The organism is Streptomyces xingningensis (assembly GCF_054957865.1).
On the sequence record NZ_JBDJPF010000026.1, the window covers coordinates 1 to 53,855 of the forward strand.

Annotated in this window: 61 protein-coding genes, 1 other RNA gene and 1 pseudogene (1 of these 63 running past the window's edge); 29 read left to right on the forward strand and 34 right to left on the reverse strand. The window is 70.0% G+C overall.

All coding sequences use genetic code 11. The features are described from left to right. Window positions 1-40: 40 nt before the first annotated feature. From ABCR83_RS15550 to ABCR83_RS15560, 3 genes are all read right to left on the reverse strand, one after another. Window positions 41-862, reverse strand: coding sequence for a methyltransferase domain-containing protein (locus tag ABCR83_RS15550; protein WP_462695680.1), 822 nt, complete (start codon window positions 860-862; stop codon window positions 41-43). A 5-nt stretch (window positions 863-867) separates the two neighbouring features. Further along, on the reverse strand, window positions 868-1,050 hold the full coding sequence (locus tag ABCR83_RS15555; protein ID WP_462695592.1) for a hypothetical protein: 183 nt from the start codon (window positions 1,048-1,050) through the stop codon (window positions 868-870). A gap of 205 nt (window positions 1,051-1,255) precedes the next feature. Next, on the reverse strand, window positions 1,256-1,693 hold the full coding sequence (locus ABCR83_RS15560) for a DUF6415 family natural product biosynthesis protein (protein WP_462695593.1): 438 nt from the start codon (window positions 1,691-1,693) through the stop codon (window positions 1,256-1,258). Window positions 1,694-2,166: 473 nt separating this feature from the next. On the opposite strand from ABCR83_RS15560, the gene ABCR83_RS15565 reads away from it, so the two are divergent. The 4 genes from ABCR83_RS15565 to ABCR83_RS15580 all read left to right on the forward strand — a co-directional run bounded on the left by ABCR83_RS15565 (window position 2,167) and on the right by ABCR83_RS15580 (window position 6,981). Continuing rightward, window positions 2,167-3,345 (forward strand): hypothetical protein, encoded by a 1,179-nt coding sequence (locus ABCR83_RS15565; protein ID WP_462695594.1) that lies wholly within the window; start codon window positions 2,167-2,169, stop codon window positions 3,343-3,345. Next, window positions 3,338-3,892 carry a GNAT family N-acetyltransferase gene (locus ABCR83_RS15570; RefSeq protein WP_462695595.1) on the forward strand — a complete coding sequence of 185 codons (555 nt, stop codon included), beginning with the start codon at window positions 3,338-3,340 and terminating at the stop codon, window positions 3,890-3,892. Before ABCR83_RS15565 ends, ABCR83_RS15570 begins: the two co-directional genes overlap by 8 nt. Before the next feature lie 249 nt (window positions 3,893-4,141). Continuing rightward, a complete protein-coding gene (gene lanKC / locus ABCR83_RS15575; RefSeq protein ID WP_462695596.1) occupies window positions 4,142-6,811 on the forward strand; it encodes a class III lanthionine synthetase LanKC in 2,670 nt (889 codons plus the stop codon). Window positions 6,812-6,864: 53 nt separating this feature from the next. After that, a complete protein-coding gene (locus ABCR83_RS15580) occupies window positions 6,865-6,981 on the forward strand; it encodes a SapB/AmfS family lanthipeptide (RefSeq protein WP_462695597.1) in 117 nt (38 codons plus the stop codon). Window positions 6,982-7,051: 70 nt separating this feature from the next. Here ABCR83_RS15580 and ABCR83_RS15585 read toward each other — a convergent pair whose 3' ends face one another. Next, entirely contained in the window at window positions 7,052-7,663 is a 612-nt protein-coding gene (locus tag ABCR83_RS15585; protein ID WP_462695598.1) for a LuxR C-terminal-related transcriptional regulator, read from the reverse strand. A 138-nt stretch (window positions 7,664-7,801) separates the two neighbouring features. Continuing rightward, complete coding sequence (locus ABCR83_RS15590; protein WP_462695599.1) at window positions 7,802-8,392, reverse strand: TetR family transcriptional regulator; 591 nt, start codon at window positions 8,390-8,392, stop codon at window positions 7,802-7,804. A 240-nt stretch (window positions 8,393-8,632) separates the two neighbouring features. On the opposite strand from ABCR83_RS15590, the gene ABCR83_RS15595 reads away from it, so the two are divergent. The 5 genes from ABCR83_RS15595 (at window position 8,633) to ABCR83_RS15615 (ending at window position 14,046) form a co-directional block, all read left to right on the forward strand. Then, window positions 8,633-9,946, forward strand: a complete 1,314-nt coding sequence (locus ABCR83_RS15595; RefSeq protein ID WP_462695600.1) for a glycosyltransferase family 4 protein — start codon at window positions 8,633-8,635, stop codon at window positions 9,944-9,946. 60 nt (window positions 9,947-10,006) lie between these two features. Further along, window positions 10,007-10,792 (forward strand): class I SAM-dependent methyltransferase, encoded by a 786-nt coding sequence (locus ABCR83_RS15600; protein ID WP_462695601.1) that lies wholly within the window; start codon window positions 10,007-10,009, stop codon window positions 10,790-10,792. Then, the gene (locus ABCR83_RS15605; protein WP_462695603.1) at window positions 10,789-11,898 is read left to right on the forward strand and encodes a prenyltransferase/squalene oxidase repeat-containing protein; all 1,110 of its coding nucleotides are present in this window, start codon (window positions 10,789-10,791) and stop codon (window positions 11,896-11,898) included. The genes ABCR83_RS15600 and ABCR83_RS15605 overlap by 4 nt, the downstream gene beginning before the upstream one ends. Window positions 11,899-11,975: 77 nt before the next feature. Beyond that, window positions 11,976-12,554, forward strand: coding sequence for a hypothetical protein (locus tag ABCR83_RS15610; RefSeq protein ID WP_462695604.1), 579 nt, complete (start codon window positions 11,976-11,978; stop codon window positions 12,552-12,554). 49 nt (window positions 12,555-12,603) lie between these two features. Further along, window positions 12,604-14,046: a M1 family metallopeptidase gene (locus tag ABCR83_RS15615; RefSeq protein WP_462695605.1), complete on the forward strand. Its 1,443-nt coding sequence runs from the start codon at window positions 12,604-12,606 to the stop codon at window positions 14,044-14,046. A 15-nt stretch (window positions 14,047-14,061) separates the two neighbouring features. Here the strand turns inward: ABCR83_RS15615 and ABCR83_RS15620 are convergent, their stop codons facing one another. From ABCR83_RS15620 to ABCR83_RS15670, 11 genes are all read right to left on the reverse strand, one after another. Then, a complete protein-coding gene (locus ABCR83_RS15620; protein WP_462695606.1) occupies window positions 14,062-15,072 on the reverse strand; it encodes an LLM class F420-dependent oxidoreductase in 1,011 nt (336 codons plus the stop codon). Window positions 15,073-15,211: 139 nt separating this feature from the next. Beyond that, window positions 15,212-16,147, reverse strand: coding sequence for a hypothetical protein (locus tag ABCR83_RS15625; RefSeq protein WP_462695607.1), 936 nt, complete (start codon window positions 16,145-16,147; stop codon window positions 15,212-15,214). Between the two features lie 184 nt (window positions 16,148-16,331). After that, a complete protein-coding gene (locus tag ABCR83_RS15630; protein WP_462695608.1) occupies window positions 16,332-17,297 on the reverse strand; it encodes an N-acetylmuramoyl-L-alanine amidase in 966 nt (321 codons plus the stop codon). A gap of 23 nt (window positions 17,298-17,320) precedes the next feature. Then, the gene (locus tag ABCR83_RS15635; RefSeq protein WP_462695609.1) at window positions 17,321-17,959 is read right to left on the reverse strand and encodes a class I SAM-dependent methyltransferase; all 639 of its coding nucleotides are present in this window, start codon (window positions 17,957-17,959) and stop codon (window positions 17,321-17,323) included. 45 nt (window positions 17,960-18,004) lie between these two features. Next, the gene (locus tag ABCR83_RS15640) at window positions 18,005-18,643 is read right to left on the reverse strand and encodes a response regulator (RefSeq protein WP_462695610.1); all 639 of its coding nucleotides are present in this window, start codon (window positions 18,641-18,643) and stop codon (window positions 18,005-18,007) included. 66 nt (window positions 18,644-18,709) lie between these two features. Further along, entirely contained in the window at window positions 18,710-19,885 is a 1,176-nt protein-coding gene (locus tag ABCR83_RS15645) for a methyltransferase domain-containing protein (RefSeq protein ID WP_462695611.1), read from the reverse strand. Further along, window positions 19,882-20,013: a hypothetical protein gene (locus tag ABCR83_RS15650; RefSeq protein WP_462695613.1), complete on the reverse strand. Its 132-nt coding sequence runs from the start codon at window positions 20,011-20,013 to the stop codon at window positions 19,882-19,884. Before ABCR83_RS15650 ends, ABCR83_RS15645 begins: the two co-directional genes overlap by 4 nt. A 120-nt stretch (window positions 20,014-20,133) precedes the next feature. After that, window positions 20,134-20,433 (reverse strand): DUF7848 domain-containing protein, encoded by a 300-nt coding sequence (locus ABCR83_RS15655; RefSeq protein WP_462695614.1) that lies wholly within the window; start codon window positions 20,431-20,433, stop codon window positions 20,134-20,136. Window positions 20,434-20,698: 265 nt separating this feature from the next. Then, window positions 20,699-20,917: a hypothetical protein gene (locus ABCR83_RS15660; RefSeq protein ID WP_462695615.1), complete on the reverse strand. Its 219-nt coding sequence runs from the start codon at window positions 20,915-20,917 to the stop codon at window positions 20,699-20,701. 92 nt (window positions 20,918-21,009) lie between these two features. Beyond that, window positions 21,010-22,242, reverse strand: a complete 1,233-nt coding sequence (locus ABCR83_RS15665) for a helix-turn-helix domain-containing protein (protein ID WP_462695616.1) — start codon at window positions 22,240-22,242, stop codon at window positions 21,010-21,012. Window positions 22,243-22,439: 197 nt separating this feature from the next. After that, window positions 22,440-23,612, reverse strand: a complete 1,173-nt coding sequence (locus ABCR83_RS15670; protein ID WP_462695617.1) for a sensor histidine kinase — start codon at window positions 23,610-23,612, stop codon at window positions 22,440-22,442. 203 nt (window positions 23,613-23,815) lie between these two features. On the opposite strand from ABCR83_RS15670, the pseudogene ABCR83_RS15675 reads away from it, so the two are divergent. The 3 genes and pseudogenes from ABCR83_RS15675 to ABCR83_RS15685 all read left to right on the forward strand — a co-directional run. Then, a pseudogene (locus tag ABCR83_RS15675) lies at window positions 23,816-24,673 on the forward strand (MaoC/PaaZ C-terminal domain-containing protein); the annotation flags it as partial. A gap of 48 nt (window positions 24,674-24,721) precedes the next feature. Further along, complete coding sequence (locus ABCR83_RS15680; RefSeq protein ID WP_462695681.1) at window positions 24,722-25,798, forward strand: Zn-dependent alcohol dehydrogenase; 1,077 nt, start codon at window positions 24,722-24,724, stop codon at window positions 25,796-25,798. A gap of 114 nt (window positions 25,799-25,912) precedes the next feature. Continuing rightward, window positions 25,913-26,818: a 3-oxoacyl-ACP reductase gene (locus tag ABCR83_RS15685; protein WP_462695682.1), complete on the forward strand. Its 906-nt coding sequence runs from the start codon at window positions 25,913-25,915 to the stop codon at window positions 26,816-26,818. Here ABCR83_RS15685 and ABCR83_RS15690 read toward each other — a convergent pair. After that, the gene (locus ABCR83_RS15690) at window positions 26,815-26,973 is read right to left on the reverse strand and encodes a hypothetical protein (protein ID WP_462695618.1); all 159 of its coding nucleotides are present in this window, start codon (window positions 26,971-26,973) and stop codon (window positions 26,815-26,817) included. The two genes, ABCR83_RS15685 and ABCR83_RS15690, sit on opposite strands and share 4 nt — an antisense overlap. A gap of 170 nt (window positions 26,974-27,143) precedes the next feature. Then, window positions 27,144-28,247, reverse strand: a complete 1,104-nt coding sequence (locus ABCR83_RS15695; protein ID WP_462695619.1) for a hypothetical protein — start codon at window positions 28,245-28,247, stop codon at window positions 27,144-27,146. Between the two features lie 239 nt (window positions 28,248-28,486). On the opposite strand from ABCR83_RS15695, the gene ABCR83_RS15700 reads away from it, so the two are divergent. The 3 genes from ABCR83_RS15700 to ABCR83_RS15710 are packed head-to-tail and all read left to right on the forward strand — an operon-like array spanning window position 28,487 to window position 31,246. Then, on the forward strand, window positions 28,487-29,326 hold the full coding sequence (locus ABCR83_RS15700) for a Nif3-like dinuclear metal center hexameric protein (protein ID WP_462695620.1): 840 nt from the start codon (window positions 28,487-28,489) through the stop codon (window positions 29,324-29,326). A 22-nt stretch (window positions 29,327-29,348) separates the two neighbouring features. Further along, the gene (locus ABCR83_RS15705; protein WP_462695683.1) at window positions 29,349-30,092 is read left to right on the forward strand and encodes a zinc ribbon domain-containing protein; all 744 of its coding nucleotides are present in this window, start codon (window positions 29,349-29,351) and stop codon (window positions 30,090-30,092) included. A 5-nt stretch (window positions 30,093-30,097) separates the two neighbouring features. After that, window positions 30,098-31,246 (forward strand): bifunctional RNase H/acid phosphatase, encoded by a 1,149-nt coding sequence (locus ABCR83_RS15710; RefSeq protein WP_462695621.1) that lies wholly within the window; start codon window positions 30,098-30,100, stop codon window positions 31,244-31,246. A gap of 77 nt (window positions 31,247-31,323) precedes the next feature. Here ABCR83_RS15710 and ABCR83_RS15715 read toward each other — a convergent pair whose 3' ends face one another. The 4 genes from ABCR83_RS15715 to ABCR83_RS15730 form a co-directional block, all read right to left on the reverse strand. Next, window positions 31,324-31,767, reverse strand: coding sequence for a hypothetical protein (locus ABCR83_RS15715; RefSeq protein WP_462695622.1), 444 nt, complete (start codon window positions 31,765-31,767; stop codon window positions 31,324-31,326). 122 nt (window positions 31,768-31,889) lie between these two features. Beyond that, window positions 31,890-32,501 (reverse strand): bifunctional 4-hydroxy-2-oxoglutarate aldolase/2-dehydro-3-deoxy-phosphogluconate aldolase, encoded by a 612-nt coding sequence (eda, locus tag ABCR83_RS15720; RefSeq protein WP_462695623.1) that lies wholly within the window; start codon window positions 32,499-32,501, stop codon window positions 31,890-31,892. A 147-nt stretch (window positions 32,502-32,648) separates the two neighbouring features. Beyond that, window positions 32,649-33,242, reverse strand: coding sequence for a DJ-1/PfpI family protein (locus ABCR83_RS15725; RefSeq protein WP_462695624.1), 594 nt, complete (start codon window positions 33,240-33,242; stop codon window positions 32,649-32,651). A 115-nt stretch (window positions 33,243-33,357) separates the two neighbouring features. Beyond that, window positions 33,358-34,329, reverse strand: coding sequence for a GlxA family transcriptional regulator (locus tag ABCR83_RS15730; RefSeq protein WP_462695625.1), 972 nt, complete (start codon window positions 34,327-34,329; stop codon window positions 33,358-33,360). 349 nt (window positions 34,330-34,678) lie between these two features. Between ABCR83_RS15730 and ABCR83_RS15735 the strand changes: the two genes are divergently transcribed. Beyond that, entirely contained in the window at window positions 34,679-35,533 is an 855-nt protein-coding gene (locus tag ABCR83_RS15735; RefSeq protein WP_462695684.1) for a DUF3987 domain-containing protein, read from the forward strand. A gap of 92 nt (window positions 35,534-35,625) precedes the next feature. Here the strand turns inward: ABCR83_RS15735 and hemC are convergent, their stop codons facing one another. The 3 genes from hemC to ABCR83_RS15750 all read right to left on the reverse strand — a co-directional run bounded on the left by hemC (window position 35,626) and on the right by ABCR83_RS15750 (window position 37,619). Next, window positions 35,626-36,591: a hydroxymethylbilane synthase gene (gene hemC, locus ABCR83_RS15740; RefSeq protein ID WP_462695626.1), complete on the reverse strand. Its 966-nt coding sequence runs from the start codon at window positions 36,589-36,591 to the stop codon at window positions 35,626-35,628. Next, window positions 36,588-37,061 carry an NUDIX domain-containing protein gene (locus tag ABCR83_RS15745; RefSeq protein ID WP_462695627.1) on the reverse strand — a complete coding sequence of 158 codons (474 nt, stop codon included), beginning with the start codon at window positions 37,059-37,061 and terminating at the stop codon, window positions 36,588-36,590. Before ABCR83_RS15745 ends, hemC begins: the two co-directional genes overlap by 4 nt. 318 nt (window positions 37,062-37,379) lie before the next feature. Continuing rightward, window positions 37,380-37,619 (reverse strand): DUF7848 domain-containing protein, encoded by a 240-nt coding sequence (locus ABCR83_RS15750; RefSeq protein WP_462695628.1) that lies wholly within the window; start codon window positions 37,617-37,619, stop codon window positions 37,380-37,382. Between the two features lie 198 nt (window positions 37,620-37,817). Between ABCR83_RS15750 and ABCR83_RS15755 the strand changes: the two genes are divergently transcribed. Continuing rightward, complete coding sequence (locus ABCR83_RS15755) at window positions 37,818-38,549, forward strand: XRE family transcriptional regulator (RefSeq protein ID WP_462695685.1); 732 nt, start codon at window positions 37,818-37,820, stop codon at window positions 38,547-38,549. 167 nt (window positions 38,550-38,716) lie between these two features. On the opposite strand, the gene rnpB is transcribed toward ABCR83_RS15755, so the two are convergent. Continuing rightward, window positions 38,717-39,111, reverse strand: an RNA gene (gene rnpB / locus ABCR83_RS15760) — RNase P RNA component class A. A gap of 172 nt (window positions 39,112-39,283) precedes the next feature. Between rnpB and yaaA the strand changes: the two genes are divergently transcribed. Further along, a complete protein-coding gene (yaaA, locus tag ABCR83_RS15765) occupies window positions 39,284-40,081 on the forward strand; it encodes a peroxide stress protein YaaA (protein WP_462695629.1) in 798 nt (265 codons plus the stop codon). Here yaaA and ABCR83_RS15770 read toward each other — a convergent pair. After that, the gene (locus tag ABCR83_RS15770) at window positions 40,006-41,043 is read right to left on the reverse strand and encodes a helix-turn-helix transcriptional regulator (protein WP_462695630.1); all 1,038 of its coding nucleotides are present in this window, start codon (window positions 41,041-41,043) and stop codon (window positions 40,006-40,008) included. The genes yaaA and ABCR83_RS15770 overlap by 76 nt on opposite strands. Before the next feature lie 62 nt (window positions 41,044-41,105). On the opposite strand from ABCR83_RS15770, the gene ABCR83_RS15775 reads away from it, so the two are divergent. After that, on the forward strand, window positions 41,106-42,353 hold the full coding sequence (locus ABCR83_RS15775) for an MFS transporter (RefSeq protein WP_462695631.1): 1,248 nt from the start codon (window positions 41,106-41,108) through the stop codon (window positions 42,351-42,353). A 17-nt stretch (window positions 42,354-42,370) separates the two neighbouring features. Next, window positions 42,371-42,784, forward strand: coding sequence for a hypothetical protein (locus ABCR83_RS15780; protein WP_462695632.1), 414 nt, complete (start codon window positions 42,371-42,373; stop codon window positions 42,782-42,784). 76 nt (window positions 42,785-42,860) lie between these two features. Here ABCR83_RS15780 and ABCR83_RS15785 read toward each other — a convergent pair whose 3' ends face one another. Next, entirely contained in the window at window positions 42,861-43,058 is a 198-nt protein-coding gene (locus ABCR83_RS15785; protein WP_462695633.1) for a hypothetical protein, read from the reverse strand. Between the two features lie 721 nt (window positions 43,059-43,779). On the opposite strand from ABCR83_RS15785, the gene ABCR83_RS15790 reads away from it, so the two are divergent. Beyond that, window positions 43,780-44,388 carry a TetR family transcriptional regulator gene (locus ABCR83_RS15790; protein WP_462695634.1) on the forward strand — a complete coding sequence of 203 codons (609 nt, stop codon included), beginning with the start codon at window positions 43,780-43,782 and terminating at the stop codon, window positions 44,386-44,388. A 1-nt stretch (window position 44,389) separates the two neighbouring features. Then, complete coding sequence (locus ABCR83_RS15795) at window positions 44,390-45,331, forward strand: hypothetical protein (protein WP_462695635.1); 942 nt, start codon at window positions 44,390-44,392, stop codon at window positions 45,329-45,331. Window positions 45,332-45,431: 100 nt separating this feature from the next. On the opposite strand, the gene ABCR83_RS15800 is transcribed toward ABCR83_RS15795, so the two are convergent. Beyond that, entirely contained in the window at window positions 45,432-46,067 is a 636-nt protein-coding gene (locus ABCR83_RS15800; RefSeq protein WP_462695636.1) for an NAD(P)-dependent oxidoreductase, read from the reverse strand. 101 nt (window positions 46,068-46,168) lie between these two features. Between ABCR83_RS15800 and ABCR83_RS15805 the strand changes: the two genes are divergently transcribed. Next, complete coding sequence (locus ABCR83_RS15805; RefSeq protein WP_462695637.1) at window positions 46,169-46,555, forward strand: winged helix-turn-helix transcriptional regulator; 387 nt, start codon at window positions 46,169-46,171, stop codon at window positions 46,553-46,555. A 3-nt stretch (window positions 46,556-46,558) separates the two neighbouring features. On the opposite strand, the gene ABCR83_RS15810 is transcribed toward ABCR83_RS15805, so the two are convergent. Further along, the gene (locus ABCR83_RS15810; RefSeq protein WP_462695638.1) at window positions 46,559-47,140 is read right to left on the reverse strand and encodes an aldo/keto reductase; all 582 of its coding nucleotides are present in this window, start codon (window positions 47,138-47,140) and stop codon (window positions 46,559-46,561) included. Between ABCR83_RS15810 and ABCR83_RS15815 the strand changes: the two genes are divergently transcribed. Beyond that, window positions 47,139-47,300: a hypothetical protein gene (locus tag ABCR83_RS15815; protein ID WP_462695639.1), complete on the forward strand. Its 162-nt coding sequence runs from the start codon at window positions 47,139-47,141 to the stop codon at window positions 47,298-47,300. The two genes, ABCR83_RS15810 and ABCR83_RS15815, sit on opposite strands and share 2 nt — an antisense overlap. Before the next feature lie 6 nt (window positions 47,301-47,306). Here ABCR83_RS15815 and ABCR83_RS15820 read toward each other — a convergent pair whose 3' ends face one another. After that, window positions 47,307-47,693, reverse strand: a complete 387-nt coding sequence (locus tag ABCR83_RS15820; RefSeq protein WP_462695640.1) for a DUF6415 family natural product biosynthesis protein — start codon at window positions 47,691-47,693, stop codon at window positions 47,307-47,309. A 201-nt stretch (window positions 47,694-47,894) separates the two neighbouring features. On the opposite strand from ABCR83_RS15820, the gene ABCR83_RS15825 reads away from it, so the two are divergent. The 3 genes from ABCR83_RS15825 (at window position 47,895) to ABCR83_RS15835 (ending at window position 50,361) form a co-directional block, all read left to right on the forward strand. After that, window positions 47,895-49,073 (forward strand): helix-turn-helix transcriptional regulator, encoded by a 1,179-nt coding sequence (locus ABCR83_RS15825; RefSeq protein ID WP_462695641.1) that lies wholly within the window; start codon window positions 47,895-47,897, stop codon window positions 49,071-49,073. 1 nt (window position 49,074) lies between these two features. After that, entirely contained in the window at window positions 49,075-49,521 is a 447-nt protein-coding gene (locus ABCR83_RS15830) for an N-acetyltransferase family protein (RefSeq protein ID WP_462695642.1), read from the forward strand. 63 nt (window positions 49,522-49,584) lie between these two features. After that, the gene (locus ABCR83_RS15835; RefSeq protein ID WP_462695643.1) at window positions 49,585-50,361 is read left to right on the forward strand and encodes an aminotransferase class IV family protein; all 777 of its coding nucleotides are present in this window, start codon (window positions 49,585-49,587) and stop codon (window positions 50,359-50,361) included. On the opposite strand, the gene ABCR83_RS15840 is transcribed toward ABCR83_RS15835, so the two are convergent. Then, on the reverse strand, window positions 50,353-50,799 hold the full coding sequence (locus ABCR83_RS15840; RefSeq protein ID WP_462695644.1) for an alpha/beta hydrolase family protein: 447 nt from the start codon (window positions 50,797-50,799) through the stop codon (window positions 50,353-50,355). The two genes, ABCR83_RS15835 and ABCR83_RS15840, sit on opposite strands and share 9 nt — an antisense overlap. Before the next feature lie 111 nt (window positions 50,800-50,910). Then, window positions 50,911-51,198, reverse strand: a complete 288-nt coding sequence (locus tag ABCR83_RS15845; RefSeq protein ID WP_462695645.1) for an alpha/beta hydrolase — start codon at window positions 51,196-51,198, stop codon at window positions 50,911-50,913. A 160-nt stretch (window positions 51,199-51,358) separates the two neighbouring features. Between ABCR83_RS15845 and ABCR83_RS15850 the strand changes: the two genes are divergently transcribed. Continuing rightward, a complete protein-coding gene (locus ABCR83_RS15850; protein WP_462695646.1) occupies window positions 51,359-51,730 on the forward strand; it encodes an OsmC family protein in 372 nt (123 codons plus the stop codon). An 81-nt stretch (window positions 51,731-51,811) separates the two neighbouring features. On the opposite strand, the gene ABCR83_RS15855 is transcribed toward ABCR83_RS15850, so the two are convergent. Continuing rightward, window positions 51,812-52,696 (reverse strand): SDR family oxidoreductase, encoded by an 885-nt coding sequence (locus tag ABCR83_RS15855; RefSeq protein ID WP_462695647.1) that lies wholly within the window; start codon window positions 52,694-52,696, stop codon window positions 51,812-51,814. A 232-nt stretch (window positions 52,697-52,928) separates the two neighbouring features. Here ABCR83_RS15855 and ABCR83_RS15860 point away from each other — a divergent pair, with 232 nt between their 5' ends. Further along, window positions 52,929-53,855, forward strand: the 5' portion of a protein-coding gene (locus ABCR83_RS15860; protein WP_462695648.1) for an MFS transporter. It continues 156 nt past the right edge of the window; the window shows 927 of its 1,083 coding nt (coding positions 1-927); its start codon is at window positions 52,929-52,931; the stop codon falls past the right edge of the window.

The following is a 53,855-nucleotide window of genomic DNA, read 5'->3' on the forward strand; positions in this document are numbered from 1 at the left end:
GCCAAAAGGTCCTGGCTGCATAACCAAGGACTCTACGTTTTCAGGGGATTGACACGAGTCTCGTCGGCGAGGTCGTGCCCGAGTCGAGATCGGGCAGCAATCCGAACGAGGGTGGCAACTGCGGGCGGGCGAGCATGAACGACACTTGCCCGCCGAGAACCGGCCCGCTTGCCGTGCCGTCTTTGGCGACTGTCAGCCGTACCAGCTCGGACGCGTTCATCCACCCACCGACAGTCACCAGGACTTCCCCGCCGGGCCGAGTCTGTGCGATCCATTCGGCCGGGATGGTCTGGACGCCACAGGTGGCAATCACCCGGTCGTACGGGCTGCTGTGCGGGTAGCCCGCGAGGCCGTCCCCGACCACGCGATCGGGCCGGTATCCGGCGTGGGCAAGGGCCATACTGGCACGGTCGGACAGCTCCCGGTCCACTTCGACTGTGGTCACGTTGTCTTCACCGGCGACGTGGGACAGGAGCGCAGTGGAGTAGCCCGTGCCCGTCCCGATCTCCAGGACCTTTGCGCCCTCGGACACGTGTAGCTCTTCCAGCATGCGGACCACAAGCCCGGGAAGAGTGGAGGACGACGATGGAGCGCCGGAGATGCGCCCCTCTACCTGCTCGGGGAAAACCGAGCCGGCCACCTGCGTCACAAGGGTGTCGTCCTCGTACACCCGCGCCAGGGCTGTAGGGGAGTTGGGCCGGACGGGGCGGTACCAGCCGCCCCCGTCGTGCTCGAACCACCCTCGCGACAGGAACGCTTCACGCGGTACCGCCAGCACGGCCGCTTCCCACTCGGGGCTGCGGAGCGCTCCCGATTCCCTGAGCTGAGCGGCGAGGACCGCCCGAAGTCCCTCCGATTCCATGCCGGTCACAGGGCTTCTCCGTTCTCCAGAAGATCAGCGATTGCGGACGTGATCGGCAGATCCGCCGCATGTTCGAGCCACGCCCATTGGCCATTCGGATTGCACTCCAGGAACCACCATGCGCCCTCGGCCGTCACGGCGAAGTCGAACGCCCCGAAGTTCAGGCCGTAGTGGGCGAGGAACGCCACCAGATCAGCTTGTACCGGCCGCCGACCATCACGGCGCGCACGTCCCCAGGCCACCGTTCAGCACGATGGCCCGTGACTTTACCTTGTCCATGTCTCCTCCCCCTGGGCGCTGTTGTGTAGGGATTGCTGCCCTCCGCGGTCGTGGCAGGATCGTGGAGTCACTGCTGCGGGAAGCCCTCGATGATGAGTGCGCTCCCGTAACCGCTCACCGTCTCGTCACGCCCGCATGCTGCTGTTCCGTAGCCTTCTCGGCGAGGACCAGCGCCAGCATCTGCCGCGCGTAGCGTGCAGATTCCTGAGCCCAGGCAAGAGCCGAGAACGGCTCGGTGTGAGCATTGGGGGCCTCGTTGGTGAGACGACGCTGGAGGTAGCCGATCCCGTGGCCCAGAACGGGATCACGGTCGCGAGCCGGTGCGGCACGGTACACAGCACTCGCGAGGGGCAAGAGCAGGGCCAAATGGCCCGTGAGGTCTTGCACCAGTGCGGCAAGGTTGTCGCTGTTGAGGTCGGCCCCGACAGCGGGCTCTGCGAGAGCTGCGTCGATGCTGGCATTGATGGTGTCTGCGTCCAGCGGGACATTGTGGTCAGGCCCGTCTGCGGGTGTCGGCTCGTACCGGTCCCCGGCGGTCTTCGTAGCGGTCACTTGTCGTTGCCTCCCATGGCATGGGCGAGGTCGAGATAGGCGCCTAAGTCCTCAGCCGACCAGCGGGCAGGATCGCCATGGCTCACCCGGAACCTCGCTCCGACCAGCGACTCAGGATGGGAACGGGCGTGCTCGCCGGACGCAGGGTGATCAAGTGGAGGCAACGAGACCACAGCAGTGCGGGAGAACAGAGGCATAGGTCGGCTCCAGAGGGAACGGGTGGGGTAACGGCGGATCGTTGGTGCAGCGCCGGGCAGAAGGCCCGCCGCGTATGTAGGAGTCAACTGCCGAATGTCTCGGCACGGTCAGGAAGAAGAGGGCGTCTCTTCCTCGTAGCGATCAGGAAGTTTTGACCTTCTCGTGACATCGACGCCACCGGCCTTCCTCGCTACGTTCGACTTGTGGGAGAGAACGCGATCCTCCGGAAACGCATGCATCAACTTGGCCTGACCAGGCCGGAGTTAGCGCGCGAAATGAACCTCGCGCTCGGGCGGCTCACCGGCAAGCACGGCACCTACTCCGAGCGCACTGTCCACGACCTGCTCACCCGCACGCGGATGCCACGGTCGAGGACCACGCTCGCGCTGGAGACCGTATTCGACTGTCCCATCACGGACCTCGGCTTTGCGCCCACCGTCCGGCACCACCAGCACGCCGTGGAGGACGCCGTGAAGCGCCGCACCTTCCTCGCCACCGTCCCCATAGCCGCAGCAGGTATCGCCGCTCCGCGCCCCAAGGCTGCCCCGTACCGGATCGGCGCCGCTGACGTCGAGCGTCTGGAGCGGCTGCACGACCAGACCATCGACGATGACGACCAGGTCGGCGGGACGGAAGCCATCGAACGCCGTTCTGCCGCCCTCGCCAAGGAAGCCCTGGCGACGCAGCAGCAAGGCAGCGCCAGCAGCCGGGTTCGCTCCCGTCTCTACGCGTTGGCCGCGTCCCTGACCGACAGCGCGATGTGGGCCGCCGTCGATGGCCAGCGCCCCGACGCCGCCCAGGCGCACCTCCACCACGCCGTCACCCTCGCCTCGCTCTCCGGCGACCAGGTGGTGCAGATCCGCGTCTGGGGACACGCCGCCGCCTTGTACCGGCAGATGGGTCGCTACACCGACTCCACCGCCGCGGCCGAGGCCGCTCGCGCCATCCCTCTTTGCCGTACCGATCCGTTCTACGCCTCAATGACCCGGGCCCGCCTGTCCGTCCACCAGGCCCACACCACCGGCCGCACCGATGTCCAGCGCAGCCTCGACCAAGCTCACAAAGACCTCTCCCGAGCCGACTCAGGCGAACACCGGCCCCGCTGGACGCAGTTCTACGACGGCGCCGAGATCGAACTGCTCGCCCTCCAATCGCACGCAGAGCTGGGCCGCTGGCAGGAGGCCGAGGCCCATGCCCATCGCGCGCTCTCGCTCCTGCGCCCCCATATGGTCCGCAACAAGGCACTGACCATCGCCTACCTGGCGGGCGCCCAGCTCCAGCAGGGTGAGGCCGAACTCGCGGTCACCACGGCGAAGTCGGTGCCGGGCGCCAGCGTGCACGGGAGGGTCGCGCATCTGCTGGGCACCTTCACCACCCGTCTCATCGCCACCGATCCGTCCAGCTCCCACACCCGGGAATGGATCACCTACCGGAAGGACGTCCTCTGTGCATGACATCGAGTTCCGCCGCAGCCGCGACGTGGACGAGGTCCGTCAGACGATCCTGGATCTCCATGTTGAGGTCCGGGGCGACTTCGGTCTCCTCGACCGCCCGTTCAATACGGTGGAGCGGTTCGACGAACGTCTGCTTGCCTACGCCAAGCGCCCCGGCTGGGAGAACGTCGTCGCAAGCTTGCCCAGTGGGGAACCGGTGGGGTTCTGCTTCGGCACCCCACTCGGTCCTGACACCCGGTGGTGGGCCTCGATGATCACCCCGCTACCGGACGGATACACAACCGAGACCGGCGCCAGAACCCTTGCCTTCCAGGAAATCTGTGTCCGCAAAGCCTGGCGCGGCCGTGGTGTCGCTCAACGTATCCACGACGAATTGCTCGCAGGGCACGCTGAGGAACGCGTGACGCTGCTGGTGGATCCGGCTGCCGGCGGTGGCAGGGTGAAGGCCGTCTATGAGAGCTGGGGGTACGAAGAGGTCGGCAAGCAGCAGCCTTTCGAGGACTCGCCGGTCTTCGCCGTGATGATGCGGTCCCTCCGTCAGCTCTGAGTCCGGGCGCTCAAGGGCGGCCCAAAACCGGGCGGAGTCCGGTCGACCGAGGCCGGTCGGGCTCCAAGCACCACGTGAGCGTGTCGGCGAGTTCGGTGGACTGAACCAGGTGGGCGCAACCCCAGCCCCCCAACCGCATGTTACTCATGCGTTCCGCACGGTCACCCGGTGACATCTGTGACTGTTCCCGCCTCCCCCGTGCATGGAAATCTCGTGGCGTCGTAACCGAGGCCGCGCATTGGGGAGAAGATGGACAAGAGGTACGAGGTCTACTGCCTGGCCGACAGGCACTTCTACGAGACCCCGGACCGGCTGTCCGAAGCCTCCGAGAGCGCGCTGTTCGACACCGCACGCCGCCCCGTGCCCGAGGGCTGGCGGACCGCCCGTACCGGGGACTGGCTGCACCTCTTCCCCGCGGACGGGGCCGGGCAGCCCGCCCAGGGCTGGAAGATCCATGTGACGGCCACCGCCGACAGCGCGGACAAGACGGCCGCCGCGGTGTGGGACCACTGCGTGCCCAGGGGCGTCCCGTTTAAGTTCGTCCCGGGGCCACACCTGCTGCACCTGCGCAACAGCAAGTACGCGGGCCGGGACATGAGCGGGAAGTTCATCACCGTCTATCCGGCGGACGAGGAGCAACTCCGGGCGCTGCTCACCGGGTTGCACGAGATCGTCGGCGGTTCCCCGGGGCCGTACATCCTCACCGACCTGCGCTGGCACGACGGCCCGCTCTATGTCCGGTACGGCGGGTTCGCCCGCCGGTTCTGTGTCGATGAGCGCGGCACGCTGGTTCCCGCGATCGAGGATGCCGCCGGGCGGCTGGTCCCGGACGGGCGGGAACCGGCGTTCCGGGTTCCGCCGTGGGTGACCCTGCCGCCCTTCCTGGAACCGCACCTCGCCGCGCGCAACGCGACCACGGTCGGCGAACTGCCGTACCGGATCGACAAGGCGCTGCACTTCTCCAACGGCGGCGGGGTCTATGTCGGCACCGACAAGCGCGACGGCCGCAAGGTCGTCCTCAAGGAAGGCCGCCCGCACGCCGGGCTGGCCTCGGACGGCGCGGACGCGGTGACCAGGCTGGAGCGGGAGAAGGCGGCGCTGGAGAAGCTCTCCGGGCTCGGGGTCGCGCCCGAGGTACGGGACTGGTTCACCCTGGGCGAGCACCGCTTCCTGGTGATGGACTTCATCGAGGGCCGCACCCTCAACTCCTTCTTCGGCGAACGCCATCCACTGCTGGCGGCCGACCCCGATCCGGCCGCGGTCGCCGACTACACGGCCTGGGCGCTGCGCATCCACCGGGCCGTGGCGGAGGCCGTCGCGGCCGTGCACGCCAGGGGAGTGGTCTTCAACGACCTGCATATGTTCAACATCATGGTCGCGCCGGACGAGCGGTCGGTCGCGCTGATCGACTTCGAGGCGGCGGCCGGTACCTCCGAGCGGGGCCGCCAAGTCGTCGCCCACCCCGGCTTCTTTGCGCCCCCGGACCGCCGGGGAGCCGAGGTGGACCACTATGCCCTGGCCTGTCTGCGGCTCGCGCTCTTCCTCCCGGTGACCACCCTGCTGGTGATCGACCGGGCGAAGGCCGCGCACCTGGCCGAGGTGATCGCGGGCGAATTCCCGGTGCCGCGCGCCTTCCTGGACGAGGCGGTGGCGGAGATCATCGGTGCTTCGCCGGCGACGCCGGGCCGGGAAGCCCCGGAGGAGCCCGGTTCCGGCCGGGGCGTCCGCCGGCCCGGTGCGCCGGTGTCCGCGCTGCCCGGCACTGAGGACTGGCCGCGCGCCCGCGACTCCATGGTGCGCGCCATCCTCGCCTCGGCCACCCCGGACCGCGAGGACCGGCTCTTCCCCGGGGACGTCGAGCAGTTCTCCGACGGCGGCGGCCTGGGACTGGCGCATGGCGCGGCAGGGGTGCTGCACGCATTTGCCGAGGTGGGCGCCGAGCGGTATGAGGCGGGGGAGGAGTGGCTGTTGAAGCACACCGACCCGGTGCCGCCCGGCACTCCGCTCGGCCTCTACGACGGCCTCGCCGGGATCGCCCTCGTCCTCGACCGGCTCGGGCACACCCCGCGGGCACTGGAGCTCACCGAGATCGTGCTGGGCGAGAAGTGGCAGCGGCTCGCCTCCGGGCTGCGCGGCGGGTTGGCCGGGGTGGGCCTGGTACTCGATCACCTGGCCAGGACCACCGGCGAGGCCGGGCTGGCCGAACGGGCTCTGGAGGCCGGTCAGTTGCTCGCCGACCGGCTCGCCGCCGAACAGGCGGACCCGGAGGCCGGCCGGCGCCGCCGCGCCGGACTGCTGCGCGGCGCGAGCGGACCGGCGCTGCTCTTCCTGCGGCTGTATGACCGCACCGGCGCACCCGAGCTGCTCGAAATGGCCAAAAACGCCCTGCGGTTGGACCTCGCGCACACCGTGCGGGCGCCCAGCGGCAGCCTCCAGGTGGACGAGGGCTGGCGCACCATGCCCTATCTCGGTGACGGCAGCGTCGGCATCGGCATGGTCCTGGACGACTATCTCGGCTACCCCGACCGCGCCGCGCCCGACCCGGACGGCGCGTTCACCGAGGCCCGCGACGGCATCCTGGCCGCGGCCCGCTCCCGCTTCTACGCCCAGCCCGGCCTGTTCCAGGGCCGCGCCGGGATGGTCCTCCACCTGGCCCGCACCACCGCCCCGGCCGACCGGCAGGCCGACCCGGCACTGGCCGCACAGATCCGGGCGCTGGGCTGGTACGGCATGCCCTACCAGGGCGAACTCGCCTTCCCCGGCCACCAGATGATGCGGCTGTCGATGGACCTCGGCACCGGAACGGCGGGCTGCCTGCTGGCGCTCGGCGCCGCGCTCGGCGACCACCCGGCGCAACTGCCCTTCCTCGCGCCCCTCGGGGTGCCCCAGACCCGGTTCCGCGTTTCCGTGGAGTCGTGATCGCACCACCGTCCCCAGTAGTTCCCGGCATTTCCCAGTGAAAGGATCACACCATGGCACTTCTCGACCTGCAGAGCCTGGAGTCCGAGGAGCAGGGCACGACCGGCAATGAGAGCACGGTGAGCCTGCTCTCCTGTGTCAGCAACGCCAGCATCATCATCTGCCTCTGAGGCGTGTGGTGCCCGCTTGACCGGGCCCTCCCCGGTATCGGGGAGGGCCCTTCGGGGCGGTACGAGCCGGTCACAGCCAGCCCGCCCGCCGGGATATCCGTATCGCGTCGACGCGGTTGCGGGCGCCCGTCTTGCGGGTGACCGCGGCCAGGTAGTTGCGCACGGTGCCGCTCGACAGATGCAGGCCACCGGCGATCTCCTGGATGGAGGCCCCCTCGGCGGCCAGCGTCAGGACGTTCAACTCCCGCTGGGTGAACGGCATCTCCGCCGCCTCGAGAAAACCGAAGCCCAGCGACTCATCGATATAGCGCTCGCCCTTCGCCACATGCCTTATGCCCTCGAGCAGCCGGTCGGGAGAAGCGTTCATGCTCAAGTACCCCAAGGCCCGCGCCTCATACGCCCGGCGCAGCGGACCCGGCCGTCCCCGGCTCACCAGCGCGAGCAGGGCGCCGCCCTCCGTCGTGGTACGACATCGCTGCGCCAGCACCCGGACACCGTGCGGCCCGGCCGCCCCGGGACTGTCCATGTCGACGACCCAGACCTCCGGCCGCCGCTCCCGGGACGCCGCCTGGGCGTCCTGCCAGGAGGCGGCGCAGACGCCGAGATCCGGCTCTCTGCCCAGCAACTCCGCCAGCGCGGTGCGCAGCAGACAGGTGTCGTGTATCAGCAGAACCTGGATCACGGTGCGGTTCCTCCCGCTATGCCACAGCCGACGCGGCCCGGTGGGCCGGTAACTTCATACCGGCGCACGACGGTGGCCGGGGGAGGTAGGCGAGAGCCACGGAAAGCGCAAGGGCGAAAAGGACTCAACCAGGCACACTCAGGCGATCAGCCGGCACACCGTCTCGATGTCGACCCGCACCTGGGCGATGGAGGCGCGCCCGGACAGCCAGGTGATCAGCGCCGAGTGCCAGGTGTGCTCGATGACGCGCACGGCCGAGAGCTGCTCCGGGGTGGGCGGGCCGGTGAGCCCCATCGCGTCCAGGATGATGGCGGTGGTCAGCCGGGAGACGGCATCGACCTCCTCGGTCACCGAGTGGTCGGCGAAGATCAGGGCGCGCACCATGGCATCGGCCAGTTGCGGCTCGCGCTGCATGGCACGAAAGGCCCGCATCAGGGTCTCGGCGACGCGCGCGGCCGGGTCCGCACCGGTGGGCGGCCGCTTGCGCAGCGTCTCCTGCAGCCGCTCCAGCTGGTCCCGCATGGTGGCGACCAGCAGATGGACCTTGGAGGGGAAGTAGCGGTAGAGCGTGCCGAGGGCGACGCCCGAGGACTCGGCGACCTCCCGCATCTGCACCGTGTCAAAGCCGCCGCGTCCGGCCAGTTGGGCACTGGTGTGCAGGATGCGGCGGCGACGGGCCTCCTGGCGCTCGGTGAGCGGCGGTGCGGCCGGCTTGGGGTCTGCGGTCATCTGTTCCGGCATGTTCCATTTCGGTGCGTTCCATCTGCGGTGAACAGGACGCATCATGGCAGGGCTTGGAGGCGTGACGCGAGTCACTGGAACACGTTTCAGATCAAGAGGCGGTCGGACGGGGTGGTGATTCGCGTCACTGCTTGTCCGGTACTGGCCGGACGCCGTGGGGTGGAACTTGTTCTAGATATTCACCAGCGGTTACGCTCCCGCTGAACTGCAGGAAGAAGGGGGCCGCGAGTGACCGCTGAGACCGACCGGGCAGCCGGGTCGGGTCCGCTGCGCATCGCGCTGCTGTCGTACAAGGGCAATCCGTACTGCGGCGGTCAGGGGGTCTATGTACGTCACCTCTCCCGCGAACTGGCCCGCCTCGGGCACACCGTGGAAGTGATCGGCGCCCAGCCGTACCCGGTGCTGGACGACGGCGTCACCCTCACCGAACTGCCCAGCCTCGACCTCTACCGGCAGCCCGACCCCTTCCGCACCCCGGGGCGCGACGAATACCGCGACTGGGTCGACGCCCTCGAGGTCGCCACCATGTGGACCGGCGGCTTCCCCGAACCACTGACCTTCTCGCTGCGCGCCCGCCGCCGGCTGGCCGCGCGCAGCGGCGACTTCGACGTCGTCCACGACAACCAGACGCTCGGCTACGGCCTCCTGGCCGACCTCGGCGCACCGCTGGTCACCACCATCCACCACCCGGTCACCGTGGACCGCCGGCTGGAGCTGGACGCCGCCCAGGACTGGAAGCGCCGCCTCTCCGTCCGCCGCTGGTACGGCTTCACCCGGATGCAGGAACGCGTCGCCCGCTGCCTGCCCTCGATCCTCACCGTCTCCGGCTCCTCCCGGCAGGAGATCACCAAGCACCTCAAGGTGCGCCCCGACCGCGTCCATGTGGTGCCCATCGGCGCCGACACCGACCTCTTCTCACCCGACCCGTCGGTCGCGGAGATCCCCGGCCGGATCGTCACCACCTCCAGCGCCGATGTGCCGCTCAAGGGCCTTGTGCACCTGATCGAGGCGCTCGCCAAGGTCCGTACCGAACGGCCCGACGCCCACCTGGTGGTGGTCGGCAGGCGCGCCGACGACGGGCCGGTGGCCCGGGCCATCGAACGCCACGGGCTCTTCGGCGCCGTCGAGTTCGTCAAGGGCATCAGCGACGCCGAGCTCGTGGACCTCATACGCGGCGCCCAGGTCGCCTGTGTCCCCTCCCTCTACGAGGGCTTCTCGCTGCCCGCCGCCGAGGCCATGGCGACCGGCACCCCGCTGCTGGCCACCACCGGCGGCGCCATCCCCGAGGTGGCCGGCCCCGACGGCGAGACCTCGCTGGCCGTACCGCCCGGCGACGCGGACGCCCTGGCCACCGGCCTCAACCGGCTGCTGGGCGACCCGGAGCTGCGCCGCCGCCTCGGCGCGGCGGGCCGCGAACGCGTCCTCGCCCGCTTCACCTGGCACGCGGCGGCCATCGGCACGGTCGAGCGGTACCGCGCCTCCATCGCGCGCCACACCGCGGCGCGGCAGGCGAGAACCGGCCCGGTCGGCAGACCCGCCTGACCCCACCGGACACCGGCCCGACCACCACCGACCCGCCCCGCCGAGCGAAAGCAGACCCGCGTGCTGACCGTCGACTTCTCCCGCTTCCCGCTCGCCGCCGGCGACCGGGTCCTCGACCTGGGCTGTGGCGCGGGCCGGCACGCCTTCGAGTGCTACCGGCGCGGCGCCCGGGTGGTGGCCCTGGACCGCAACGCCGAGGAGATCCGCGAGGTCACCAAGTGGTTCGCCGCCATGAAGGAGGCCGGGGAGGCCCCCGCGGGCGCCACCGCCACCGCCATGGAGGGCGACGCCCTCGCCCTGCCCTTCCCCGACGACAGCTTCGACGTCGTCATCATCTCCGAGGTCATGGAGCACATCCCCGACGACAAGGGAGTGCTCGCCGAGATGGTCCGGGTCCTCAAACCCGGCGGCCGGATAGCCGTCACCGTGCCGCGCTACGGACCGGAGAAGATCTGCTGGGCGCTCAGCGACGCCTACCACGAGGTCGAGGGCGGCCACATCCGCATCTACAAGGCGGACGAACTGCTCGCGAAGATGGCGGAGGCCGGACTCAAGCCCTACGGCACCCACCACGCCCACGGCCTGCACAGCCCCTACTGGTGGCTCAAGTGCGCCTTCGGCGTGGACAACGAGCAGGCCCTGCCCGTGCGCGCCTACCACAAGCTGCTGGTCTGGGACATCATGAAGAAACCCTGGGCGACCCGGGCCGCCGAACGGGCCCTCAACCCCGTCCTCGGCAAGAGCTTCGTGGCCTACGCGACCAAGCCGCACTCCCCCTCGCTTCGCCGGGGGGACCCCCACCCCGTCGGCGCGCTGGTCGGCGACTCCCGCGAGGGGCGCGCGTGACCACCTCCAGCCGCCGCCCCGGGCGCACCGAGCGCCTCACCCTGCCCGGAGTGCTCACCGCGGAGCAGGCGGCCGGGACCGTCGCCGGGATCGCCGCCATCCAGCGCGCCGACGGCGCCATACCCTGGTTCCGCGGCCACCACCTCGACCCCTGGGACCACATCGAAGCCGCCATGGCGCTGGACGCCGCCGGCGAGCACGAGCGGGCCGAGGCCGCCTACCGCTGGCTCGCCGACCACCAGAACCCCGACGGCTCCTGGTACGCCGCCTACGCCGACGGCGACGCCACCGAGCCCACCGACCGCGGCCGCGAGACCAACTTCGTCGCCTACGCCGCCGTCGGCGTCTGGCACCACTACCTCTCCACCGGCGACGACGCCTTCCTCGACCGGATGTGGCCCACCGTCTACGCCGCCGTCGAGTTCGTCCTCGGGCTCCAGCAGCCGGGCGGACAGATCGGCTGGAAGCGGGAGGAGGACGGCCGCGACCTCACCGATGCGCTGCTCACCGGCTCGTCCTCCGTCCACCAGGCCCTGCGCTGCGCCCTGGCCATCGCGGAACACCGCGAGGAGCCGCAGCCCGACTGGGAACTCGCCGTCGGCCTGCTCGCGCATGCGATACGGCACCACCCGGAGCGGTTCCTGGACAAGAGCCGCTATTCGATGGACTGGTACTACCCCGTGCTGGGCGGGGCGCTCACCGGGGCGGCGGCCAGGGAGCGCATCGAGGAGGGGTGGGACCGCTTTGTGGTGCCCGGCCTCGGCGTCCGCTGTGTGCTGCCCAACCCCTGGGTGACCGGCGGCGAGAGCTGTGAACTGGCGCTTGCGCTCTGGGTGATGGGCGAATCCGACCGGGCGGTGGAGATCCTCCGCGCCATCCGTCACCTGCGGGCCGAGGACGGCATGTACTGGACGGGCTATGTCTTCGAGGACGAGGCCGTCTGGCCCGAGGAGCGCACCGCCTGGACGGCGGGCTCGCTGCTGCTCGCGGTGGCCGCGCTGGGCGGGGACGAGGCGACGACGGCCGTCTTCGGGGGCGAGCGGCTGCCCCGCGGGCTGGAGCCGGACGGCTGCCCGGGTGCGGCCCCCGGCCCGTCCGGCGCCTGAGAATCGGGACGAATCTCACCCGAACGGGCCGATCCGGGTGCGGAACGGGGGCATCTCGGCCACCCTGGCCCGAGGGAATGTCCCATTCGGCCCTCGAAGGAGAAACCGTGTCCCACCGCGCTCGCCTCCGCCGTTCTGTCGTCGCACTGCCTCTTGTGTGCAGCCTGCTCCTCGTCGGCACGGCCTGTGGCGGTGAGAAGAAGCAGAAGGCCAAGGAGGAGACCACCGCGACCAGTTCCGCGGAGAAGCAGAAGTTCGCCAAGACCCGCTTTGTCACCAATGCCGGGCTCGCGGCGGGCGCCACCTACCAGTGGATCGTCAAGCCGTTCCGCAACGGCTCGTTCAAGAAGGGCGAGAAGGGCAGGGTCTCCTCCCTCGTCAAGGCAGCCCTGGCCGGGACGTTCGCCTACAACCGGCTCAAGGCCGCCAAGAGGAACGCCGAGGGCGATCCGACCCTCTCCAAGGCGCTCGCCCCGCTCGGCGCGGGCATCGACTCGCTCAAGAACCTGCCGGGCAAGTTCCGCAAGGGCGATGTCTCCGACGGCGATGTCAACACCTTCGACAGCGTCATCGGTAAGGTGAAGGACGCGGGCAAGAGCGCGGGGGCACCGGTCACGGACAAGACGCCCTCCTTCAGCGACGTCCAAAAGGGCTGAACAGGACCGCCCGGCCGACGGTGTTGCGCGGGATGAGACCATTGCCCTCATGGCCGACACTCCCCTCAGACCCGGACACATCACGCTCCGCCGACGGTTGCTGCGCTGTTCGCTCCCCGTGGCGCTGGTGCTCGTCACGGCCTGCGGGGGCGGCGCCGATGGCACGGAGCAGGCCGGCGCGCGGGGCGTGGGCGATCCGGTCTTTCCCCAACTGGGCAACGGGGGATACCGGGTCGAGCACTACGGCCTCACCCTCGACTACCGGCCCGAGGGCAATCACCTCGACGGCAAGGCCGTCATCACCTCCCGCGCCACCCAGGACCTGGACGCCTTCAGCCTGGACTTCAAGGGCCTGCATGTGCGGAGCGCCACGGTCGGCGGCAAGGCCGCCAAGACCTCCCGCAAGGGGGACAAGCTCACGGTCACCCCGGACAAGTCGCTCACCAAGGGCGGTGAGTTCACCACCGAGATCTCCTACATCGGCAAGCCCAAGCAGTTCCTGGACCCCGACGGCGCCACCGAGGGCTGGGTGGAGACCGACCATGGCGCGGTCGGGCTGGGCGAGCCCGAAGGGTCCAAGGCATGGTTCCCCGGCAACCACCACCCCTCGGACAAGGCGGCCTATGACATCACGGTGACCGTGCCCAAGGGCTTCACGGCCGTGGCCAACGGCGAGTTGAAGCGCGAGGAGACCAAGGGGGAGCGGACCACCTTCGCCTGGCACAGCGCCGAGCCGATGGCCAGCCATGCGGCGAGCGTGGCCGTCGGCGAGTTCCATGTCACCACCACACGGGCCGGCCGGCTGCCGGTCTACATAGCCTCGCACCCCAAGGAGGACGCCGCCGCCGAGAAGATGAAGCAGCTGGTGCCCCGGGTGCTCGACTGGGAGACGGGCCTCTTCGGCCCGTACCCCTTCTCCTCCGCCGGCGCGGTCATCGACCGCAATCCCTATGTCCATTACGCGCTGGAGACCCAGACCAAGCCGTACTACCACGAGGCCCCCAGCGACAAGATCGTGGTACATGAGCTGGCCCACCAGTGGTTCGGCGACTCCGTCACCCCGCGCACCTGGCGTGACATGTGGCTCAATGAGAGCTTTGCGCAGTATGCCGAGTGGATGTGGGAGGAGAAGCAGGGCGGCCGCACCACCCGGCAGACCTTCGACGACTACTACGACGGCAAGGACCCGGAGAGCAAGGCGGAGACGGGCGAGGACATCTGGGCCTTCCCGCCCGCCTATCCCGACGCCGAGGGGATATCCGGCCGGCCCGTCTACGGGCGTGGTGCGATGGTGCTGCAGAAGCTCCGTGAGGCGGTCGGGGACCGGACGTTCTTCGACATCGTGCGGTCCTGGACGAACGATCACCGGCATGGCAACGCGGACACCGCGGAGTTCATCAAGCTGTGCGAGCGGAAGGCCGGAAAGGACCTGGGCAAGCTCTTCGACACCTGGCTGTTCAAGGAGGGCAAGCCGGCCCGTAACGCTCCTTAGGGGGTGCCCGATAGGTCAGCCGACGAGTTCGGCCAGGGTGCGCAGCGTCAGCGGGTCCGGCGCCATGGCCAGCAGATCGGTGACCGGCCCCGCGCGCCACAACTCCAGCCGCTCGGCGATGCGTTCACGCGGGCCGGTGAGGGAGATCTCATCGGCCAGGCCGTCCGGCACCGCATCGACCGCCTCGGCCCGGCGCCCGGCCGCGAACAGCCGCCGCACCCTGGCCACCGCCTCCCCGAAGCCCAGGCGGGTGAGCAGGTCCGCATGGAAGTTGCGGGTGGCATGACCCATGCCGCCGAGGTAGAAGGCGAGCATCGCCTTCACCGGACGCAGCCCCGCCGTGACATCGGCGCAGACCCGGACCTGGGCCATGGGGGCGACCATAAAGCCGTCGGGCGTTGTGGCCAGCGCGTCGGCATGGGGCTCGGTGCGCAGCGGGGACCAGTACAGCGGCAGCCAGCCGTCGGCGATGCGGGCGGTCTGTGCCACATTCCCGGGGCCCTCGGCGCCCAGCAGGATCGGCAGGCCCGGCCGCAGCGGGTGGGTGATGGACTTCAGCGGCCGGCCCAGCCCGGTGGCGTCGGGGCCGGTGTAGGGGTGGGAGTGGTAGCGGCCGTCCAGGGTGACCGGGGCCTCGCGGCGCAGGACCTGGCGGACGATGGCCACATACTCGCGGGTCGCGGCGAGCGGGGCGGCGGGGAACGGGCGCCCGTACCAGCCCTCCACCACCTGGGGCCCGGACAGGCCCAGGCCGAGCAGCAGCCGGCCGCCGGAGAGGTGGTCGAGGGTGAGCGCCTGCATGGCGGTGGCGGTGGGGGTGCGGGCGGCCATCTGCGCCACGGCGGTGCCCAGCCGGATGCGCCGGGTGTGGGCGGCGATCCAGGTCAGCGGGGTGAATGCGTCGGAACCCCAGGACTCCGCGGTCCACACCGAGTGATAGCCCAGGGACTCGGCCTGCCGGGCCAGTTGGAGATGGCGCGGGTCGGGGCCGCGGCCCCAGTAGCCGAGCGCAAGGCCGAGTCGCATGGCGGGACCCCCATGGCGATTACTGACTGAGCGTCAGATTGTGCCGACTGTACGGCCGCCACCTCCCGCCGGGCAAGGCGAAGGCTCGCCAGGACCTAAGACCTAAGATGCCCGGCGGGCCTTCGTACGGGTGGCGCGGTCAGCCGCGCTGGATGCCCGAGGTGTCCTGCAGCACACCGCGGCGGCCGTCCTGCGTCTGCGCGACGAGCGCCGGGCCGCGCTGGTCGACGGCCAGGTACCAGGTGCCGGGCGTGAGCTCGGCGATCGGGACCGGGGAGCCGTCCTCCGGGAACAGCGGCCGGTTCACCGGCACCGCGAACCAGAACGGCGTGAAACCGGCGGCCGGAGCGGCCGGGGCCGCCGGGCCGCCGCTCGGCTGGCCTCCGGACGGCTGGCCGCCGCCGGGCTGCGCGGCGGACGCGCCGCCGTCCGGCTGGGAGGCGGCGGGCTGGACGGTCGTCTGGTCGACGGGGGGCTGGGCGCCGAAGGGCTGCTGGGGCGCACCGTACGGGCTGCCGGGCTGGCCGCCGAACGAGGCGCCGGGCTGACCCGCGGCGGGGTTGGGGTAGCCATAGCCCGGGGTCGGGCCGGCGCCGTAGGGAGCCGGTGCGGCGGCCGGGCGCGGGGCGCCCATCAGCGGGGCCTTGAGCGCGGGCACCAGCGGAGTGGCCACCGCGGCCGCGGCGAGCACCAGGTTGGCGATCAGAGCCAGGATCTGGCCGGTGCCCGCCGAGACGCGCTCACCGCCGCCGCCCAGCGCCCACAGCGAGGACCAGGCGGCGAACACGGCGAGCGCGGTGCCCCACTGGTCGAAGGCGAGGCCCACGACCTTGCGGCCCTCCGGCTGGAAGCGGGCGATGAGGATCAGCACCGCGGCGATGATGCCGCTGAGGAAGATCGACGGGAGCACGGGGAAGATGTCGGACTTCCAGCCGGTCGGCTCCTTGGGGCAGTACTGGGCGCCCAGCCCGCCGCCGCAGTCGTAGGAGTGGAAGCTGAGGAACGAGGCGATGAACAGCAACACCGCTGCTCCGATCACCACGCCGTCGCCTCGAGTGAGGGAGCGGATGTTCACCTGAAGTCCTTTGTCCGTGCTGGTGGAAATTGGTCGGTCGGCGGCGGCCCGCCGGTTCGCGAGGTGCGAGGGCGCGGGGGATTGCGGCCCCCCATCGTACGGGGGAACCTATCGCCCCCACGGTCGGGGCGTCTCTTCGTTTCGCCCTCGTGACAAGCCTGTGGCCTGCCATTGCTTTCCCCCGTTACCCGCCGATGAAGTCGCTGATGCCATTCGCGATCCCCTGCGCCGCCTTTTCGCGCCATGCCTCGTCGGTCAGCAGCGCGGCGTCCTGCGGGTCACGCATATTGCCGCACTCGATGAACACCTTGGGGACGGTGGAGAGATTGAGGCCGCCCAGATCGGAGCGCACATCCAGCCCGGTGCCCTGGCCGATGTAATTGGACGGGCCGGTTCCGGTCGATCGGACGAAGTTTCCGGCGACCCGCGCGCCCAGTTCCTTGGACGGTCCGACGATGGCGGAGGTGTCCGCGTGTCCGCTCTTCACCTTGGCGGGAAGAATCACATGGAAACCGCGGTCGCCGACGGACGCCCCGTCCGCGTGGATCGAAATGGCGGCGTCCGCGTGCGCCTTGTTGCCGATCTCGGCCCGCTCGTCCACGCAGGGCCCGAACGGCCGGTCCCCGTCGTGGGTCAGGGCGACGGTGGCGCCCCGGTCCCGCAGGATCTTGCGGAGGCGGTGGGCGACGTCCAGGCTGAACGTGGCTTCGGCGTAACCGGAGTTGGTGGACGTGCCGGTGGTGTCGCACTCCTTGCGGCCATTGCCGATATCGACGGAGCGATTGATTTCGGTGGGGTGGTCCTGGTTGTGGATGTTATGTCCGGGATCGATGACCACCACCTTGCCCCTGAGCGGGCCATCGGCGGCGGGGCCGTCGTTCGGGGAACCCGAGGAATCCGAGGAGAGGGACGGCGGCGGGGTCGGTGTGCCGGGGGCGGGTGATGCGCCGGCCGGGGGCTTGGCCGGGGGCTTGGCGGAGGGCGCCCCGGCCGGAGTCGCCTTGGTGCTGGGCGCGCCGGCCGAAGGACGCTTCGCATCGGCCGACTTGACATCGTCGTCGGTACACCCCGCGAGAGGAACCAGGAGCAGCGCGGTCAGCACCAGCGCCTGCCGATGGCGGGGTATGCGGGGAAAGCTGCCGTTGGACACCCAGGCGACTCTAGCGTCGTCGCTCAGCAGCCGGAGCCCGTCCGGCGCAGAACGCGAAGCGAGTGCGTCACAGAGATCTCGGTGAACGCGCCGGATTCCAGTGCCCTGCGGTACACCCGGTACGGCGCCTGGCCGCCGTCCGCCGGGTCCGGGAAGACATCGTGGATGACCAGCAGCCCGCCGGGCGCCACCCGCGGGGCCCAGCCCTCGTAGTCGGCGGTGGCATGGGCATCGGTGTGGCCGCCGTCGATGAACACCAGGCCCACCGGGGTGCGCCAGAGAGCGGCGACCTGGGGGGAGCGGCCCACGATCGCCACCACATGGTCCTCCAGGCCCGCGGAGTACAGGGTGCGGCGGAAGGTGGGCAGGGTGTCCATCCGGCCCACGGCGGTGTCGACCAGGGTGGGGTCGTGGTACTCCCAGCCGGGCTGCTGCTCCTCGCTGCCGCGGTGGTGGTCGACGGTCACGGCCGTGCCGCCCGCCTCGCGGGCGGCGGCGGCCAGCAGGATGGTGGACCGGCCGCAGTAGCTGCCGACTTCGAGGAGCGGCAGGCCGAGGGCGGCGGCCTCCTCGGCCGCGGCGTACAGGGCCAGGCCCTCGGTGGTGGGCATAAAGCCCTTCGCCGCCTCGAAGGCGGCGAGTATTTCCGGTTTGGGGGGCATGAGTTGGTTCTCTCCTTGTACTTGTTGTACTTGGCGCCGGTGTGCTCAGAGCCAGCCGTTCCGGCGGGCCGTGCGGACCGCTTCCATGCGGTTACGGGTCTGGGTCTTGCCGATCGCCGCGGAGAGGTAATTGCGGACCGTCGCGGGCGACAGATGCACCTTGGCCGCAATGTCGGCGACGGTCGCCCCGTCCACGGCCGCGCTCAGCACCTCCCGTTCGCGCTGGGTGAGCGGGTTGGGGCCGGCGCTGAGCGCGGCCGCCGCGAGCGCCGGGTCGATGACCTGCTTGCCCGCCAGTACCTGCCGTATCACGGCGGCGAGTTCCTCGACCGGCCCGTCCTTGACCAGGAACCCGGATGCGCCCGCCTCCATGGCCCGGCGCAGATAGCCGGGGCGGCCGAAGGTGGTGAGGATCAGCACCTTGCAGCCGGGCAGCCGGTCCCGCAGGTCGGCGGCGGCGTCCAGGCCGCTGCGGCCGGGCAGTTCGATGTCCAGCAGGGCGATGTCGGGCCGGATCTCCAGGGCCTTGGGCAGGATCTCGTCGCCCTTGCTCACCTGGGCGACGATCTCGATGTCGTCCTCCAGCCCGAGCAGCAGCGCAAGGGCACCCCGCATCATCCCCTGGTCCTCGGCGAGGAGGGTTCTTATACACCGTGGCGGCTGCTCGGTCCCAGGCTCGGTCATGAGCTCAGCGTAGACAGCGCAGAGCCCCGTCCACGCACCCACGGAGCTGCGAGGACGGGACGTTGATCACACGGGCCAGGATTCGGCCGGCTCGTCCAGCCATGCGCGGTGGCCTTCGGCGGTCACGGTGAGACCGAACCGGGAGTGATCCGGTTCGCCGTGGCCCAGCCACCAGCGATGGGCGCTCTCCGCCTCGTCCCATAGCCGGCGGGGGCCGGACTGCCAGACACGAGCCTTGTCGCCGTCCCGGAACTGGACGCACGCCCATGAGCGGTCCGTCAGCTCGTAGAACCAGACGGGCCGCGCGCCGTCGCGCTTGTCGGCAACGACGTGCACGCAGTCCCGCATACGGAGCCCCAGAGCGAACCGTTGGGGGGCGAACTGTTCGCCGACGAATTCCGTTTCCGTGACGGTGGTGGACGACTCGTCGCCATCGGCGACGCTGCCGGGGACGTAGTCGCGGTGGACCACGGGCGAAAGGCGCTGTGCCCGAAGCTTCATAAACTCCACGGGCCCCGTGAACGTGCCTGACACGCTCTCTCCGTCGTCGGCGACGACCAGACGGGCCACGGCGTCACCGTTGCTGTAGTGCGTCCCCCACGGGGCCACGATCACCCCGCCGGGATAGCATTGCCGCACCCATGCGAACGGAATGGACCGAAGCCCACAGGTGGCAATGATCCGGTCGTACGGCGCCCCCTCGGGGTAGCCCTGGAACCCGTCGCCGTGGACGACCCGGGCGGGAAGCCCGAACCGTTCGAGTACCGCCCGCGCCAACTCCACTACGGCTTCGTCCACTTCCACCGTGACGACGTTCTGAGCGCCGAGACGGTGAGCCAGGAGCGCAGCGTTCCACCCGGTGCCGGTGCCCACTTCCAACACCCGTTGTCCGGGTCGTACGTCCAGGTCCCGGAGCATGCGGAACACCACGCTCGGCATTGACGCGGACGAGGTGGACACGTGCCCCGGCTCGGTGCCGGTGTGCTGGCCGTCGTCCCACTGCGTGACGATGGGTACGTCGGATTCCGCGTACCGCTGCCAGGCTTCCGGATCGCCTGTCCTGCTGACGGCGACGCTCTTGGCGCTGCTCATGTCGAATGGCCACATGAGTTCCGGCAGGAACGCGGAGCGGGGCACGGCGGCGAACGCGGGTGCCCAGTCGGGCGTCAGAGTGCCATCGGACATGAGGAGGCGCCCCAGCTCTGTACGGCTGGGGCGCTCCTGGTGTGCGTTGGCGGTCACTGGCGGATGGCCTTCTTGGGCGGGTTGGGAACGCCGGGGCCTCCGTCAGGGGTGGGCGGCTGGTGCGGGCCCGGGTAGGGCTCGCCCGGCAGTTTGTCCTTACCACCATCGTTGTTCCGCAGGATCACGGTCGTCGTGCCTCCTTCGCTGTGTCGGCACAGAGTCCGCCTCCGCGCCGTCGTGCGGTGGTGCACCCGGTCAGCCGACTCCCCTCCACGGGAATTGTGGCGTACAACCGGGCGGGTGTCTCAGTGGGCCGCGCGGTCGTGCTGCGGCTCCTCGGACGGAAGTGGCGGGGTGTCCCGCTTCCCCTCGTTCAGTTCCAGGCGGCGCACGAGGGCCATGTCCTCGAACATCCGGCCGAACAGCGGGTGACCCGTACGGCCCGTGTGCGACATCATCGCCACGTCGGCCGTCTCCAGATCTGCCGTCGGGGCGAGCGCCCACCCGCACCCGCCGCTCATGCAGTGCGCCGTAACGGTGATCTCGCTGCGCGGGTGGGTGCTGATCGAGTGCTTCACGGCGGGGCGGATGACGCTTCGTTTCATGACGCCACCACCGGAGGTTTGACCGGAAGCGTCATCTTGCGCGGCTCGTGCGGGTGGTTGCGGATCTCCACGTTGCAGTCAGACGCCGCTGACTGGTTCGCGTAGCCGTCCGGGGTGCCTCTGCCCGTGCGGTAGGCGTGGCGCCACGCTACGGCGTGCGTGCACACCTTGCAGCCCTCCACGGGGGTGGGCTCCAGGGCCAGGCGAAGGGGGAGATCCGCCGGGGGTTCCGGGTATGCGTGAGGCGGAGCGGAGCGGGCCCGGCTCATGAGCGCTGCCCAACCGGCAGGGACCACGTCAGCGCCCGCGACAGCTCCGTGTCGGTCGGCCTGCGCAACCCGCCGGGCGGCGCGGCCCATTCGCGATCACCATCCGGCGGTACGAGGTACGCGGCCCGTTCGAAGAGTCTGCGTACCTCGCCGATCCTGCCGTTCGTTGTGTCCACCGCGTGTTTGCCCGTGGTGGGGGTCCAGTCGTCGTCCATGGTTCTTCGCCGTCCTCTCGCATAGGTCGCGAAGAACGGTATGGCGATGGGAATTTGGCGATGGACCCAAACCGTCCCCCTACTCGAACGGGTCAGGCAGCAGCCACCCCCACAGCCTCAACAAGCGCGACTGCATCAGCCTTCAGGGGGCCGGACGCAGCCTTGGCCAGGTCCCGAGCCAGGCCCCGCGCAAATGGGACGTACCGCACCGCTTCCGGACTGACCTTGTGGGCCGTTGACAGGTAGTGCACCCCTGCTGCCGTCTCGTGCTTCTGGTGATGTCCGGCCGCAATGTCGAGCAGTAGGCGGGAGCGCCGTTCCAGGGAGCCGACGGCCTCCGGCGTGATGGCCTCGGCCCGCCTCAGGGCCTCACCCGGCGTCAGCAGCCCGACGCCGACGCTCACGCTGTGAATCGCGACGTTGGCCGCGTCGAACGCTGACGGGGTGTGCGTGTAACCAGCGGGAAGACGGGACGCCGTACGGTCGGCCTCCGTCAGATACCATTCAGCGTCGCCGGAACGACCGTCGAGCCCACACGAAATAGCGGCTTGAAGGTTCAACGCCCCATAGACGCCCAGGACTTCAGGATCTCCATCCTCCAGCAGATCGCGCAGGAGGCCCATACCTGCTTCGTCGGTCTGTACAGCCTCTTCCCCGAAACCTGCCGCGCGCTGCCCGATCGCCGTGGACCATGCTGCTAGGGCGAGAGAGACGGGGTTGTCGGACTCCTCGCTGTGTGCCCGTCCACGGTCCAGCGCGAGCCAGTAGAGCTCTGGCTCGCAGATGTGGGCAAGTAGCCGTTGAACGAGGCGGTACAGGTCTGCTGTGGCAGCGTGAGCGGCCCGCCGGTCGTCCCCCTGGTGAGCCTTCACGCAGGCGTGTGCGTCTCGGATCAGGTCAGGCAGCAGCGCCCCGACCTCCGTCCGCTGGTGCCTGCTGCGATGCCAGAGCCGCCACGCGCCCTCTACGCGGCCTTTCAGTGCTTCAGGGGAGCAAGGGCCCACGGTCGGCATGCCGACGAACGAGACGCCATGCATAGCCGCCCTGATCGGCGTAACAGAAGCGTGAGACAGCTTGCCGACGGCATCCGCCGGAATAGCCAGCTCATCCCCGGTCAGTACGGCTACGTCGGAGACGTGCAGGGCACGAGCCAGTCGCACAAGGTGGGTGATCGACCTCAGTTCCCGCTCACCGTTCTCGATCTTTTTCAACCAATCGGACGACCTACCGACCAGACCGGCGAGCACGGCCCGCGTCATCCCTCGGCGTTCCCGAAGGATGCGGACACGCTCACCAGTCGTCAGCTCTACGGGCAAATCAGCCATGGTGCACGCTCCCTTGACAAGTAGGGCTAGTACCCGCAGCGTACGCCTGGCCAGAGGCGCCGGACACGCGAAAGGCCCCGCTCCCGCCCAGCAAGGGACGGGCACGGGGTCATGGAACCGAGGGGGTGCAATTATCCGGAAAACAGGGAGAGTTGAGAGTGGAGTCCGCGCCCGAGTACCCGGGGTCGCGGGGGATCTCACGCGACCGCCTTCTCCTCGTCGTCCACCGGAAGTTCCGCCACCAGCCGGAAGCCGCGCCGCCCGGCGGGCCCGGAGGTCAGCGAGCCGCTCGCGGCCGCCAGTCGCTCGGTGAGCCCCTTGAGGCCGTTGCCGCCCCTACCCGGTTCCGTCCCCGGCTTCGCCGAGCCCACGCCGCAGCCATCGTCGGTGATCTCCAGGTGGACGCGGTCGGGTTCGCCGCGTACCTCTATCGCACAGCGGGACGCGCCGCTGTGTCGTACCACATTGGTGACGCCCTCGCGCACCACCCAGCCCAGCAGGGCGCCGGTCTGCGGCGGCAGCGGCGGTCCCGACTGACGGATCTCGGGGGTGATGCCGGAGGCATCCAGGAGGGAACGGGCGTTGTCGAGTTCGGTGCTGAGGCTGCCCTCGCGGTAGCCGGTGACGGCCTCCCGGATCTCGGTCAGCGCCTGGCGGCCCACCGCCTCGATGTCGGCGGCGTGGCCCAGCGCGGCCTCCAGGTTGCGCGGCCCCAGCCGGCGTACCGCCTCGGCCTTGACCACGATCACCGACATGGTGTGGCCGAGCAGGTCGTGCAGATCGCGGGAGAAGCGCAGGCGCTCGCGCTCCACGGCGGCGTGGGCGAGCTCCTCGCGGGTGCGGCGCAGGGTGTCCACGGCCTCGAAGAGGTTGAGCAGGGCGGCGGCGACCAGGCCCGCGGCGCCGGTGCCCCAGCCGATGACGAGAACGCCCGCCGTGCCCTGGTCGCCGGTGCGCAGACCCGCGATGGCCCCGGCCGAGGTGCCGATCAGGCCCATCACGGCCGCCAGCCGCCGGCCGTTGCCGCGCAGCGCGATCCCGGCGGCGAAGGAGAGCAGGGGGAAACACATCTCCCAGTGGTTCGGGTAACCGATGGTGAGCGCATAGGTGACGGCGGCCAGCCCGGCCAGCGCGAACACGGGGGTGCGCGTCGAGCGGCGGCGCTTGTCGAGGGCGCTGAAGATCGTGGTGGCGTAGAGCGCGGTGAAGACGAGGAGGCCCGCGCCGCCGAGCCAGGGCAGGGGCAGCCGGCCGGTGAGGACCTGGATGATGTCCCGGGTGTTGGCGAACATCCACGGCAGGACGGCCCACCTGCTGGGCACCTTCACCCGCTGGATGTCCTTCGCCAGGTCCCCCGATATGCGCTGCATACCGCGCACTCTATGAAATGCCGCCCTGACCTGGGCAGACACAAAAGTCCCCGGCGACCTGTGACTTTTGTCCCCCCGATGTCTTCCCCCGTCATCCGGAACCGGCTATACAGGGATCCGCTCCGCATAGAACGTGTTCCACTATGGAACGTGTTCCAGTCAGCCGGATCGTCGGTCGGAACCCGTGAAGGAGCTGGACCTCCATGCCCATCGACGCCGCCAAGGCCATCGCCGCCGAGCCACGGGTGACCCCGCTCTCCTGGGGCCACAAGGACGTCCAGCTCTACCACCTGGGCATCGGCGCGGGCTGCCCGGCCACCGATCCCGCCGAGCTCCGCTACACCCTGGAGAGCAGGCTCCAGGTGCTGCCCTCCTTCGCTACCGTCGCCGGGGGAGGCATGGCCCTGGCCGGGGGGCTCTCGGCGCCCGGCATCGAGGTCGACCTCGCCGCCGTGCTGCACGGCGGGCACCGCATCGCCCTGCACCGGCCCATCCCGGCCGGCGCCGACGGCGCCACCCAGACATCCCGCATCGCCGCCGTGTACGACAAGGGCAAGGCGGCCGTCCTGGTGCTGCACACCGAGGTCGCCGACGCCGACGGGCCACTGTGGAGCAGCGAGGCCGAGATCTACATCCGGGGCGAGGGCGGCTTCGGCGGAGAGCGCGGCGCCTCCAGCCGTCTCGAACTGCCCCGGCGTGCGCCCGATATGACCGTGGAGCGGGCGATCCGCGAGGACCAGGCCCTGCTCTACCGGCTCTCCGGCGACTGGAACCCCCTGCATGCCGACCCCGAATTCGCCGCGCGGGCCGGCTTCGACCGGCCGATCCTGCATGGTTTGTGCTCCTATGGCATGGTCCTCAAGGCCGTGGTGGACACCGCGCTCGGCGGCGAGGCCGCCCGGGTCCGCTCGTACACCACCCGCTTCGCGGGCGTGGTCTTCCCCGGCGAGACCCTGCGGGTGCGGATGTGGCGCCTGGGCGGCGACCGGGTCCAGGTGTCCGCGACGGTCGTGGAGCGCGAGGACGCGCCCGTGCTCGCGGACACGGTCGTCGAGCCGGCCAGTAACGCCCTGACGCTCAACCGACAGCCGTACGAAGGGAGTCGCGCCATGCGTGCCGCCGTACAGCACGAGAAGGGCCAGGAGACGCTCGAAGTCCTCGACGACATCGAGCCGGTGGGCTTCGGCCCCGGCAAGGTCAGGGTGCGGATGAGGGCCGCCGGGCTGTGCCACTCCGATCTGTCCGCGATGTCCGGTGTGCTGCCGCAGCCCGCGCCCTTCATCCCCGGGCACGAGGGGGCGGGCGAGGTGCTGGAGGTCGGCGACGGGGTCGACGGGCTCAGGGCGGGGGACCGGGTGCTGGTCTGCTGGCTGCCCGCCTGCGGCAGCTGCCCGTCGTGCAGACGCGGGGAGACCCAGCTGTGCCTGTCCGGCTTCCTGAGCGTGTCCACCCCCAACTTCAAACGACCCGGCGGCGATGTCTTCAGCTTCGCGGGCACCGGCACCTTCACCGAGCAGACCGTGGTCGGGGCGGGCTGCGCGGTGCCCATCCCGGACGATGTGCCGTTCGAGGTCGCCGCGCTGATCGGCTGCGGGGTGACCACCGGGCTCGGTGCCGCGCTCAACACCGCCCGGGTGACGGCCGGTTCCTCGGTGGCCGTCATCGGCTGCGGCGGGGTCGGCATCGCCACCGTCCAGGGCGCCCGGGTGGCGGGCGCGGCACAGATCGTCGCCGTCGACCCGGTCGCCTCCCGCCGCGAGGCGGCGCTGCGGTTCGGCGCCACCGAGGCGGTGCACCCCGGCGCCCTGAACGACGCCAGGACCCGGGTCACCGGCGGCGAGGGCTTCGACTATGTCTTCGAGGTCGTCGGCACCTCCGCCACCGCGCGCACCGCCTATGACATGACCCGGCGCGGCGGCACCCTGTGTGTGGTCGGGGCGGGCGCCATGGACGATTCCCTCCAGCTCAATATGTTCGAGCTGTTCTTCAACGAGAAGAAGATCCTGCCCTCGCTCTACGGCGGCGGCGATGTGCTGCGTTCCTATGAACGGGCCATCGCCCTGTGGCGGGCGGGCCGCGTCGACCTCGAGGGCATGATCACCCACCGGGTCCCGCTCGCCGGGATCAACGACGCCATCGACCAGATGCGTTCGGGCCAGGCGCTGCGCACCTGCATAGAGATCTGACGGGGGCGGGCAGTGACTTCACAACCGACTTCACAACCGACTCCACAGCAGACTTCACGGCCGACTTCACAACCGGTCCCGCAACCGGTCCCGCAACCGGTCCCGCAGCCGGCCCTGCACGGCAGAACGGCGATCGTCACCGGCGCCGGGCGCGGCCTCGGCCGGGCCGAGGCCCTCGAGCTGGCCCGGCTGGGCGCCTTTGTGGTGGTCAACGACCACGGCCGGCCCGGCCGGGACGGCTCCGGCGAGGCATCCGCGGGGCCCGCCGAGGCGGTGGCCGCCGAGATCCGGGCGGCGGGCGGCCGGGCCACCGCCCACGGCGGTGATGTGGCCGACTTCGAGCAGGCCCGGGAGCTGGTGCGGCTGGCCCTGGACACCTATGGCTCGCTGGACATCCTGGTCAACAACGCGGGCATCCTGCGCGACCGGATGGTCTTCGCCATGACCGAGGACGAATGGGACTCGGTGATCCGCGTCCATCTGAAGGGCCACTTCAACACGATCCGCTTCGCCTCCGCCCACTGGCGGGAACGGGCCAAGGCGACGGGCGAGCCGGTGTACGGGCGGATCGTCAACACCTCCTCCGAGGCGTTCCTCGCCGGGTCGGCCGGGCAGCCCAACTACGCGGCGGCGAAGGGCGGGATCGTCGGGCTGACCACCTCCACGGCGGAGGCGCTGCGCAAGTACGGCGTCACGGTGAACGCCATCTGCCCCCGCGCCCGAACCCGGATGACCTCGGACGTCTTCACCGACACACCTCCGCCGGGGCAGCCCGACCCGCTGGCGCCGGAGCATGTCTCGCCGCTGGTCGCCCATCTTGCGTCACCGGCCGCCGCCGGGGTGAGCGGACAGGTCTTCGTGGTGCACGGAGGGATGGTGGCGGTGATGGCCCGGCCCCGGGTGGCGGCCGAGTTCACGGTCGGCGAACTCGACTCGCTCACACGGTATTTCGCGGGGCGGCCGCCGTATGAGACGTTCGCGGCGGCCGAACTCCTGGGGCTTCGCCCCGAGACCGCTTAGCTCGCCTCGCCCGCGCGACGGTGCTTGCCGTGCGACGAGGTGTGGTCGTTCTCCTGGGACTCCGGGCCGCGGTGCTTGCCGGAGCCGGCGGCTGCGGCCTGGGCGGATGCCTCGATGGGGCTCGCCTCGGTCGTGTCGATTCGGGCTTCGGACATGAGGAAGGTCACTCCGTGGGTATGGATCCGTGCTGTACGCGAGGGCGCACACCGTGCGATGCAAGTCAACACGCTTTCCGCGCACGACCGTTCCGGTACCGCTGCGCAACCCCCGGACCAATCCTAACGGGACCTTGATCGGCCCAGCCACCCCGGACCGGCACGATGTGTCACATACCTCTGCCTCCGCCCGGCCCGGTCCGGGCGTGCGGTGCCTGCTGCAGCGGTACGGGCCGGGGCGCGGCCGGCTCGTCCGTGTCGTCGGGGTCCCGCGGCTGCTCGTCCTCCTCCGGCAGCCGCAGCCGGGCCAGCCCGCACCGCACCTGCGGGGTCACATACGGCAGCCGCAGCTCTCCGCCGGCCGTCCACAGCCCGGCGCCCGCCACCCACCCGGCCGGGCCCGGGAACTGCCGCAACCGCCGTGCGGCGGGCCGCCACACGCCCACCCAGCTGCCGGTGTCCCGATCGATCCGGAAGGCCACCGAGCAGGCCTCGGGCGTCAGCGGCTGCCCCGGCTGGGTGGCGAACGGCGTCACCGCCGCCCCGGCCGACCGCAGGCACTCGGGAAAGCGCACCGGGCGCGCGGAGCCCAGCACCCCCCACCCCAGCCGGTCGTGGCCGGGGGCGTCGGACCGCACCAGCAGCAGACCGCTGTCCGGATCGGCCAGCACCAGCCGGTCGTTGCTCCGCTCGGTGATCTGCAGCAACGGGCTGGTCTCCCCGCCGCGCCCCAGGTCGATGACGACGGCCTTGGTGAGCCCCTCCAGCTCACGGTCCAGGGCGAGCAGCCGGCCCGAACGGTCCAGCCAGGCGCCGCCCGCGCAACGGCCCTCCACCTTCGCCAGCAGCTCCGGCCCCGAGGAGCCGCCGTGCACCAGCCATAGGGTGGTCGACCGGTCGCCGTGCACCAGGGCGTACGCGGACGAGCCGTTGGGCGCGGGCGGCAGCAGCGACAGCCGGGGGCACTCGATCGCCCCCAACGGCAGCTCGCCGGTGCCGGGTCCGGTCGGATACAGCAGCGACAGCGCATACCGCTCGGCGACCCGGCGCCGGATCAGCACCCTGCCGTCCGCCAGCGGCAGCACCTCGCTGTCCGGCTCCTCGGGCTGGACGCCGGGCAGCGGCACCGCATAGGGCTCGGGGCCGTCGAGCGTCCACCGCTCCGGGAACCAGCCGCCGGTCGCCCGGCTGAGGGCCAGCCACGCGGCGTACGAACCGTCCACGGTGACCGTGAACGCCGGGCGTCTCATGTCCATCGGTGCGCTGCTTTTCATAGGGGCACTCTGGGGAGTGCTCTCGGGGGTGCTCTGGGGGGCACAGACCGTCATGAGAAACGTCACCTCCGGCACTGAACGTAGTTTTCGCCCTCCGCGCTTAACCCTCCGAGGGAAGGCGCTTCATGCGTAAGGGTGGGAATTATCCGATTCGCCTGAGAAATAGAGGCAAGTCTGCTCCTGGCTGGAGGTGACTGATCCATGGCCCTGCGGACGCGGGTGGAAGGTAGCCTTTCCCCGTGCCCGTACTGTCTGAAGTCATCGCCGCGCTCGACGCCCTGTGGCCCCCGGAGCGGGCCGAACAGTGGGACGCCGTCGGCACCGTCTGCGGCGAACCCGACAGCCCTGTCGGCCGGGTCCTGTTCGCCGTGGACCCCGTCCAGGAGGTCGTCGACGAGGCCGTACGGCTCGGCGCCGACCTGCTGGTCACCCACCACCCGCTCTATCTGCGCGGCACCACCACGGTCTCGGCCGCCACCTTCAAGGGCCGTGCCGTGCACACCCTGATCAAGAACGACATCGCCCTGCATGTCGCGCACACCAACGCCGACCGCGCCGACCCCGGTGTCTCCGACGCCCTGGCCGGCGCCCTCGACCTGCGCGTCACCGGCCCGCTGGTGCCCGACGCCACCGACCCGGCGGGCCGCCGCGGGCTCGGCCGGATCTGCGAGCTCGATCCGCCGCTGACGCTCGCCGAGTTCGCCGAGCGCGCCGCCAAGCGGCTGCCCGCCACCGCCCAGGGCATCCGGGCCGCGGGCGACCCCCAGCACACCCTGCGCACCATCGCGGTCTGCGGCGGCTCCGGCGACTCCCTCTTCGACGAGGTACGGGCGGCGGGCGTGGACGCCTACCTCACCGCCGACCTGCGCCACCACCCCGCCTCCGAGGCCCAGCAGCACAGCCCGCTCGCCCTGGTCGACGCCGCGCACTGGGCCACCGAGTGGCCCTGGACCGAGCAGGCCGCCGCCCAGCTCGACGAGATCTCCGACCGGCACGGCTGGGATCTGCGCACCCATGTCTCCCGTATCGTGACCGACCCTTGGACCGCCCACGCGGCGTCGTCCTCCCATCACCGCTGAACAGCCACATAGGAGCCCCCAACTGAACGCCGCGCCCGCCGACCAGATCCGCCTCCTCGACCTCCAGGCGCTCGACACCCGCCTCGGCCAGCTCGCCCACAGACGCAAGAACCTGCCCGAGCACGCCGAGCTCACCTCCCTCGAGGGCGACCTCACCCAGCACCGCGACCTGCTGGTCGCCGCGCAGACCGAGGAGAGCGACACCGCCCGCGAGCAGACCAAGGCCGAGCAGGACGTCGACCAGGTACGCCAGCGCGCCGCCCGCGACCAGCAGCGCCTCGACTCCGGCGCCGGAATGTCGCCCAAGGACCTGGAGAACCTCCAGCACGAGGTGGCCTCCCTCGCCAAGCGCCAGGGCGACCTCGAGGACGTCGTCCTGGAGATCATGGAGCGCCGGGAGGCCGCCCAGGAGCGGGTCGTCGAGCTGACCGAGCGGGTCGGGGCCGTCCAGGCCAAGGTCGACGCCGTCACCGCCCGCCGCGACGAGGCGGTCGCGGAGATCGACGCCGACATCGCCGGCGTCGCCAAGGAGCGCGAGATCGTCGCCGGTTCCCTCCCCGCCGACCTGCTGGCGCTCTACGACAAGCTGCGCGTCAAGGAGGGCGGCGTCGGCGCGGCCCGCCTCTACCAGCGCCGCTGCGAGGGCTGCCGCCTGGAGCTGAACATCACCGAGGTCAACGAGGTCCGCGCGGCCGCCGCCGACCAGGTCGTACGGTGCGAGAACTGCCGCCGCATCCTGGTCCGTACGCCCGAGTCGGGCCTGTAAGCCCCATGGCCAACCGCTTTGTCGTCGAGGCCGACGGCGGCTCCCGGGGCAACCCGGGCCCCGCCGGCTATGGCGCGGTCGTCCTGGACGCCGTGACCGGCGAGGCCCTCGCCGAGGCCGCCGAATACATCGGCACCGCCACCAACAACGTCGCCGAGTACAAGGGCCTCATCGCCGGACTCGAGGCCGCCAAGGCCATCGACCCGGACGCCGTCATCCAGGTCCGGATGGACTCCAAGCTCGTCGTGGAGCAGATGTCCGGCCGCTGGAAGATCAAGCACCCGGACATGAAGCCGCTGGCCGCCCGCGCCCAGGCGGTCTTCCCGGCGAACCAGGTCAGCTACCAGTGGATCCCGCGAGAGAAGAACAAGCACGCGGACCGGCTCGCCAACGAGGCCATGGACGCGGGCAAAAAGGGCAAGCAGTGGGAGCCGACACGCTCCGCCGTGCCCCAGCCCAGGGCGGAGACGCCGGAAGAAGCCGCAGTCGGGCGGAACACTCCCATCGGCTGGGCCGCCCCCGCCGACCTCGGCACCCCCACCACCTTCGTCCTGCTGCGCCACGGCGAGACCGCGCTCACCCCGGAGAAGCGATTCTCCGGCAGCGGCGGCGACGACCATGAACTCTCGCCCGCCGGCCGCCGGCAGGCGGAGGCGGTCGCCACCGCGCTCGCCGCACGCGGCACCATCCAGGCCGTCGTCAGCTCACCGCTGCGGCGCTGCCGGGAGACGGCCGAGACGGTCGCCGCGCGGCTCGGGCTCGAGGTCCGGGTCGAAGAGGGCCTGCGCGAGACCGACTTCGGCGCCTGGGAGGGGCTGACCTTCGCCGAGGTCCGCGAGCGCCACCCCGAGGACCTCGACGCCTGGCTGGGCTCCACCAAGGCCGCCCCCACCGGCGGCGGCGAGAGCTTCGCGGCGGTCGCCCGCCGGGTGGCCCTCTCGCGGGACAAGCTCCTCGCCCGCCATGTGGGGCGCACGGTGTTGCTGGTGAGCCATGTGACCCCGATCAAGACCCTGGTCCGGCTGGCCCTGGGCGCGCCCCCCGAGGCGCTGTTCCGGATGGAACTGGCGGCGGCCTCGGTGTCGGCGGTGGCGTATTACGGGGACGGCAATGCCTCGCTGCGGCTGCTGAACGACACCTCGCACCTGCGGTAGCGCTCCACTGGAAGCGTGGTCATGCGGCTGCGGGCCGTCCGTGGCCGGTCGCGCCCACGCGACCGCTCGGGCCCGGCTCACTCGGTGGCCCGGCGGGCCGCCATCGCCTTGCCCAGCAGGGCGACGGCCCGCAGCCGCCGCTGCTCCCGGTTCTCGATGTCCTGCGGACTCTCACCGGTCGCCGCGACCCGGGGGCAACTGGGACACTGCCACCGGTCGGGAGCCCCCGGCGCCGGCGGCTCCATCGCGGTCTCGCAGCGGGGGCACTCCACCGTCACCCCTTCCACATGCCCGCACGAAGCACAGACCCACACCGGGCCCTCGGTGTCCTCCTGCCGCCAGGCGGTTCTGCGGCACCGCGGGCAACCCGTGGTGACGATCCCGGCCCGGTCCATGATCGGCGGCTCCGGGGTGGTGTCCGCGTACTCGATGAGCCGGGCTCTCACCTGATCGTCCGTGGTGTTGGCCATCCTGAGCAGGTGTGCGACTCGTGAGCGGGCTTCGTCGGCGAATTCGTTCATGACGGGAGCAGGCTATCGCCGACCGCGCCTGTGATCGGGTCCGTCCGTCATCCGGGCGCCCGCGCGTTCACCGGAAGGAGTCGCTCACCGGGCCCGGAACGTCCCCGCCGCCTGCCCGCCGCCTACAACTCGGCGGCCTCGCGGGCCAGTTCCGCCACCCGCCCCCAGTCCCGGCACCGCACCGCATCCGGTGGCAGCATCCATGTGCCGCCGACACAGCCGACGTTCGGCAGCGCCAGATAGGCCTGCGCGGAGTCCACCCCGATCCCACCCGTGGGACAGAAACGGGCCGTCGGCAGCGGCGCGGCAAGGGACCTGAGATAGGGCGCCCCCCCGGCCGCCTCCGCCGGGAAGAACTTCATCTCCCGCACCCCGCGCTCCATCAGCGCCAGCACCTCGGACGCCGTCGAGACCCCCGGCAGATACGGCACTCCCGCCCCCCGCATCGCATCCAGCAGCCGCTCCGTCCACCCCGGGCTGACCAGGAACCGCGCCCCGGCCTCCACCGCCGCCTCCGCCTGCGCGGGCCGCAACACCGTACCCGCCCCGACGACGGCCTCCGGAACCTCCGCCGCGATGGCCGCAATTGCCTCCAGCGCGCCCTGTGTCCGCAGGGTGATCTCGATGGCGGGCAGCCCGCCCTCGACCAGCGCCCGGGCAAGCGGCACCGCGTCGGCGGCGTCGTGCAGGACCACGACGGGGATGACGGGGGCCAGGTCGAGGAGGTCGGTCACGGTGGCATCCTGCCGCTGCGCCGGACGCCTCGCAACGGACGTTGCGCTCTGCGCAACGAGACCGTTTCGAAGGAGGCGAGAGCCGCGCTCATCGCCGAGCCCGCGGTGCCGCGACGACGGCGGGCGCGGCCGGCGTGCACGGCACGCTCAGGCGGCCCGCCAGACCGTGCCCCGGCGCTCGAACTCCAGCACCTCCTCGACGAACAGGGCGGCCTCGGGCCCATACAGACGTTCCGCGAGCCAGATCGCAAGGTCGACACCGGAGGTGACCCCTCCGGAGGTGACCAGGTCACCGTCGTCGACGACTCTGCCGCCCACCACCTTCCCGCCCTGTTTCGCCAGATCCTCCTTGGCGATGTGGTGGGTTGTGCAGGGCCGGCCCTTGGTGATCCCCGCGGCGGAGAGCAGCATCGTCCCGGTGCAGACTGCCGCCACGATCAACCCGGGGCGTCTCGCCTCGGCCAGCTTCCGGGGCAGGACACCGCGGTGGATCTCCCTCAGCACGCCTGAGCCCTCGCCGTAGCCGCCACCGGGCACCACGAGCACATCGGCCGACTGTGGCGACCATGGCTCCTCCACCAGGATCTTCATTCCGGCAGCTGTGGTCACCGTGCGGGGGCCGTCCGCGGTGACAAAACTCCGTTTGACCTCGGGCGGGCCCACGATGGCGCCGAACGCCTCGACGGGCCCGGCGAAGTCCTGTTCCTCCACGCCGTCGTAGAGCACGGTGTGCACCCTCATGCGATCCTCCCAAGAGAGCTGGTGAAAGGGGTTTCGCCGACCAGTCTGTGGCGAGGGAGGAGCCACCGGACAGAGCCAACAGGGCCTGCCGGGCACAACATACGGCCAACCACGCTCACCTGGTCTGTCCGCTGGTCTGTCCGCCCTGGAAAGCGGCGCGGTAGGTCTTCGGCGTGGTGCCGATGTGCCGGGTGAAGTGATGCCGCAAGGTCGCACTCGATCCAAAGCCCACCGCCTCGGCGACCCGCTCCATGGGCAGGCCGGTCGTCTCCAGCAGCTCCCTCGCCCGTTGCAGCCGCCTGTCCAGCAGCCAGCGCAGCGGCGTGGTACCGGTCTGGGCACGGAAGCGCCGGGTGAGGGAGCGTGTGCTCATGACCGCATGGGCGGCGATGTCCGCGACGGTCAGCGGCACCTCGAGGTTGCCCTGCATCCACCGCAGCGTCGGCCCGAGGTCGTCGGCATCGTCGACAGGATCGCGATACTCGATGAACTGCCCCTGACCACTGGCCCGTTGCGGCGCCATCACGATCATCCGCGCGGTACGGGCCGCCACCGCCGCCCCGAGGTCGCGCCGCACCATGTGCAGACACAGGTCGAGGCCCGCGGCAATGCCGGCGGAGGAGAGAATCTGACCGTTGTCCACGAACAGGACGGACGGATCCACCTCCACCGCCGGGAATTCCTCTGCCAACTGGTCCGCGAACAACCAGTGCGTCGCCGCCCTGCCCCCGTCGAGCAGCCCGGCCGCAGCGAGAACAAACGCTCCGGTACAGATCGATGCCACCCGCGTCCCCCCGGCCGCGATCTCACGTATCAGCCGCACCGCCGCCGGAGACATCTCCCGATCGGGGGCAATGCCGGGCACGATCACGGTATCGGCTTCACGCGCATCCTCCAGCCCGTGGCCTGCCAGGAGTTGGAACGGGCGCTGCGCACCGGCGGTCGCATGAACGGTCCGTTCCGCGCAGACCCTGACCTCGTACGCGGGCGTTCCGTCGGGACGTTGCGCGAGTGCGAACACATGGCACGGGACGACGAGGTCGATGGCCGCCACGTCGTCGAGGGCGAGAATGGCAACTACATGCATGTCCGGAGCCTACGCAGGCCCAATGCCCGGCCCCGGGGCCACCAGCCATCTCTCAGGGTGGTGCGGGGTGGTGACACTCGCGTCAGGGCACTCGCAACGAGCGTTGCGGCATGCGCAATCGCAGTCAACTTTCCTTGATTCCAGCGAAGTTGGTGCCAGCCAGCCGCCAGGGTCTTCCCCGACGCACTGATGCGCCCGCATTCCGGGAGCGTCCGCCGCGGTCAGCCGCCTTCCCATGCCGGGGGCCTGACTGGGGCGCGGCCACCCGGTTCGCCGGGATCGGCCGCGCCCATGGCCGGGTCTTCCGCTTGGAGGTCTGCCGCCCGTGGGCGCGTGCCTACCCGTGCAGGTGGACGACCCCCGGGTCTCGATCATGGGGCACATCACCCCGGAGGAGTTCCGGGCCAGCATGAGCACCACCGAACGCGACGGCGGCTCCTACAACCGGCTGTTGATCCTCCCCGTGGCCCAGGTCCGTTGGCTCAGCGAACGCGACCGGATGCCCGCGCACCTCATCCCCGAAGCCGGGGAGGCCATGGCCCGTGCCGTCCGCCACGGACAGCGCATCGGCCTCGTCGCCCTCTCCGAAGACGCCTACGACACGGCCGACATCATCCGGCGAGACCTCCTCACCAAGGCCCGGGAATCCGAGGGGCTGAAGGCGTTCGCGGCCCGCTGCAATGAGCAGGTACGCCGCATCGCGGCCCTGTACGCCTTGTTCGACCTGCGGTCGCAGATCACGGTGGAGGACCTGGACGCGGCGGCAGCACTGGTCACCTACGCCATGGACTCGGTCCTGGACATCGTCGGCGACGCAGGAGCCGACAAGCCCAAGCGGCAGCCCCTCAGCCTGGTGGAAAAGGTCCGCGCCCGGATCGCGCTGCACGGGGACAAGGCCACCTCGTCCCAGGTGCTCCCGTTCGTCAACGCTTCGGCAGCCGAGGTCAAGGCGCTCCCCGGGATCGTGGTCACCACGGAGAAGCAGGGAAAGGGCGGGCGGCCCGCCATCGTGTTCACCCTCGCCGACGACGAGCCCCAATGTCACGCAGACGCACAGCCGGCCAGCACCCAGAGCGACAACCGGCAGTCGGCAACCGTGGTCCGCATAGACGCTTACCGCCCCGCTCCTCAACCGGCCCCGGAGCCCAGGCCGGTGAAGCGGTCGGCACTCCTGGAGGAGAACCCGTTCCTCGCTCTGCTCTGATCGGACCCGAACAAACGAAGTCCCCCACCCGAAACCGGGTGAGGGACTTCGTTGTAGCCGTTTAGGCCAGTCATCGGGTGGCCGGACGAGGGTCAGTGGGGAATGCCCTCGATGATGTCCCGTGCGCCCTGCCGGAGAAGTTCGGCGGAGACGCGTGCCCCGAGGGTGCCCGGGTCGTTCGAGTCCTCGCCCCAGATGTGGGCGTGGACGAACTTACTGCCGTCGCGGGAGAAGACCATGCCGCGGAGGGAGAGTTGCCCGTCAGGCTCCGTGGTGCAATACCCGGCGATCGGCGAATTGCAGTGTCCGCGAAGGCCATGGAGCATGACCCGCTCGGCAGTGGCCTCGGTCTGCGTCTTGGGATCGTTCAGGCGCTCCAGCAGGGCGGCAACAGGGCCGTCGTCGCGGCGACATTCCAGGGCGAGGACGCCGGCGCCGACTGCGGGCAGGATCTCGTGCACCGAGAACTCGTGGCGGATGCGGCCTTCGATGCCGAGGCGCTCCAGTCCGGCGCGGGCGAGCACCATGCCCTCGGCCTGAAGGTCACCCTTCTTGCCGTCGAGCTTTTCGACGCGGGTTCCGACAGCGCCCCGCACCCTGATCACGTTGAGGTCGGGGCGCACCTTGAGGATCTGGGCCTTGCGTCGTACGGCCGTAGTGGCCACGGCGGCGCCGGGGGGAAGATCGGCCAGCGTTTTGACCGTTGACCCTTCGGGGACCAGGAGAACGTCCCGGACGTCGGCACGCGGGAGCATGGCGGCGAACACGAGGCCCTGCGGCATCGGGACGTCACCGGGCACATCCTTGAGGCAATGGATCGCCATATCGATGTCCCCGCGCTGAAGTTGCGCGTCGATGTCCTTGACGAACAGGCCCTTGCCGCCGAGTTGTGCAAGGTCTCCCTGCCAGAGGTCAGCCTCCGTCGTGGTGGGCTTCACCTCGATTTCGAGGCCAGGCGTCAGTTCGCGGAGGAGCCTGGAGACATGTTCGGTCTGAGCGAGCGCCATGGGTGAACTGCGAGTGCCGATGCGCAGGGGGCGGTCGGCGAAGTCGGTCATGATGTTCCCTCCGGGTTCCTTGTCTCTCGGTAGGACGTGGTGTTGGGCTGGTGGAGCCACGGGACGATGCGGGCCGCGATGCGGGGGTACTGCAAGATCAAGTCGCCGACGAGCATCCAACGCCAGAAGGCGATCTCGTCGTGCTGCAAGATGATGCTCTCCTCCTCGTCGGGCCGGAGTTGGGGGCCAGCGAAGACGAAGACGAGCCGGTCGCGTCGCCCGGGATGGGTGGCCGCAAGCCATTCGACGGCAGCCAGTTCACGGATGCGCTCGCCGAGGTCGAGGTTGAGTTCTTCGCGGACTTCCCGGCGGGCGGCATCAAGCGGGGACTCACCCTGTTCGACGAGCCCACCGGGAAGCATCCACGGTGCGTCCTGCTTCGCAGGAGTAACAACGAGCGCATGCCCCTGGGGGTTAGTGATCAGTACACAGGACCTCATCGGGTGTCCCGGTGCGGGAGTGGTGGTCATACGGCCTGGCCTTGTCGTAGGGATCGGGGTGTTCACACGTTGCGGACCTCTGTCCACCCGCTCCCCTCGTGGCGGAGGGACAGAAGGCCAGGAGTGTTGCCGGGTCACTACTGCGCCGCCGGGTAGACGGCGGAGCCCCGCTCTCCGCCAGCCCCGCGTTACTGAGCGCTGCGCGGGAGTGGAGGAGCTGCCGACGGAGAGCGGGAGATCAAGAGTGGTGCGGGTTGCCCAGGAACGCCAGGGAGACCGCCAGCGCCGTGGAAAACACGACGGTCGAGGCCCAGATGGGCCCCGCCCACCGGAGGACCCTCCGCCGGATCACGACTGCCTCATCCACGCGCGCCACCCGCGCTTGACGATCTCCGTGTAGGAGTTGTGCGACGGGTTGGTCTTCACGTGGTGGAAGATCCACTGCGTCGCCTCGTCCTCGTCGGCGCTCCTCGGGGAGCCCTCGCCGCAGACGTCGCATTCCTGGGCGTACGTGGGCCGTTTGGCGTCCGGTTCCCCGTCGGGCTGGACGGTCCAGTTGGCCATGCGGATCACGGTGCGTACAGCCATGCAGTTCGTCCCCTCTCCATGCCCCCCGTCGTGGAGATAGGTCTACTGCTGGCACTCATGGCGGCGCGGCGACCGTCAAGGCGTCATATCGGCGTCATTCATCGGTCAAAACCCATGACCCAGTGTCGCCTTGGGACCTACTGTCGAATCGTGGCCGAGCCGAACACGATCCTTCGCGCCGTCAGAGTCAGCCTGCGCATGTCCCAGGACGATCTTGCCCGGGCCATACGTGAGGCAGGCCAGGAGATTGGGCAACCGAATGAGTGTGCAAAGCGCAACGTCCAACGCTGGGAGTCGGGAACGGTCGGGATGCCCCGGCCCGTCTACGTCAGACCTCTGGAGCGCGTGACCGGCTTGCCGATTGAGGCCCTAGGGTTCGCCCTATCGGTGCCGAACGCTCGATCGAAACATCCGGCCGTGACGAACGGCCACGGGCCGGTGCAAGGAGAGGTGGTAGAGGTGGGAGCCGCAACAGCCCCGGAAGGCACTGCCCCCATGCCCAAGCAAATCAATCACGGGACCCTGTCGGGTATCTGGCTCTCGCGGTACGAGTACCACTCGTCCGGCCGGGGAGCCGACTTCACCGGCGAACACTTCGTCGTCGTCATCCAGCACGGCAACAAGCTGACCGTGCGGTCCCTGCCGGAAGGTTCCTCCAACCCCGACTCCCCGCTGACCATGGACCTGACCTTGGACGGCAATGTTGTCACGGGCACGTGGCGGGAGGAGACGGCCCGGAACGGCTACTACGCCGGGGCGGTCTACCACGGGGCGCTGCAACTGCTGGTCGAACCCACCGGCCGGAAGATGATCGGGAAGTGGGTCGGCTTCGGCAAGGACTTCGACGTGAACACCGGTCCGTGGACGATGACGTTCAAGGACGCGTCCACTTCGAAGACCACCATGGCCGAGTACAACCGTCGCCCCTGATGCCCTTACGTCCAGCCCTCGCCGCCGCCACATCATCGCCACAGGACACCCGGAAGAGGGCCGAAACAGGCCCGAACACCCAGGAACGTCAAGACCGGGTGGCCTCACAGCAATGGCCCCCTGACCTGCGGTTTCGCAGTTCAGGGGGCCACGCCCTAGATGACCGACGGACGAGTCGGCTTATACGCCGGGTTCTGTCTCCCGGGGGCCTTGCGGCCCTCGGGGAGGCGGCCATCCATCTAGGCCTGCCGTTGCCGACAGGCTCATGCGGTCTACCCGCGGACTCGGGCGGGCAGCCCTCGATCGTCCGCGCAGAGCCGTGAGGCTCCTCTTGACCTTGCTCCGGGTGGGGTTTACCGAGCCGTCCGAGTCACCTCGGACGCTGGTGGTCTCTTACACCACCGTTTCACCCTTACCGGGAGCCTCGCGGCCCCGGCGGTCTGTTTTCTGTGGCACTGTCCCGCGGGTCACCCCGGGTGGGCGTTACCCACCACCCTGCCGTGTGGAGCCCGGACGTTCCTCGGGGGACCCGAAGATCCCACGCGGCCGCCCGGCCGGCTCGTCCGCCGTGTGGACCATGGTACCTCCAAGGGTGACGGGCCCCGAACGGACCGTGGCGCGGGGGCCTTGACCTTGTCGTGAACGAGCGCAGGGGCGATACGGCCGTGCGGCGCGGTGGGCGCGGCGTACGGCGTTAGGCTCCTGACGCCATCCACCTGCGAAGGAGACCGACCGTGCTCGTGCTGTTGCCGCCGTCCGAGGGAAAGGCCACCGGTGGGACCGGGGGCGCGGTGGAGGCCGGCTCGCTGTCCCTGCCGGAGCTCGCGGCCGCACGGGAGGCGGTGCTCACCGAGCTGGTGGAGCTGTGCTCGGGCGATGAGCAGAAGGCCGCCGAGGTGCTGGGGCTGAGCCCGGGCCTGCGGGGCGAGATCGCCAAGAACGCGGGCCTGCGGACGGCGCCCACCCGGCCCGCCGGGGAGGTCTACACGGGCGTCCTGTACGACGCGCTGGGCCTGGCGACCCTGGACGGCAAGGCCCGGCGGGCCGCCGAGCGGTCGCTGCTGGTCTTCTCCGGGCTGTGGGGCGCGGTGCGCATCAATGACGCCATCCCCTCCTACCGCTGCTCGATGGGCGTCAAGCTGCCCGGCCTCGGTGCGCTCGGCGCGTACTGGCGGGGGCCGATGGCCCGGGCGCTCCCCGCGGCGGCCGGCGATGGGCTGGTGCTGGACCTGCGCTCGGCTGCCTACGCGGCCGCCTGGAAGCCCAAGGGCGAGCTCGCCGAACGGACGGCCACCGTGCGGGTGCTGCAGTCGAAGACGGTGGGCGGGGTCGAGAAGCGGTCCGTGGTCAGCCACTTCAACAAGGCCACCAAGGGCCGGCTGGTACGCGACCTGCTGACGGCCGGTGCCGAGCCGGACGACCCGGCCGAACTGATCGACGCCCTGCGGGAGTCGGGCTATGCGGTGGAGGGCGGGGCCCCGGCGAAGGGCGGCCGGCCCTGGGCGCTGGACGTGGTGGTGACGGAGCTGTAGAGCTCCGCGAGCGCCGAGGCGGCCCGTGCCATCGCCTCCCGCAGTGCGGGCGGCGCCAGCACCTCCGCCTCGGCCCCCAGCCGGAGCAGCATCCCCGCGGTGTGCTCGATGGCCTCCAGCGGAACCACCACCCGGATGCGGCCGTCCGCCTCCGGCGCCCCGGCGGAGGCGGACGCCGCGCGGGCCACGGCCGGTTCCAGCAGCTGGGGCAGCCGGCCCAGCAGCCCCGGCGTGACCAGCAGCACCGCCTCGCCCTGCCGCCGCCGGGCGTCGAACCCGGCCAGGTACGCCGCCCAGTGCCCGGCCAGGTCGAAGCCGTCCGGCCGCTCGAACCGCTCGTCGAGCACCTCGGCCCGGAGCACCTGGGACACCCGGTAGGTACGGATGCCCCGCCCGCCGCCCGCGACCAGATACCAGCGGCCGCCCTTGAGCACCACCCCGTAGGGCTCCAGGGTCCGGGTCACCTCCCTGGGCGCCTCCCACCGCCGGTAGCGCACCCTGATGCGGTGCTGCTCCCAGACCGCGCCCACGATCGTGGCCAGCCGCGGAGTGGGGTCGGGGTCGTCGTACCAGCCGGAGGTGTCCAGGTGGAAGCGCTGCCCCAGGCGCCCGGCGCGGTTGCGCAGTTCGTCCGGCAGGGCGGCGAGCAACTTGAGCCGCCCGGTGGCCAGTACGCTCCCCAGCCCCAGGTCCGCCGCCGCGCCGGGCAGCCCGGACAGGAACAGCGCCTCCGCCTCCTCGGCGGTCAGCCCGGTCAGCCGGGTGCGGTAGCCGTCGACCAGTCGATAGCCACCGTCGTGCCCCGGCTCGCCGTACAGCGGCACCCCGGCGGCGGCGAGCGACTCCACATCCCGGTAGACGGTGCGGACCGACACCTCCAGTTCCTCGGCCAGTTGCCGGGCTGTCATCCGGCCCCGGGACTGGAGCAGCAGCAGAAGGGACAGCAACCTGCTCGCGCGCATGTCACCAGTCTGCCGACATCCACTGACAGTCCTTGTCAGGGGGTCGCCCATATGTTCCCGTCATGACATCCACCCGAGCCCTGCTCCTTCTTCTCGCGGTCGGCATGTTCGCCATCGGCACCGACGGTTATGTCATCGCCGGGCTGCTCCCGGACATGGCCCATGACCTGGAGGTGACCAATGGCGCCGCCGGTCAGCTCGTCACGGTTTTCGCGCTCGCCTATGCCATCGGCGCCCCGCTGCTCGGGGTGGCGGCCGGCGGGCTGCCGCGGCGGCCGGTGCTCATCACCGGTCTCGGCCTGTTCGCCGTGGCGAATGCCTGCTCCGCGCTGGTCAGCTCGTACCCGGCGATGCTTGCCGTGCGGGTGCTGGCCGCCCTCACCGCCGCGGTGTTCACCCCGGCGGCCGCGGCGGTCGCGCCGTCCCTGGTCCCGCCGGAGCGGCGCGGCCGGGCGCTGGGCACCGTCGGCGCCGGTATCGCGGTGGCCACCGCGGTGGGAGTGCCGCTGGGCACCCTGATCGGCGGGGCGTTCGGCTGGCGGGTCACCTTCCTGGTGGTGGCCGCGCTCGGCGCGCTGGCCACCGGCGGACTGGCCATCCTGCTGCCGCCGCTGGACACCCCGCCCGCCGCCCGGGCCACCGCGCGCCTCGCCGTGGTCCGTGCCCCCGGCGTGCCCACCGCGCTCGGTCTGTCCGTGCTGTGGATCGCCGGGGCGTTCACGCTGCTGACCTACCTGGGCCCCGTCCTCGAGGCGGTCGGCGGCATCCGCGGGGGAGCGCTGAGCGGCTGGCTCCTGGTGTTCGGGGTGGCGGCCGTGGTGGGCAACTCCCTCGGCGGCCGGGCCGCCGACCGGCATCCCGCGGCCCGGCTCGGGGTGATCAGCACGGCCGGGCTGACCGTCGCGCTCTGCGCCTTCGGCGCGCTTGGGTCCCTTGGCGCGCACGGTGCCGGGGGAGCGGCGGGGGCTGCGGTGGCGCTCGCGGTCTGGGGCGTCTTCGGCTGGTCCTTCGCTCCCGTCCAGCAGCACCGCCTCGTGGCACTGGCCCCCGATGCGGCCGGGATCGTCCTGTCGCTGAACGCCAGCGCCATCTACGCCGGCATCTCGCTCGGTGGAATCGTCGGCTCCCTGGCCCTGGGCCACGGCGGCGCTGCGGGGGTCGGCTGGACGGCCGGTGCCATCGAATTGCTTGCGGTGGCCGTGGCGCTGGCCGTCGCCCTGCGCGGCCGCCGGGCCGCCCGGGAAGAGCGGCCGACTGCCGACACCAACGAATTGCCGGAGGCGGCCAGTTATGCTGGGCGGCGGCTTTGACAACCCGAGGAGTAACAATGACCTGCTTCTTCGACCCGTCCCACGGTGTCGGGACGATGAGCGTGCAGTGGTCACCCCAGTGGGGCGTACCCCGGCCCATCCAGACCTGCGCTGCCTGTGCCCAGCGGGTGCAGACCACGCCTCCGCCCTTCTACACGCCGCAGGCACCCCAGGCCGGTTACCCCCAGCAGGCCGGTTACCCGCAGCAGCCGGGCTACCCCCAGCAGCCCGGTTATGTCCAGCAGGGCTACCCCGGTGGCGGCGGTTACCCGCAGCCTCCGCAGCGCGGCGGGCACAGCACCGCGGCGGTCGTGGGCGCCGGTGCCGCGGGCCTCATCGGCGGTGCGCTGCTGGGCAGTGCGCTCAGTGAGGACGAGCCGGAGCAGGTCACGGTCGTCAACAACTACTACGAGGACGACGACGACTTCTGACCGTCGGTCGTAAGGCGCGGCACGTCGCAAGGGGCCATGGGCAGCGGTGCCGACCACCGCCCATGGCCCCTGCCCGTTATGGCAGGCGCCACCAGACGTCGAACTGGCCGTCGGCACGATCGGTGACGACCAACCCGCCGAGGGGAAGCGGGGGGCTGATGTTGGCGAAGATCGTGACATTCGCCTCGGTGTCGATGATGGTGAAGAACCAGGGGCCGTCGGCCGGAGTCGCCGACGCCCTGACATTCTCCAGGTCCTGATGGGTTGCAGACATGAGGGCGTCCTCTTTCCTGATGGGTTTCCTGGCAGGGCGGAATTGCCGCGGGTTCAATGGCCCGCGATATGAGGGGACTTGAGGTTCCGGAAGTTCGATGAATGGGCACCGGGCGGGGCCGGAATCGCTGCCGCCGGTGGCGGGGTGCGCCGGGAGACGAGGAATCGTCAAAACCGAGAGGGGGTCGAGAGCGTGCGGCCGGTGGAAACTCCCCTTTACGGTCGCCCTGAGGCTCTCGATGAGTTCGAAAGTACGCACAGGACTACGCCCGGTCAATAGAGATTTTTGCGTTCCCTCGAATTGGTGAACCGTCGGATAGTCGAAAAGTCCGACCCTTGCGAGGGCTGGTGGTCCTGCCCACGCAGGCCTGGCAGTTCCTCACCCAGTCCCGCACCGCTGCCGTGCGCCGTCGGCGCTCCATCATGCGGGCGTTCATCCTGCGGTTGTGTGAGACCGGCGCCGCGACACCCACGCGGCGGTTCGTGCGCAGGCCGAACAGGGCTACAGCCCGCGCGAAGTCGCTCGCCGATGCGGGCTGGGCCGTAACCCCATCCGCAGGTACGCCTGTGCCGCAAGCCCGGAGGCGATGTTGCACGGCCAGTGGCAGGGCCGGACCGGCAAGCTCGACCCCTGCCGACCCTCCCTGGAGCACCACATCGCCGAGGGCTGCCCAAAACCATACCGAGTTTGATTCTGAACTCAGTCCGGATACTGTCGGTGTGTGGCAGGGCTACGTGAACGCAAGAAGGAACAGACCAGGCAGCGGATCACCGCAGTGGCGTTGAGGCTGTTCGCCGAGCGCGGCTTCGACGCGGTGACGGTCAACGAGATCGCCGAAGCCGCCGAAGTGGCCAAGGCAACGCTGTTCACGTACTTCCCCACCAAGGAGTCCCTCGTACTCCAGGGCGTGGGTGAGGACGATCCGGCCGGGATCGTCACCCGGCGGCAACCGGGCGACTCCCTCCTGGTGGCGCTGCGGGCCCACTACCGCGCATTCGCCACCAGGCAGACGGCACCGGTGAACCACGAGGCGCTGATCGCCCAGATGCGCGTGATCCACGACAGCCCCGCGCTCAGCAATGCCGCCAACGGTCGGCTCTACCAACAGCGTCAGGCGCTGGCCCGGACCTTGACCGAACAGTACGGCGAGACCGCGGCCGCGCTCATGGCGGCTCAGATCGCCGCGTCCCTGCTCACCCTCCAGGAGTCCTACTTCCACCGCCTGCTCGGCGGCGCATCACCACAGGAAGCAGGCCGCGCCCTGGCCAAGGACGTCGAGCTCGCCTTCGACCTGCTGGAAAACGGGCTCTACCACGCGAAGGAGCAGTGACATGCGCGCACGCGGCATCAACTACGACACCGGATTCCTCCCCGGTGACGCGCTCTCCCGCAAGACCTTCCTTCCCGAAACGGTCCGCCGCGACATGGCGCTGATCGCCGGGGAATTGCACTGCGACGCCGTGCGTATCTCCGGCCGCGATCCGAAACGGCTGAGCATCGCTGCAAAGGCCGCCGCCGATGCCGGCCTGGAAATCTGGTTCGCGCCCTTCCCTGTGGACCTTCCCCCAGAGCAGGTGCTCCCCCTCTTCGCCGACTGCGCACAACGGGCCGAAGCCGTGCGGCACGGCGGTGCCGAGGTGGTGTTCGTCACCGGATGCGAGATCAGCACCTTCTGCAACGGCTTCTTTCCCGGGGCCACTTACACCGACCGCCTACGCGCCATTGCCACCGCCGACATGGAATGGTGGGCCTCGCTCGGGCCGGTTCCCGAGCGCCTCAACGCCTTCCTCGCCGAAGCCGTCGCAGCAGTCCGAGGCCACTTCAGCGGACGGGTCACCTATGCCTCCGGCCCCTGGGAAGCCGTCGACTGGCGCCCTTTTGACCTGATCGGCATCGACGCCTACCGCGACGCCGGCAACGCCGGCACCTTCCGCTCCGACCTGCGTGAGTACGTCAACCATGGCAAGCCAGTCGCCATCACGGAGTTCGGCACCTGTGCCTACCAAGGAGCGGGTGAACTCGGTGGCATGGCCTGGCAGCCGCCGCACGGAGCGATTCCGGACGAGGGCGAACAGGTGCGCTACCTCGTCGACCTCATGGACATCTTCGAGGCCGAAGGAGTGGACACCGCATTCTGGTTCTCCTTCGCAAACTATGATAAGACCGGCCCACGGGATATCGCCTCCTACGGCGTCGTCCGCATGCTCGACGACACCCGATGGGAGCCCAAGAAGGTATTCCACGCCATGGCGACCAGATACAAACGACGCTGACCGGCCCGGCCGGGCGGGAGGCACGGGGCCGCGCCCGGCGTGCCGCGCCTCCCGCGCTGTCGGACACCCTGTTGCCCGCCGCCTGACGACCCCGTCGTCATCAGCTCGTCTCGACGCCGAAATGGACCCGGTGGTGCCTGGGGCTGTCGATCTCATCGAGCAGCGTGATCGCGAAGTCGGCGTAGGAGATCCGGCTCGCCATCCTGGCCGGAGCCTCGGCGTAGCGGCCGGTGCGGCTGCCCTCATGGTCGAAGTCGCCGGACGGGCTGACGACCACCCAGTCGAGCGCGTCGCCCTCGGTGCGCAGGACGTCGGTCCCGGCGGTGTGCCCCAGGCAGAAGGCACGGTACTCCTGCGGATGTTCGGGCGTGTCCAGGAGCAGCGCCCCGGACTCGGTGACCAGTGACGACGAGATGCCGATCGACACCAGCCGGTTCACCCCGGCCTTCGGCAGCCCCTCGAGCAGGGCTCGGGCGGCACCGGGGAAGAAGACGTCCGGCTGCGCACCGAGGTCGGCGGTGGCATTGATCACGGCGTCATGCCCCTCGGCGATCCGGGCCACCCCGGCCGCGTCGCTAACGTCCCCGACCGCCAACTGCACCCCGTCGGCGGCGAGTTGACTGTGCTGCGCCGCATCCCGCACCACCGCCGTCACCTGGTGCCCACGCCGGCGGGCCTCGTCGATGGCCGCCCGTCCGGCCCTGCCACCCGCGCCGAAGACAACAATCCTGAGCATGTGATCCACCTCGCATCCAGGGCCGCCCGGTTGGCTGGCCGCATGGCAGCGAACGTAGCCGGACGGGTGGTTACCCCCGGGATACCAACTACCGTGGAGCCGTGACCAAGCCACTGGACCCAGAGATGTTCGATCCGCTCTGCCCGTCCGACCTGTCCCCGCTCCGCCTGGGCGGCAAGTGGGCGGGAATGATCGTCCGTTGTCTGCAGGACGGGCCGAGGCGCTTCTCCGAGCTGCGGATTCCCCTGCGCGGCATCACCGCCAAGGTGCTCACCCAGTCACTGCGCGAACTCGAGCGCGACGGCCTGATCACGCGCGCCGAGCACACCACGCCGGTGCGACGGGTGGAGTACGAACTCACCGCGCTCGGGCGGAGCATGGTGCCACCGCTGGATGCGGTGTGCGCCTGGGCGCAGGAGCACTGGGAGGAGCTGCTGGACGCGAGGGAGGCGAGTGAACCTCGTCACGGTCCGCTCGCCGCGTCCTGAGGGTCACGGCCCCGGTCGGCTCCCCGGCCCGGTGCGCGTGAGCCGGGCGACCTCCTTGTCCGTCAGTACCAGATCCGCCGCGCCCGCCGAGTCGCGCACCGACTCCGGGCGGGAGGCGCCGGGGATGGGGACGACGGCCGGTGAGAGCGCCAACAGCCAGCCGAGGCAGACCTGCTGGGGGCTGACTCCGCGCTCCCGTGCGACCCGGTGGAACTCCGGGAAAGCCGGGCCCTGTTCGCTCTCCTCGTCGAGCACGCTGCGCGAGATGCCGCCGAGCGGGCTCCACGGCAGGAAGGCGATTCCCAGCCGCTCGCACAGCCGGAGCGCGGGTTCATGATGGCGGACGGCCGGGGAGAAGCGGTTCTGTACGGAGACCAGTCCCTCGCCCAGGATCTCCCTGGCCTGGCGGATCTGGCCGGTGTCCACATTGGCGCGGGTGATGAGCGATTCATTGTGGCCGACTTCCTCAGGGAGGATGTGGTAGGAGTCGGCCGTGTTGATCAGGGTGACTCCGGCGTCGAGCGCGGCATGGATCGTGGCGATCGCCCGTGCTTCGTCGGGCCGTCCCTCGACGGACAGCGGCATGGCACCGAGCCCGATCGTACTGACGGAGCGGTCGCCGAGGCGGCGAACCCGCCCCGCCCGCTACCTCGGCGTGGCCATCGCCCGCCGCACCCGGCCGAATCCGCACGCCGGGGCGCTGCTGGAGGCGCTTCGGGCGGGGGTGGGTGGCCAGTGCCTGTGATCCGCCCTACTCATCAAGGCAATCCGCCAGGAAGCGAGTGTCCCGGGCCAGGGTTTGCATGTATGTGTCGGCGGCCGCGCGTACGGGGCGTTCGCTGCCGACGCCGAAGGCGAGGTCGGCGCGGACATGCTCGATGAGCGCTTCCCAACGGCTCTTTGCCACCGTGCCGTCGTCGAGCTGGTCCGCCCGGCTCTGCGCCTCGGTGAGCATCAGCTCCAGGTGTGTCCGGAGTGCCCGGGTGAGTTCCTCGATCTCGTGGGTCCCGGGGCGGGTGATCCGTTCTTGGAGGGCGCGGCGGATGGTGGCGCGGATGGTGACGAGGTCGATGGGGGTGTTCTCTCCGGTCATGAGGGTCATCAAGGGTGTCGCTTGTTCGGTGCTGTGAGGGTGCATGGGGGAACTCCTTGTGGGTCAGCGAGAGAAGTTGCCTACGGAGTAAGGGGTGGCCGGAATCAGCCCGAACTGCTCGAAGTCCGGCCTGCCGTTCGCCAGGGAGTAGCGTTTCCCATGACGCTGACCATGCATAGGAGTTGAGTGTCCGCTGCTGTCCGCACTGCTGCGGACAGCAGCGGACATGTTGGGTGAGGAGCACAGGTGAGCGAGACCTTTGGACAAACCCTGCGCCGACTTCGCGGCAGCCGCTCCGTACGCGACGTGGCCCAACTCGCCAACTGCGGCAAGAGCTACGTCTCCGACCTCGAACTCGGCAAACGTCACCCGACACCGCAGCTTGCCCTGGCCCTCGATCAAGCTCTCGGTGCCCGTGGTGAGCTTGTGACACTCTCTGCCGCCCATCCCGGCGACTCGCCGTTTGAGCAGGCCGCTGCCTTGCAACGTGGCGTCATGGATGCGCTTGCCGCTGGGCCGCTGACCGACTCCACTTTGGAGGAGTGGGATTACACGGTTGCCAAGCATGGACGAGCCACCCGGTACAGATCGGCGAGTAGTCATCTGGCAGAGTTGATGGGTGACTTCGCCGACCTGCAACGTTTGCTTACACATCGCCACCCCGTCCCTGTGCGTCGGCGGCTGACCAGCATTTTGGCGAAGCTGTCCGGTCTCATGGCTCTGACTCTGCTCAAGCTGGGTGACCCTGGATCGCGGGACTGGTGGCGTACCGGACGCACAGCCGCAGCGGCAGCCGAGGATCGTGCGGTCATGTCGTGGATGTATGCGCACGAGTCGTACGAGCTTTACTACGACGGGAACATAAAGGGAGCCGTTGAGCTCGCCTCTCGCGCACAATCTCTCGTGGATGGTCTGGCGTCTGTCGGCCCAGCCCTGGCTGCGCCGTTGGAGGCCAGAGCCCAGGCCGTCCTTGGCCTCAGGGAGGAGACGGCCGTAGCCCTCGCCCGCGCCGAAGTCGCCCTCAATCGGCTTGATGAAGAGGAGCACATTGCCTCGGCCTTCGGGTACAGCGAAAGCCAGTTGGGCTTTCACTCCGGAAACGCATGGACACATCTTGGGGAGACAAGCCGGGCTGGAGAGGAACACGACCGGGCGCTCGAACTGTACCCAGCATCCGACCAGAGCGACCGGGCGTTCGTTCGCCTTGACCAAGCCGCTTGTCTGGCCATTGACGGCGACCCCGTCGCTGCCGTAGTGAGCGCCACCGAAACCATCACGGACTTGCCAACTGAGCACCGCAGTGCGCTGATCTTCCATCGAGCCCGTGAGCTGGTGACTAGCCTGCCCGCAGGGACGAAGGAATTACCGGAAGTGCGCGTGCTGCAGCAAGTGTTGGCGCTACCAACTGGGGAAGGAGCTGTTTAACGTGGTAACAATTAGCCGGGCTACGGCGGCGGATGCCGAGGAAATCGCCGTCCTTATTGGCGAGATTGAGGCATACTATGGCGGCGACAGTGCCCCGGGAAACCTCCATCAAATCCGATCCCTGCTGTTTGGTGAACAACCGGCGGCTACCGTCCTGTTGGCCAGGGAAGAGGATTCGATCGCCGGAATGGCCTCGTATTCCTTCCTGTGGCCGGCGTCCGGAGCAGAAGCATCGCTCTACCTTAAAGAGTTGTTTGTGAGGGAATCCGCCCGACGGCGCGGAATCGCACGGATGCTGATGGACAAGCTCCGTGACGCTGCTGCCGAAGCAGGATGTTCCCGCGTGGAGTGGACTGCTGACCGGGGCAACTCTGCCGCACTCGCGTTCTACAAGGCGCTCGGCGCCGAGCCGCACGACGACAAGATCTTCTACCGCATCGGACAGTGAGCGTACGCTCGGGCTCGTGCTCTTCCGCGATCCGCGCGCCTCCTGGCTGGGACACTGAGACGCATGATGGAGCTGAACGGACAGCCGGCTGACTCTGATGCCCTGCGGGCCCTTGCACTCACGAACTACGGTCATTTCACGTCGATGAGGGTTGATGACCAGCGCGTACGCGGACTGAGCCTCCATTTGGAGCGGCTTGCCCGGGATTGCCGTGCGGTCTTTGACGTGGACCTTCCTCTCGACCGCGTAAGCGAGTTCGTGGCTCGTGCGGTCCGAGGTACCGGGTCTTTCGTCGTACGCGTGACCATCTTCGATCCGGCCCTGGACCTGGGGCACCCCGCTTTGTCGGCCACTCCGCACGTCCTGGTGACGACCAGGCCGACGGGCGCGCTACCGTTCCCGCCCATGCGCGTGAAGACGGTTCCCTATGTGCGCGACGCGCCCGCGGTGAAGCATGCCGGCCTTTTCGGTGCTCTGCAGGCCCGTCGCACTGCCCAGCTCGCCGGATTCGATGACGCGCTGTTCATCGGACCCGACGAATCGGTGTCCGAAGGCGGTACATGGAACGTGGCTTTCGTTGATGCCCAAGGCATCGTGGTATGGCCGAAGGGCGATGTATTGCCTGGGGTCACCATGGCCCTGCTCCAAGAGCATCACGACCACATCACCGCTCCGGTGACTGTCGATACTGCCCGTACCATGCAGGCCGTGTTTGCGACAAACACCTCGATCGGTGTCCGTGCGATCAGTGCCGTCGATGACACACAGTTCCCCACGGAGCACCCTGTTCTGGTGGCGCTCCGTGAGGCGTATCTTCAATTGCCGGGCGAATCACTCTAGAAGGGCAAGAGCTGCCTGCAACGGTGCTAGTTGACAAGGAATGCGGTGACACGGTCGATGACTTCGGCCTGCCACGCCTGTGACTGCGGATGGAGGTAGCGGATCCTCGTGCACAGCAAAGCCGTGCTGTGCGCCGTCGAGTTCCAGGAGTTCGGCCGGGCCGCCGAAGATGCTCAGATACCGGCGGGAGGACTCGACCGGTACGAACGTGTCCTTCGTTCCGTGGACCAACAGCGCGGGCGCGCGTACCGCCCGGAGGAACACCTCCGGGGCGAGGTAGTGGACCTCATTGAGCAGAGCCCGGCCCAGCTCGAACGGGCTGCGCTCGGTGAAACCACCCGTATCCAGCGCCCTGGCGGCCTTCGCGGAGATGTAGTCGCCGTCGAAGTACGGCCTGCTGGTGATGTACCGCTCGCGGTAATCCAGCCTGGGGTTCATCAGGACCAGACGTTCGACGTCCTGTGGCCGGTGCGCAGCGTGGAGCGCGGCCGCACCACCGGCGAACGATGCCGCGATCACATGCACCGGGCCCGGGCGCCCGTTCTCCGCTCACAGGTGATCGCATGCCGCGCGGATGTCGTTGGCGACACCGGCGATGGTCACCTCTTCCGGCCGTCCTCCGCTGGCACCGTGGGCGCGCAGGTCAAAACGCAGAGACCGGAGGCCGGATGACGCCAGGCCCGCGGCGAGCCGGGTGAAGAACCCGCCCTCGTCACGAGTGACGCCGGCGCCGTGCACCAGTACCGCCAGGCCGGTCATGGGCTCTTGGGGTGTGGTCAGGGTGCCCGCAAGGGCAGTGCCATCGAGGGACTGGAACGCTGTCTCCACCTCTGCCATGGGCAGATGGTAGTGACCTGGGGTCGGCCAGGGGAGTGCCAATGGAATCGGTACCGACGCGAATCGTCGGCCGTTCCACAGTTTGGACTGTGCTTCTCATGATGTGGGCTGCTGGTTACGCTTCTGCCCTGGCCGATCCCCCATGAGCAGGCAGGGTTACATGATCGAGACAACAGCTCTTCCAACCCCTTGGCAGGTCCGTTTCCGTTCCGGCGAAAACGAGGGCCTCGCCGACACCCTCAAGAGCGGCGTCGGCGGAACGGCCGGGCTGCGGCCGCATGAGCTGCTGGAGGCTGCGCTCGCCACGTGTATGACCATCTCGGCACGCATGGCGCTGGCCGAACTGGGCGTCACCGACGGCGAGGTGAGCGTGCGCGTGCACCTGGAGCGGGGGGAGTCGGTTACCGGGTTCCGGTACGAGCTCGTCCTCGCCCCGGCGCTGGAGGCGCACCGGCCGGTGGTCAGGGAACGCATCGAGCGCTCTCCCGTGCGCGCAACGCTGAGCAAGCAACTGGTATTTGAGCCCGTCTGACAAGGGTTTGATGCGCGCGGACGCGATCTTCGCCGGACTTGAGGCCGCTCGCATCGATCCCTGAGCCGACGCATTGCCGGGTCATGACTCCTGGGGTGCTTCGACGGCCTGTTCGGCTGCCCGGCTGGTCTCCTCCCAGGCCGCCCATGTGTCCATCCGCTTCCGGGAGATGTCGAAGGCCAGGTCGTAGACGGTGCTGCCGAGCAGCAGCCGCAGCGGGGGTTCCGCGCTGTTCACCAGCTTCAGGACGGCTTCGGCGGCAAGCTGCGGCAGGCTGTCGACGGACCCCTCGGCGAACTGCTTCTCCAGCTCCGCCCGGAGCGGGGCATAGGCGTCCATCGGTTCGGTGGCGGTCAGTCCCGTGGTGTAGAGGTCGGTCCAGTAGCCGCCGGGCTGGACGATGGTGAGTTTGACGCCAAAGCCCGCGGCCTCCGCCGCCAGCGCCTCGCTCATCCCTTCCAGGGCGAACTTGCTGGCGCTGTACAACCCGGTGAGCGGGAAGCCGCCCAGGGCGCCGATGCTGGAAATCTGGACGATGTGGCCGCTCCGCTGGGCGCGCAGGTGCGGCAGTACGGCCTGGCTGACCCAGAGGGCGCCGAAGAAGTTGGTCTCCAGCTGGGCGCGGGCTTCGGCCTCGGTGAACTCCTCGATCATTCCCATGGCGAGGAAACCGGCGTTGTTGACGACGATGTCGAGGCGGCCGAAGTGCCGTACCGCCTGGTCGACGGTGGTGTGTACCGCCGCGCGGTCGGTGACGTCCAGGGGGAGGGCCAGCAGGCGGTCGCCATGCTCGGCGGTCAGCGGCTCCAGCGCGGTGAGGGAGCGGGCCACGGCGACCACGCGGTCGCCGGCGCCGAGGGCGGCCTCGGTGAAGGCCCGGCCCAGGCCTCGGCTGGCTCCGGTGATGAGCCAGACGCGGTCGGCGGCGGAGGAGGGGGGAGCGGGGGCGGCAGGGGCGGTGGTCATGTGGCAGCTCCTCTGATGTGGCGACGAGCGGCGAGACGGTTCGTCTCGTTGCGTGATTGCCACTCTAGGGAGGTCGCCCCCAGGAAGTCAAGACGAGACGTCGCGTCTCGACTTTCGGAGGCCACTCGATGAGCGTTTGGGTCGATGCCGCAAATCCGCCAGACCCGGGCCGGTGGTGATTGCTGAACTGGTGGGCATCGCAAGGGGAATGTTCACCATGGGACGGAAATGCATGTCCAACGCAGTCATTGATTCCACCGACCGTGCCGCGATCGGGGCCGACTTCACCGTCTCGGACGGAATGGCGGGTCTGATGATGACCATGCCAGGAATCCTCGCCGCGATTTCCGCACCCGTGGTCACCGTGGCGACGGCACGAATCGACCGGCGGCTGATGCTGTGCGCCTTTATGCTCCTGCTCGCGCTGGCGAACTTCCTCGCGGCGGCCGCGTCCGCCTACTGGCTGGTGCTGGTTTCCCGGGTGCTGGTCGGGATCACCATCGGCGGCTTCTGGTCGGTCGGGGCCGGGCTGGCCGGGCGGCTGGTGCGGGCGGAATCGGTCGGCAGGGCGACCGCGGTGATCTTCTCCGCGGTTCCACTGGGTTCCGTGCTGGGGGTGCCCGTCGGCACGTTCATCGGGAATGCGGCTGGTTGGCGTACGGCCTTTGCCGTCATGGGAGTTCTGACCGCCGGGGTGCTCGTCCTGGTGGTTCTGGTGATTCCGCCGCTGCCTCCGGTCCAGGCCACCGGCCTGAGCGTGCTGCGTGGCCTGTTGCGAGGCGCTCGGACCCGCATTGCGCTGCTGATGACTTTTCTCGTGGTGCTCGCCCATTTCGGAACCTATACGTATGTGACTCCGTTCCTTGAGCGGGTCACTCACCTGGGGCCGGGGTTGATCACCGTATTCCTGCTGGTTTACGGAGCCGCCGGTATCCTCGGTAATTTCGCGGGGAGTTCGGCGGTGGCACGCCGTCCGCGCGCAACGTTCGGGGTCGCGGCAGGGCTGATCGCCGGAGCGGCATTGCTGTTTCCCGTGCTCGGCCGATGGGATCTCGGCGCGGTCGCACTGCTCATCGTCTGGGGCATCGCCTATGGCGCCGTTCCGGTCTCTTCGCAGACCTGGTTCGCCAACGCGGCCCCGCATGCGCCGGAGGCGGCC

What these genes read in the sequence shown, in the direction of transcription:
- ABCR83_RS15550 (WP_462695680.1), bottom strand. Translation starts at nt 862, where the DNA reads ATGGAATCGGAGGGACTTCGGGCGGTCCTCGCCGCTCAGCTCAGGGAA.
- ABCR83_RS15565 (WP_462695594.1), top strand. Translation starts at nt 2,167, where the DNA reads ATGAACCTCGCGCTCGGGCGGCTCACCGGCAAGCACGGCACCTACTCC.
- lanKC (WP_462695596.1), top strand. Translation starts at nt 4,142, where the DNA reads ATGGACAAGAGGTACGAGGTCTACTGCCTGGCCGACAGGCACTTCTAC.
- ABCR83_RS15580 (WP_462695597.1), top strand. Translation starts at nt 6,865, where the DNA reads ATGGCACTTCTCGACCTGCAGAGCCTGGAGTCCGAGGAGCAGGGCACG.
- ABCR83_RS15590 (WP_462695599.1), bottom strand. Translation starts at nt 8,392, where the DNA reads ATGACCGCAGACCCCAAGCCGGCCGCACCGCCGCTCACCGAGCGCCAG.
- ABCR83_RS15610 (WP_462695604.1), top strand. Translation starts at nt 11,976, where the DNA reads ATGTCCCATTCGGCCCTCGAAGGAGAAACCGTGTCCCACCGCGCTCGC.
- ABCR83_RS15615 (WP_462695605.1), top strand. Translation starts at nt 12,604, where the DNA reads ATGGCCGACACTCCCCTCAGACCCGGACACATCACGCTCCGCCGACGG.
- ABCR83_RS15620 (WP_462695606.1), bottom strand. Translation starts at nt 15,072, where the DNA reads ATGCGACTCGGCCTTGCGCTCGGCTACTGGGGCCGCGGCCCCGACCCG.
- ABCR83_RS15635 (WP_462695609.1), bottom strand. Translation starts at nt 17,959, where the DNA reads ATGCCCCCCAAACCGGAAATACTCGCCGCCTTCGAGGCGGCGAAGGGC.
- ABCR83_RS15640 (WP_462695610.1), bottom strand. Translation starts at nt 18,643, where the DNA reads ATGACCGAGCCTGGGACCGAGCAGCCGCCACGGTGTATAAGAACCCTC.
- ABCR83_RS15655 (WP_462695614.1), bottom strand. Translation starts at nt 20,433, where the DNA reads ATGAAACGAAGCGTCATCCGCCCCGCCGTGAAGCACTCGATCAGCACC.
- ABCR83_RS15660 (WP_462695615.1), bottom strand. Translation starts at nt 20,917, where the DNA reads ATGGACGACGACTGGACCCCCACCACGGGCAAACACGCGGTGGACACA.
- ABCR83_RS15665 (WP_462695616.1), bottom strand. Translation starts at nt 22,242, where the DNA reads ATGGCTGATTTGCCCGTAGAGCTGACGACTGGTGAGCGTGTCCGCATC.
- ABCR83_RS15670 (WP_462695617.1), bottom strand. Translation starts at nt 23,612, where the DNA reads ATGCAGCGCATATCGGGGGACCTGGCGAAGGACATCCAGCGGGTGAAG.
- ABCR83_RS15680 (WP_462695681.1), top strand. Translation starts at nt 24,722, where the DNA reads ATGCGTGCCGCCGTACAGCACGAGAAGGGCCAGGAGACGCTCGAAGTC.
- ABCR83_RS15690 (WP_462695618.1), bottom strand. Translation starts at nt 26,973, where the DNA reads ATGTCCGAAGCCCGAATCGACACGACCGAGGCGAGCCCCATCGAGGCA.
- ABCR83_RS15695 (WP_462695619.1), bottom strand. Translation starts at nt 28,247, where the DNA reads ATGAAAAGCAGCGCACCGATGGACATGAGACGCCCGGCGTTCACGGTC.
- ABCR83_RS15710 (WP_462695621.1), top strand. Translation starts at nt 30,098, where the DNA reads ATGGCCAACCGCTTTGTCGTCGAGGCCGACGGCGGCTCCCGGGGCAAC.
- ABCR83_RS15715 (WP_462695622.1), bottom strand. Translation starts at nt 31,767, where the DNA reads ATGAACGAATTCGCCGACGAAGCCCGCTCACGAGTCGCACACCTGCTC.
- ABCR83_RS15725 (WP_462695624.1), bottom strand. Translation starts at nt 33,242, where the DNA reads ATGAGGGTGCACACCGTGCTCTACGACGGCGTGGAGGAACAGGACTTC.
- ABCR83_RS15730 (WP_462695625.1), bottom strand. Translation starts at nt 34,329, where the DNA reads ATGCATGTAGTTGCCATTCTCGCCCTCGACGACGTGGCGGCCATCGAC.
- hemC (WP_462695626.1), bottom strand. Translation starts at nt 36,591, where the DNA reads ATGACCGACTTCGCCGACCGCCCCCTGCGCATCGGCACTCGCAGTTCA.
- ABCR83_RS15745 (WP_462695627.1), bottom strand. Translation starts at nt 37,061, where the DNA reads ATGACCACCACTCCCGCACCGGGACACCCGATGAGGTCCTGTGTACTG.
- ABCR83_RS15750 (WP_462695628.1), bottom strand. Translation starts at nt 37,619, where the DNA reads ATGGCTGTACGCACCGTGATCCGCATGGCCAACTGGACCGTCCAGCCC.
- ABCR83_RS15755 (WP_462695685.1), top strand. Translation starts at nt 37,818, where the DNA reads ATGTCCCAGGACGATCTTGCCCGGGCCATACGTGAGGCAGGCCAGGAG.
- ABCR83_RS15770 (WP_462695630.1), bottom strand. Translation starts at nt 41,043, where the DNA reads ATGCGCGCGAGCAGGTTGCTGTCCCTTCTGCTGCTGCTCCAGTCCCGG.
- ABCR83_RS15775 (WP_462695631.1), top strand. Translation starts at nt 41,106, where the DNA reads ATGACATCCACCCGAGCCCTGCTCCTTCTTCTCGCGGTCGGCATGTTC.
- ABCR83_RS15780 (WP_462695632.1), top strand. Translation starts at nt 42,371, where the DNA reads ATGACCTGCTTCTTCGACCCGTCCCACGGTGTCGGGACGATGAGCGTG.
- ABCR83_RS15785 (WP_462695633.1), bottom strand. Translation starts at nt 43,058, where the DNA reads ATGTCTGCAACCCATCAGGACCTGGAGAATGTCAGGGCGTCGGCGACT.
- ABCR83_RS15795 (WP_462695635.1), top strand. Translation starts at nt 44,390, where the DNA reads ATGCGCGCACGCGGCATCAACTACGACACCGGATTCCTCCCCGGTGAC.
- ABCR83_RS15800 (WP_462695636.1), bottom strand. Translation starts at nt 46,067, where the DNA reads ATGCTCAGGATTGTTGTCTTCGGCGCGGGTGGCAGGGCCGGACGGGCG.
- ABCR83_RS15815 (WP_462695639.1), top strand. Translation starts at nt 47,139, where the DNA reads ATGGCACCGAGCCCGATCGTACTGACGGAGCGGTCGCCGAGGCGGCGA.
- ABCR83_RS15810 (WP_462695638.1), bottom strand. Translation starts at nt 47,140, where the DNA reads ATGCCGCTGTCCGTCGAGGGACGGCCCGACGAAGCACGGGCGATCGCC.
- ABCR83_RS15820 (WP_462695640.1), bottom strand. Translation starts at nt 47,693, where the DNA reads ATGCACCCTCACAGCACCGAACAAGCGACACCCTTGATGACCCTCATG.
- ABCR83_RS15835 (WP_462695643.1), top strand. Translation starts at nt 49,585, where the DNA reads ATGATGGAGCTGAACGGACAGCCGGCTGACTCTGATGCCCTGCGGGCC.
- ABCR83_RS15840 (WP_462695644.1), bottom strand. Translation starts at nt 50,799, where the DNA reads ATGAACCCCAGGCTGGATTACCGCGAGCGGTACATCACCAGCAGGCCG.
- ABCR83_RS15845 (WP_462695645.1), bottom strand. Translation starts at nt 51,198, where the DNA reads ATGGCAGAGGTGGAGACAGCGTTCCAGTCCCTCGATGGCACTGCCCTT.
- ABCR83_RS15850 (WP_462695646.1), top strand. Translation starts at nt 51,359, where the DNA reads ATGATCGAGACAACAGCTCTTCCAACCCCTTGGCAGGTCCGTTTCCGT.
- ABCR83_RS15855 (WP_462695647.1), bottom strand. Translation starts at nt 52,696, where the DNA reads ATGACCACCGCCCCTGCCGCCCCCGCTCCCCCCTCCTCCGCCGCCGAC.